This window comes from Ferroacidibacillus organovorans, from assembly GCF_001642725.1.
GTDB lineage: Bacteria > Bacillota > Bacilli > Alicyclobacillales > SLC66 > Ferroacidibacillus > Ferroacidibacillus organovorans.
The window spans coordinates 57,204-114,874 of the sequence record NZ_LSUQ01000003.1; the positions used below are offsets into that span (position 1 = coordinate 57,204).

The window sequence follows — 57,671 nt, forward strand, 5'->3', positions numbered from 1 at the left end:
GCGCTACCTAACGGATGTGGGCCTTCTTCAGGAACTTACCGTGGGTGGCACGTACTCCCGCTATGACGCGCGCGTGGAGAACCATCACCACGTGATCTGTCAAGCGTGCGGTCGAGTTGATGAAGTCGCGCGTGAGATTCCACTCCCTTTTTTACGCGCGATTGAACAGGAGTCGGGGTATGATATAAAACTGGCAGATCTCGTGATCAAAGGAATTTGCCCTGCATGTAGACGTCAACAAGAAATGTGACATAAAAGCAGGGATTGCATGTTTTCATCCACCTATTTATACTTAGTATAAATCTAAGTGATTGGGAGGATGAGCAGTGACGGAGTTTAAGCGTCTAACCACGACAACAGGGTCTCCAGTTCATGACAATCAGAATTCACAAACCGCAGGTCAGCGGGGGCCTGTTCTATTGCAGGATTTCCATCTTATTGAGAAATTAGCCCACTTCAACCGTGAACGGATCCCAGAACGCGTGGTTCACGCAAAAGGTGCAGGCGCGCACGGCGTTTTTGAGGTGACGCACGATGTTCATCATCTTACAAAAGCAAAGTTTCTCTCGGAAGTTGGAAAGAAAACGCCAGTCTTTATCCGCTTCTCGACGGTTGCAGGCGAGCGCGGTTCTGCTGACACAGATCGCGATCCGCGCGGTACAGCCATCAAGTTTTATACAGAGGATGGAAACTACGACATCGTTGGCAACAACACCCCAGTGTTTTTTATTCGCGATCCACTCAAATTTCCCGACTTTATCCATACACAAAAGCGTAATCCACAGACAAATTTGAAGGATCCACAAGCGATTTGGGATTTTTGGTCACTCTCTCCGGAAGCGCTTCATCAAATCACTACGCTCTTTTCAAACCGTGGAACGCCTAAAGGGTATCGCCACATGCATATGTTTGGGAGCCATACGTTTCAGTGGATTTCTGAGGATGGACAGACTGTGTGGGTAAAGTACCACTTTAAATCGGAACAAGGCATTGCCAATATGAGAAGTGATGAAGCGCGGCATATGGCGAGTGTTGATCCGGATTTTGCAACGCGCGATTTATTTGAAGCCATTGACAGGGGCCAGTTTCCTGCTTGGAGGCTGTTTGTTCAAATCATGCCACTCGAAGACGCGCACTCGTATCGCTTTGATCCGTTTGATGTGACGAAGGTTTGGTCACAAAAGGATTATCCATTGATTCCGGTGGGTAGGCTCGTCTTGAATCGCAACCCAGAAAATTATTTCGCAGAGGTTGAACAGTCCGCATTTTCACCGGCGAATATTGTCCCCGGAATTGGCTTCTCTCCGGATAAAATGCTTCAAGGAAGACTGTTTGCCTACGCAGACGCACACCGTTATCGCGTGGGGACAAACCACAACGCGTTGCCGATCAATCAACCGCAAAGCCCAGTGCATCACTATCAACGAGATGGCGCGATGCGCTTTGACGGCAATGGGGGATCAGCGATCAACTATGAGCCGAACAGTGCGAACGGGCCAAAAGAAGATGGAGATGCGAAACTCGGCAATTACGAGGTGAGTGGAGCATGGGGCAGTTACGCCTATCCTGATGATGATCACTATACGCAAGCGGGAGATCTCTTTCGCCTGTTGCCGCCCAATGAGCAGGATGATCTCATTGATAACATTGTGGATGCGATGCGCCCTGTGACACGCGATGTTCAACTCCGTCAAGTGGAGCATTTTAAAAAGGCGGACATCGACTATGGCAGAAGGGTGGCGCAAGGGCTGGGACTGGTCGTCGAGAACTGACTTTGTAAAGTGAACGGGATTGGGACATCAGCCTTTTTGCGAAACGGCCGATGTCCGTTTTTTTTTTGTTTTAAGATAGCGGTCACTTGGGCTGTCATTTCTAGGCAATCATGCTGTAAAATGAGGTGTGTAGATTGTCAAATAAATAGATAGAGGAAGCGTGGTGTGCCTTGGATGACACCTTCTGATCCACGGCAAACTTTTTCAATAGGGGCTGTTTTGCATTGAGTAATGAGTTGTTGCGTATGGTTGTTGAACCAGGACTCTCTGAAGATGCATACGCATCCGTTCGCGATTTGGCAAAGCGTTGTCAGGAACACGATGGCTTGACGCTAAAATTGAACGAGACGTTTCTGCGGACGCGACCTGCCTATGAAGTGAATGACCTCCTCTATTACGCGGGAGACCGCTTGGTGGGCTACCTCGGGTTACACCAGTTTCAGATGCACGAGGTGGAATTGACTGGCATGGTCGACCCGGCGTATCGGAGAAGGGGTATTTTTTCTGCGTTGGTGGCTGAAGCTCGACAGGAAATCGATGACCGCGGAGCGTCTGTACTCATCTTCATAAGTCCACAGGAGTCGAATTCAGGAAAGTGCTGTCTGCAGTCGCTAGGCGCTTCCTATTCGTTTTCAGAGTATCATATGCTGTGGGATGGGCGCACGCGTAAAGCGACTGCCTCAAATGTGACATTGCGCGCCGCAGAGCGCGAAGAAGATCTTCATCGCGTTGCGCTCATGACAGCGGAGTGTTTTGAGATGGAGGAAGAGGATGTACATTCCTCGATCACAGAGGCGCGTCTTCCCGGTATGAAGCGCTACCTCATCGAAATGGGAGAAGAGGCAATCGGCACCATCGCGGTCAATGAAATCGATCAGCGTGAAGCATTTCTCTTCGGGTTTTGTGTTCTAGAAGCGTTTCGCGGGAAAGGATGGGGGCGGGCGGCGCTCACAGCGATGATCGGAATGTTGTCCGAACGAGGGTTTAGCTCCATCGCGCTCGAGGTAGCGGCAGAGAATCGGCACGCGCTATCGCTCTACGAGGGGTGTGGATTTTCCATCCTACGTGCAAACGACTATTTTAAGCAGTCACTCGAATAACAGATGAACAAGGGGGAAACCGTATGCCACGCGCAGAGAATCGCAAGCGACCGCCAGGGTCACAGGGAACCGGATTTGGGGGCAGCCATACTGATAAAGCATCATCTCATCAGCATGGTGTAGAACAGAAACAGCGTATGGATAAGAAGCAGGAACTGATTGAGAAGATGCGCAAGATCCAAAAGGGTAAGTCGAGCGATGATGTAAACTAAAGGATGTGCCATGTGGCTGTTGAATCTACCGGGATGCGATCCCTTGTTAAAAATCGCTTTCTCGTCACCATTCTGATGTCAGGGCTGTTTGTGCAAATTGGAATATGGGTTCGAAACTTCGGCGTCCTTCTTTATGTCATGGATCGGACGCACGGAAATGCATATGCCGTTTCGATGATCTCTGTCGCTGAGTTTGCACCGATTTTTATTTTCTCCTTTATTGGTGGGACGTTTGCAGATCGCTGGCCGCCCAAGCGAACGATGGTGTTTTCTGACCTGTTCAGCGGCCTCGCGCTATCGGTGATCTTGGGATTCCTTTCCGGTGGCGCTTGGCAGGCGGTCTTTTTTGCCACGCTCGCCTCGTCCATTCTGTCGCAATTCTCGCAGCCTTCGGGAATGCGCCTTTTTAAACTGCATGTTCCAGAAGAACACATGCAGGCGGGCATGTCGATTTATCAGACAATGTTTGCGATGTTCATGATCATCGGACCTGTCATCGGCACATTTGTGTACCAACACTTCGGCATCATTGTGTGCATTATCGTGACAGGAGTCTCCTTTCTCTTTTCTGCGGGGACGCTCCTCTTTCTGCCGCGCGATCACGTCGAGGCGCAGACGGTGGAGAAAACGTCGCTTCTCTTTGACATGCGCGAGGGCATTCGCTATGTCCTCTCAAAACGCGTATTGTCAGCGCTTGGAGGATGCTTTTTATCGGCTGGTTTGGCGATTGGCCTGATTCAACCTTTGGGGATCTTCATTGTGACCCAGCGGCTGCACCTTCCGCAGACCGACCTTCAGTGGTTTACCGGAATCAACGGTTTGGCGATGGTGATCGGCGGCGTTTTATCCATGATGCTTTCAAAGCGAACTGCCCCGCACATCGCTCTTTTGATCGGAATGGCCGTCTCCTCATTGACCATCGCTTTGATCGGCGTATCGACCCTCGTGTGGCTCAGCCTACTCGCACAGTTTCTTGGCGGTCTCGTCATGCCAGCCGTCCAGATCAGCATCAACACGATGATCTTGAGCCATACCGAAAATGCGTATGTCGGGCGCGTCAACGGTATCTTAAATCCGCTTTTTATGGGCGGCATGATCCTAACGATGATGGTGGCCGGGGCGCTCGTTCAATGGACGTCCATCGTCTTGGTGTATATTCTCTCTGGTGTTTTCTTTGCGATCGGAATGGCAGCGCTTATTCCTATTTTTCGGAGAGATGCGGACGCGCTTGGGACAGAACTCGGTTCGTAAATCGAGGGTGGACATGGAGTGATGGAGCAAAGCCTTTACGCTCCCAATCTGGGTCTAGTCGCAAAGCAGAAGTGGTGTGTTCAGAGCTTCTCACGTTGTGACAAAGGCGAAATTAAAGGATGCGCCCGCCGAAATTTTTCTTCATACATTCTCGCATCTGCGAGCTGCAATGTCTCCTCAATTGAAGGGGTGTCAACGGGCGCGGTGGCCATGCCCATGCTGACCTCAAGGCGCAGGTTTTGGATCCCTCTGTCTTGACTTACCTGTTTGAGTTTATCGCGAATGGAATCCATGACTTCTTCGCTCAGCGATTTAGGAGAATACGCGATAAATTCGTCGCCGCCATAGCGGAAGTGGCGTGCAGGGCTTGGCAAACTGGAGACGAGCGCAGCCGCGACGTCGCGCAATACTTCGTCGCCGGTGATATGGCCAAACTGGTCATTCACCAATTTGAAATGATCGACATCGACGACGATCAGACTACCTGAAAAAGGTGTGCGCTCATGCGCTTGGAGCAGGGATTTCCAGGCGTGCCGATTCTCGATTCCGGTGAGGCCATCTGTCCATGCCGATTTTTGAAGCGATTTAACCTTGTTGTAGTCATTGATCGCACCAAAGATGCCCACTTGAATCGCACTTGTCAAAAAGACGGCGATCATGGGGAATTGTCGGGAGAGCAGTGCGCCCATGAAGACGAGTAGATAAGAGTTTAGATAGCCCCAATGCAGCTCCTTAACTGTGAGACGGAGTTGATCAAGAATGGAGCGCTCTTCACGTTTGGCGACGATCATGGCAGAGATGAAACGGTTGATGAGCAAATGCAGCATCAGTGTCGTCAAGATGGAGATGAAAAGCGCAGGGGATGAGCCGCCCAGGCGGTTTTGAAGGTATGAATAGGCGCTCGCGCTAATGAAGAGGCCAAGCGCCACATGGGCAAACGTTTCCAAGTATTTTGTAAAGCGGCTGTGCGCCCGTGCAGTGATCCAAATCAATCCTGGCAAAGGGATTAACATGGCGAGTTCTCGCGGCAGCGTATAGATACCAAGCATCAACAGCGGAATGCCTGGTCGCCACGAGGCACCGCTTGGCATGCGAATCGACCAAGGCGCGAGCATTGTGCAGAGAACACTGATTTCGATCATGAGCAGCGCATTGTGGTACGTCAAATGATGAAAGAGAAAAACAATGCTGAAGAGAAGGAGCACATTTCCAAACAGAGTAAGGAGAAAAAGGACGAGATGTAATGGCCGTTTGGCGAGCGTGATCATGATGGACACCGTCCAAAACAGAAGTTACTCCCTTTATACCTTAAGCCTACCTGGGAAACAAGCGATTGCATACTAGAATCAGGGAAGGCGCGCGGCCCACCCAGGTAAATGTTATCAAAAAACTTTTGTGGTGAACTGCTCACCATTCCACACAGCAGTGACGAGCGTTTCATAAAAATCAGGCTCGTGACTGATCAATAGAATGCTCCCCCGATACGCGCGCAACGCTTGATAGAGAGAGGCTTTAGCGTCCACGTCAAGATGGTTCGTTGGCTCATCGAGCAGGAGGAGGTTGCTCGGTTTGTTCATCAGCTTGCAGAGGCGCACTTTCGCTTTTTCGCCCCCGCTCAAAACGCGCACCTGACTCTCAATGTGTTTGGTCGTCAGTCCGCACTTGGCGAGTGCGGCGCGAATCTCATGCTGTCCCATGTGCGGAAACGCTTCCCAAACCTCTTCGATACACGTTCGTGTGTTGTGTTCATCCGCTTCTTGCTCGAAGTATCCAATGTGCAAATAATCGCCTCGCTCTACGTCTCCCGAAAACGCAGGAATCATTCCGAGCAAGCTCTTTAACAGCGTCGTCTTGCCGATGCCGTTGGCGCCGACGAGCGCAATCTTTTGACCGCGCTCCATGCGCAGATCGAGCGGTTTTGAGAGCGCCGAATCGTAGCCGATGACCAAGTCACGCGTTTCAAAAATTGTCTTGTCGGATGTGCGCGCCTCAAGAAAGGAGAACTGTGGCTTTGGTTTTTCCTTTTCGAGTTCAATCACGTCCATCTTGTCCAGTTTCTTTTGGCGTGACATGGCCATGTTGCGCGTTGATACGCGCGCCTTGTTGCGGGCGACAAAATCTTCTAATTCGGCAATTTCCTGCTGTTGGCGTTTGAAGGCAGACTCCTGTTGCTGTTTTTTCATCTCAAACGCCTGCAAAAAGTTGTCATAGTTTCCGACATAGCGGTTTAACTCGCGATTGTGCATGTGATAGATAAGGTTGATCACCTGATTGAGAAATGGGATATCGTGTGAGATGAGAATGAATGCATTTTCGTAATTCTGAAGATAGCGCGTCAACCAAGCGATATGCTCTACATCAAGGTAGTTCGTCGGTTCATCAAGCAGCAAGATATCCGGTTTCTCGAGAAGCAGTTTGGCAAGCAGGACTTTTGTGCGTTGACCGCCGCTCATCTCGTCGACAGCCTTTTGCAGGATCGTCTCATCAAAACCGAGTCCGCGCGCGACTTCGTCGATCTTGATGTCGATGAGGTAGAAGTCTTGTGCCGTGAGTTGATCCTGAAGGGCGCCTGCCTCCTCAAGCAGAGCATCCATGGCGTCCGGATCCTGCTCTGAGAGTGTTTCATAGATTTGGTTGATGCGCGCCTCCGCGTCGAACAGGTATTGATACGCACTGCGCATGACATCGCGGAGTGTCATGCCGCGCGCTAAGGCGGCGTGCTGGTCGAGGTAGCCGACGCGCACGTTTTTTGACCACTCGATCACGCCTTCATCCGGTTCCAGCTTTCGGGTAATGATGTTCATGAAGGTGGATTTTCCTTCGCCATTCGCGCCGATCAACCCGATGTGTTCTCCTTTTAACAGCCGAAAGGATACATGATCAAAGATTGCGCGATCGCCAAATCCGTGGGTTAAGTTTTGAACGGTTAGGATGCTCACAAATTCCATTCCTTTTTCAAGTTGTCTGGTTTTCCGTTTCGAGTATAGACGATCTTTCTCCGTGATCCTAGTATTGGTTTTCTGGCCGCGCTGTGCATTGTCTACCTATATGTTGTGATAAGATAGAGGGGACTGTAAATTTCAAAGTTTTTATGCATCCTTTATGTGGAAGTGTCAGGTGATCGATCATGGCAAAGCGGCAGGGTTCCGGTGGAATGATTTTTGCGGCCAGCGTGCTGACCGTCGTTGCACTGGGAACGTTTGCGTATAAAATGGCTCCGTCTTTTCAACAAGGATTTAATCAATTTTTTGGGTTATCAAGTGGCGTGACAAGCCACAATTTGGCGATCACAAACAGTGCGAATACGAATCCAAGCGTTGACTCGGGCTCTGGGCTATCAAGGACAAAAGCACCCAATTTTACGCTTACAGACCAGTTTGGCGCGCGCGTTTCTCTCACTGATTTTCGCGGGAAAGTGATCATCATGGCGTTTGTCGACAGCACGTGCACAAACATTTGCCCTCTCACGACAGCGAGCATGCTAGCTGCCGTTCGGCAACTCGGTGTGGCTGCTTCAGATGTGCAGTTGCTCGGGGTCAACGCCAATCCGATCAACACGTCCGTTGCGGACGTGCGGGCGTACTCCGAGGCGCACGGCCTGATGAATCACTGGTTGTTTTTGACTGGCTCGAAGCAGCAATTGAGCAAGGTCTGGCAATCGTATCACATGTATTCAGGGATCGTAAATGGTCAGATTGATCATACGGCGGGACTCTTTGTGATTGATCAAAGAGGAAGAGAGCGAAAACTCTATTTGACACAGATGTCCTATGCGGGAACCGCCGCGCAAGGACAGATTCTGGCAAACGAAGTGGCGACACTGTTGCCAAAAGGATCTGCAAATCTACACAAGCCTGTTCAGCTTCCACCGCTCACGCCGACACTGCCTGGGCAACTCGTTTCAGTCAACGGCAAAAGCGGTGGGTCGACGGTGCAAGGGCAATCTGCACAGGTCGCAAACAAGGCTCACTTGCTCATGTTTTTTGGCACATGGCTAACGCCGACTGCAACGGTACGCGCGTCACTGCTCGCGTTGAATCAGTACGCCAGCGATGCCAAAAAACATGGATGGCCGCAGCCGATGCTTGTCGATGAGGCCGCAACTGAAGGATCGCCAAACGCGTTGAGAACCTATGTAAGCACGTTGCCGACGCTGCATTATCCTGCGGTGATCGACGTGACAGGTGAGGCGGCTGACGCGGTCACCGCGCAGGATTTACCGTGGATTGCGCTTGTGAACGCGCAAGGTAAAGTGCTCTACACGCATGACGGTTTCCTGCCGCTCAAAACGCTTGAACAACAAATTGCGAAACACGTTCGCTCTTGAGGCGAAACACGTTCGCTCCTGAGGCGAAACACGTTCATCGAATCATGTGAGGATGAGAGGTGAAGTATGAGCCTGAGTGTCGAAGGTGTGACAAAGCGGTTTGGTGCAGAGTGCGCTGTGGAGAATCTATCATTTACCGCGCGCTCTGGAGAGCCATTTGCGCTTCTCGGGAGCAATGGCGCCGGCAAGACGACAACCATTCGCATGATACTAGGGCTTTATCCAGTTGACCAGGGTCATATCCGATGGAATGGTGAACGGCTTACGCGCAAACGCGTCAAGATCGGCTATTTGCCAGAAGAGCGGGGGCTCTATCCTAAAAGTACAGTGATCGAACAATTGACATACTTTGGTGTCTTGCGCGACATGTCGGCGCGCGCTGCGGTGACGTCCGCAGAATCCTTGCTTGAACGCCTTCAGATGATCGAACACAAAGGCAAGAGGGTCGAAGAGCTGTCGAAGGGCAATCAACAAAAGATACAATTAGCGGCTACGCTGATCAATGATCCTGATTTGATCATCCTTGATGAGCCGTTTAGTGGGCTCGATCCGCTGAACGCAGAGATGTTGCGCGACGTGGTAACGCACTATGCAAAAAAAGGACGCGTCATTCTCTTTTCGAGCCACCAGATGGATTCCGTCGAAAATTTGTGTCGCGATATGGTCATTTTGAGGCAAGGTAAAACGATGGTGCGCGGTACGATTCGCGATGTAAAAAAGGCGTATGGGCGAACGAGGTTGCTCGTCACGGCAGAAGAGGACGTTGTCACGAGACTGCGCGTGGACGGTGTGGTATCGATTGAACAAGCTGCGAATGGGATCCATCTCACATTGACGGATGAGGCTGTGGCGCTGCGCGTGTTTAAGATCCTCGCAGATCACAATGTATTCGTATCCCGCTTTGAACTGCAGGAGCCTACCTTGCGAGAGATTTTTATTGAGAAGGTGGGTGGGGGTACATGAGATCATTTCTAACGGTGATTTCATTCACGTATCGCCAGGCAACGCGATTGCGCAGTTTTCGGATCAGCACGCTCCTGCTCTTGGTCTTGGTTGTCGCGGGAATCGTCATTCCAAGTATTCTAGCCAAACGCGCTGCCGAAAGGGCTCCTGTGAATCGCATTGTCATTTTGTACGATCGTCAAGCGCCCATTCCGGTTCAGACGGGTGTGATGAATCAAATCTTTGGTGGGGCGTTCGAAATATCAACGGGCACGCTCGCGCAAAAATCAGAGGATCTAAAGGCACTGCATGACGGGAAACTCAGTGGTGTCATCGTACTCTCAGGTTCACAACGGTATCCTTATGTGGTAAACTATCCTACAAAAGGTGCGACGGCGTATTGGCCCGCGCTTTTGGCGTATTTCCAGGAAATGCACAGCGTTCAAGCGCTAAAACACGCAGGTCTCAGTGCTTCTGTGATTCGGTCGGCACTAGGTCCTCTTACGCATGAACAGGTCTCCATTCCGTCTTCCGCGCAACCTTTTCACTCCACTCACTACGTTACGACGTATGCGCTAGAGTTTGCGATTTACATGTTTGTGCTCCTTTATGGGATGAATATTATGATGTCTGTCGCGTCTGAGAAAAGCTCGCGCGTTCAAGAATTGCTGATCAGCAGCGTACCAACGACGCCGCTGATGTTTGGAAAACTTGTCGGAACATGTCTCGTCGGGTTAACGCAGTTTGTGCTGCTTCTCGCCGCGGGATTTGCGACGAATCAGATGGTGGGGGGTATTCCTTCTTTCCATCTCGCGAGAATTTTGACACCTGAAATCTTCATGCTTTTTGTTCTCCTCTTCATGTTGGGGTATTTCCAGTACGCTACGCTTTACGCGGCGGCGGCGTCGCTTGTGAGCCGTGTGGAAGAGGTGTCGGCAAGCGCGCAACCCTTTACAACGTTATTTGTGCTCTCCTTTGTGGCTGGATTGTTTACACTGCAAATGCCAAACGCACAGTGGGCCACAATTCTTTCCTTTGTTCCACTCTTTGCGCCGACGGTTTTGTTTGCGCGTGTCGGCATGGCAACCGTCCCCGTGTGGCAAGTTGTCGTGTCTGTCAGTCTCTTACTGACTTCCACCATTGTGACTGGTGTGGTGGCCGCAAACGTTTATCGAATGGGTGTCATGTTTTATGGCAAACGTCCCAGTTTCAGACAAGTCCTTGGCTGGCTTCGCCAGTCGCGTTGAGCCTGAATGCTTGCTCCTGTCCGAGAAAGCAAAACACGTTGGGATCGTGTATGATGTCAAAATAGATGGTTGATTCGGATGAGTTGCTTTTGAAGGGTTGCAGATGCATTCAAAACCATGGGGGGTATTCCTTTGTATTTTCGAAAAGAAGCGGCTGAAGAAGTCATCCAAGAGGTTACCTCAGTCTGGCTTTGTACAAAAGACTCGTGCAATGGTTGGATGCGTGACAATTTTGCGTTTGATGAAAGCCCGGAATGTGGTCTGTGCCATTCTCCGATGGTCAAGGATACAAAGCTTTTGCCTCAACTCCAGAATTCGAATATGGACATGAAGGCGAGCAAGCGCGGTGTAAAAATCAATTGAAGAATGCGAACAATTCGTTTGCTCGATTTTACAATAAAGGAGATCCGGGCGCCGTTATGCGCAAGGATCTCCTTTCATCTTCCGTTTCAGCCCTCTCTAACAGGTTTATGGGTTGTGGATCGCGAATCTTACGAAACGATGCTAGCATGTGGAAATAGAGAGATCGAGGGAATGCTTTAAATTTGGCAACGCTTTGCCGGTTTGGAAAAGGTGTGTTGGATGGACGCTCAAAAGCGATGGATCGCATTTTCAGCCGTAACGGCATCAACCTTCATGGTCAATCTCGACAGCAGCATCGTCAACGTCGCGCTGCCGACGCTTTCCCGCGAGTTTCACCTCTCCGTTGGCGCACTGCAGTGGACGGTGAGTTTGTATTTACTTGTTATCACGGCTTTCTTGCCTGTCGCATCGAAGCTCGCAGACGCATTAGGTCGGCGCCGCGTGTTTGTCACTGGCCTCACCATTTTTGTCGCGAGTTCAATGCTATGCGGAATCTCTCACCAGTTTGACCTGCTCGTGTTCGCGCGCGGTCTGCAAGGGCTTGGCGGAGCCATCATGCAGGCGAGTGTCATGGCGATTGTCACGCTCATGTTTCCCGCAGAGCAGCGCGGAAGGGCACTCGGCGTGATCGGCAGCATCGTCGCAGGCGGCACGCTGATGGGTCCTATTCTCGGAGGTCTGCTCATTGCAGCCTTTGGTTGGCCGAGCATTTTCTTTGTCAATGTGCCGGTAGGAATCTGGGCTATTTTTGGCACGCTTCGCTTCGTTCCCAATTTTCCCGGAAAACCGCTCACGCACACATTTGACTGGTTTGGCGGCGTGCTTTTCGCTGTCTTTACCGTCACTGCGCTAACGCTTTTGGCTGATCTCTCAGGAACACCTGAACTTTGGCGGGAGCTTGGTTTAGCGGTTACCTCGCTGCTCTCCCTCGTACTCTTCATACGCTGGGAACTCGCTCGACCCGAACCGCTCATCCATCTTCCGGTGTTTAAAAACAGAGGATTTTCAGTCGCCATGGGCGCGGGACTCATTTACTGGATTCTCATGCTCTTTCCATCGTATCTCTTTCCAATTTATTTTGGCCGCGTGCTACACATGCACGCACTGCAAATCGGCCTCATGATGATGCCGCTTTCTGTCAGCATGTTGGTGGTATCGCCCCTTGGCGGGTATCTCTCGGATCATGTCGGCACGTTCAAACCAGCGTTGTTCGGCATGCTACTCTTTCTCATCGCAGACGCAGTGAGCGCGACCTTGCGGGCAAATACTCCGCTTTTACTGGTCGCCGTTGTATTAGCGCTTCAAGGCGCCGCCGCAGGTCTTTTTAGCTCGCCAAACAACACGGAAATCTTCTCCCACTCTGAGCCATCTCAGGTCGGGATCATCAGTGGCTTGATTGCGTCGGAGCGAAACTTTGGGAGATCGCTCGGCGTGACGCTCTCCTCGTTTGCACTCTCTCTCGGCATTTCCATGGCGGGTGGGGCGCATGCCTCCGTTGAGATCGCGCGCGTGCCCACGTCTGTTTTCTCGTCCGGTTTTTCACTCGCTTGGGGGATTGCCACGCTGTTTTGCGTCCTAAACGTTGTGCTCGTGATCTTACCCTTTGCAGCAAAACGAAGACACAGGCGGGAGTCAAACGCATTGTAAAGTGAAGGGGTGAAGCTCGTGCGCATTCTCCACACGGCAGATTGGCATTTTGGAAAGACGCTTGATGGTCGCGATCGCATCGCAGAACAGCAGCGTGTGATTCGCGAGATGGCTGAGATTTGCCGCGCTGAAGCGATCGACGTTGTCCTGATGGCGGGCGACGTGTTTCAGACGGTCAATCCGAGTGCGCAGGCAGAGCAGTTGTACTACGAGGCGCTTGCGTCACTCTCCGATGGCGGGAAACGCGGTTTGATCGTGATTGCGGGAAATCACGACAACCCGGAGCGTATCGCGGCCGCCCGCCCACTCGCAGAACCGCGCGGCATCACGCTGTTGGGGCTGCCAAAGAGCGCGGCGGATGCGACGGAGAAACGGAGTGGACAGGCGTATCGCGTGCGCGGCGGGGTGGGGCATTTGGAGTTGGCGCTTCCTGCGACGCGCGAAACGCTCATGATGCTCGCGCTGCCGTATCCATCCGAGTCAAGGATCAGCGAGGTACTGTCTGAGGTGCTTGATGAACGTGTGATGCGCGAACAGTACAATGCTCGCTTGCGGCGCTGGTTTGAAGAGCGCGCAGCGCATTTTCGCGATGACACGGTGAACATCGCGATGAGCCATCTCTATCTCCGCGGGGGCGTCGAGTCAGAGTCAGAGGTGCAAATTCAAATCGGCGGCGCTTACGCGGTTGACGCCAGCGTTTTTCCCGACACAGCGCAGTATGTGGCGCTCGGGCATCTTCATCGACCGCAAGATGTGGGCGGCGCGCGCATGCCGATTCGCTATGCCGGGTCACCGCTTGCATACAGTTTTTCAGAGGCGTCGCAAGAGAAATCGGTCACGATCCTGGAGGTACATCCGGGTCAACCGGCGGTGATCAAAACGGTGCCGCTGCACAGTGGTCGTCCGCTTGTTCGCTGGGTTGCGCCAGAAGGACTTCGTCAGGTGTACTCGTGGATTGACGAGGGACGGGATCGGGATGCGTATATCGATCTGGCAGTTCACGTCCACAGTGGACTTGAGTTTGAAGAGATTCATCGCTTGCGAGCGCTGCATGAAGGCATCGTACAGATTCGACCGATTCTTATGCACAACGGATCTGAGCAGATGCTAAAGGATGAAGGGAACCGCGCGACGCGCTCGCTTGAGGAGCACTTTGCGCAATTCTATTTTGAGCGCAATGGCGTACCGCCGGATGACGCGCTGGTGCGGCTTTTTCTGGCGCTTGCCAGTGAGACGCGCGACGCCGACAGGATTCAGGAAGGGGAGGCGTCTGCGTGAGGCCACACTCACTCTCGATACGCGGGTTGCACAGCTTTCGCGAGAAACAGGTGATCGATTTTGACGCGCTCACAGAGGCTGGCATGTTCGGGATTTTTGGGCCGACCGGGAGCGGAAAATCATCGATTCTCGACGCGCTGACCCTCGCGCTTTATGGAAAGATTGAGCGTGCGGGTTCGTCGATTCAAGGCATCGTTCACCAAATGGAAAAACAGATGGAAGTGAATTTCACGTTTTCCATCGGCCGCGCGAGTGACCAAAAAACCTATCTGGTCGAGCGACTCTATCAGGTGCAAGCGAGCGGCAACGTTCAACTCCACACGTGTCGCCTTTTTGGTTTGGAAAAAGCGGAGGATGGACACGTCGGCAAGCTTCCGCTCGCAGAGGGGCGCACCGCGGTTGATGCGCAAGTGCAGCATATTCTTGGGCTGTCGATGCATGATTTTACACGGGCGGTCGTTCTCCCACAAGGAAAATTCGCGGAATTCCTCCAACTCAAAGGCAGAGAGCGCAATGAGATGACGGAGCGGCTGTTTGGCCTTGAACGGTTTGGTCGAAACCTCTTTGATCTGACGAGAGTGCATCTTGGTGAAGAGCAAAACACGTTGGCGCAGCATCAGGCAGCGCAGGCAGAACTCGCGGACGCCACGGCAGAAGCGGTTGCGGTGGCACAAAAGGAGCGAGTGGACGCCCGCACGACGTTTGATCTGTGCGATGTCGCGTATCGCGAAGCGTGTGTCGCATACGAAAAGGCGCGTGAACAGTGGCAACTGCAGACGGATTATGCGCAGGCGCGCCGACAGGCTGAGAAACATGAGACGATGGAGAAGTCGATCGATGAATTGCGCGCGACGCTCGAGAATAGTCGACGCGCAGAGACGATCTGGCCATTGGTGGAAGCGCAAAGCGCAACACGTCAAAGGCAGGATGAGGAAGCGAAGCGATTTGCTGATGGGGAGCTTCATGAACGGTCGGCGCGTCAGCAGCGCGACGTTTTGGGCCACGCTTTGGAGGAGGCGCGGCTTAAACGTCTGGCCGATGAACCTGAGTGCCTAAAGCAGCTCGGAGCGCTCGAAGCGGGACGTATAAAAGAAGAAGAGCGTGAAAGCGAAGTGAATCGTCTCGCGCTGTTGCAGAATTTGCGCGCGCACGCATTGCAAGAGGCAGGGGATGTTCGCGCGCAGGTGCAGGCGCAAGACGAGGCGTGGCAGCGGGATCGGGAGCGCGCAAAGGCGTGCGATGCACAGGAGTTGGCGCACCACGTAACCCGCGAGCGCCGCATAGCTGTAGAGCGTGCGGACCGCGCATTTGAGCGCTGGTCTGCGACATCTGCGGCGCTTATGGATGCGATAGAGCAACGAGAGCGTGGACAAGCGTACGCTGCGCTTGCCGAGACGGAGTACGAGAAGGAAGAGCGTGCGCGGCAAAAGGTTTTGTTGGAAGTGGAAGCGCTTTTGCGGCGATTGAATGCGCTACAGGAGAATCTTGCGGAGGAGATTGACGAGCGCGAGATCGAGTTGTGGATCGCTTCCCTGCGCATGAATGGAGAACAACTGCGCGACGCGGAGGAGCGCTTTGGCGAGGCGCAAAAGCGTGTGCGTCTTCTCGAAGAACAACGCATACAGGTCGTGACTGTTGAGGAATGCACCGCGCGCGAGGCAGAGCGCGCACGCGCTCTTTACGAAGAGGCGCAGATTGAAAGCACGCAGAGCGCACACGCGGACCGTCGCGCAGTTTTTTCGCAAGCGGCACAGACGCTGCGCGCCGGGGAACCGTGTCCGGTGTGTGGTTCGCTTCATCACCCCCAGTTAGCGACGAGTGACGAACTCAGGCGAGGGGATGATGAACACGCGAGATGGGCGGCTGCGCGGACATCTGAGCTTGCTGCGCGCGCGGCATACGAACGCACACGTGACACACATGATCAGGCGCGCCTTGCGATGAATACGGTTGCGGCAGAAATAAAACTGGTCGCGGCGCACGAAGCGGACTGCGCGCGCGGATGGGAGGAGGCGTGGCGGCGGCTTACAACGTGCTTTGAAGACGGCCGCTCAAACGCTCATTTTCATCAGGATCTGTTGCGTGCGTTTGCAGGTGGAATTAAAAAGCGCGCCATTGATTTTTTTCGCGACTACGAAACACTTGTGGGAATCTATGAGGGCATGTGTGAAAAGCGAGTGCACACGCAAAAGGACTTGCGAGACCTGCAAGCTGTGCGAGAAACGCATCAAGAAGCGCTGCGCCAATTCGCCACACGCTTGGCGACATTGCAAGAGAGACTGTCGCTTGCCAAGACGCGCGTAGAGGAGTTGTCTTTGCGACAGGCAGAAGCGGAGCGCGAGCAGGCAGATGCAGCAAAACAGTGGGAGTTTTCGGTGCAATCTTTTGACGTACATGTGACACAGGACGTAGCGATGACTGCGGAGTGGATGGAGCGCTTGCGTAAAAGGCTACTGGATGATGAGCAACGCTCTGAAAAAGCGCGCCTTGAAGCGGCGGAACTGCGCGCTGGAAACGAGGCGCGTCAGGTGACGCTCGATGCGCTGAGAAAGGAGCTGGCACTGCGAGAAGCGGCGTGCGAGAGCGCGACAAGCGAAGGTGTCGGCGTAGCGCAACGTGTGGCAAAGCTTGAGCGTGAACTGATCGAACTCACAGGCGGAATCCCCATCGCCGAGAAAATAGGCGAAGTAAACGCGTTGCTCGCGGCGCTTCGCGAACAGGAAGAGGCCACGCTCCACCGCTTTACGGCAGCGAGCGAGGCGGCGCAGGCGGCGCAGCGTGCACGCGAGGCGCTTGCGGTTAGACTGAGTCTGGCGAAAGACGATGCGCGCCGCGCGTCGTCTGCATTGGCTGAAGGACTAAGAGATATTGGGTTTTGCGATGAGGAGCAGGTGCGGCAGGCGAGACGAACACCGCGCGAGCGCGCGGCGTGGGAGGCAGAAATTCGCACATTTGAGGATGAACGCCTACGCTTGCGTTCGATCGTGGCGGAACTCGCCGCGCAGATGGGAAAAACGATCGTCTCAGAGCAGGCGTGGCAAGAGATCTGCTCGGCGCGCGACGAAGCGCAGACACGCTTTGAGAACGCGCGGCAAATGAGGATCGAAAAAGAGATCCAGGAGCGCGACACGCTTGTGCGGCATCAGCGCTTTGCGGAACTGGATGCGCTGCGCAAAGAGGCGCAGGCGCGCGTGCAGCAATTGGAGTCGCTCAAAGCGCTTTTAACGGGGAATCGGTTTGTTGAGTACATGGCGCGCGAACAGATGAAACAGGTTGCGGCAGTCGCCACGCAGCGACTGTCCGTACTTACGCGTGGTCGCTATGGGCTTGAACTGGAAGGCGACGGCAGCTTTGTGATGCGCGATGATCATCACGGGGGGATGCGGCGCGCTGTCTCCACGCTTTCGGGTGGAGAAACCTTTCTTACTTCGCTGGCGCTGGCGCTTTCGCTCTCTGCGCAGATTCAACTGCGCGGTCGCCATCCGCTGGAATTTTTCTTTCTCGATGAAGGATTTGGCACGCTTGATCAAGAGCGACTCGACACCGTCATCTCAGCGCTTGAGCGTCTACACATGGATGAGATGTTCATCGGTCTGATCAGTCACGTCCCCGAGTTGCGCGACCGCATGGTGCGAAGACTGATTGTGACACCAGCTGAACCAGCAGGTCGCGGTACGCGCGTGACGCTTGAACGGGCGTAGAGCCTGCGCGTCGCAGATGCTTTTCATCTCCTTTTCATGTTGCCGTTCCATACTCTGGGTGTGAGGCAGAAATGAAAGGGGATCTTGAGATGAATAAGAAACGTGTAACGCGTACGATTGCAGCGGTTGGTTTTGCAGGCAGCCTGTTTGGATTGATGACCACGGGCGCATTTGCGCAGGAGACAAGCGCCACAAGTTCATTCCAAGCTCGCTATGCACACAATGTTCAAGTGGAAAATACGCTTTTAGCAAAGGCGCAAGCCGCGATGCCGGGCGGCACTACGTCAACGTACGCAGCTTCGGTTCAATCAATCAACGCGCAGAGCGCGGCGCTCTATAGCGCGTATCAGACGCTTCTCGCAACGCGCACGGCGATTCCCAAGGCGCCGACCATCAAAACGAATCGCGAACATATGTTGCAAGAGCGAAACCATCTCGAACTCGTGATTAACCAGGACAAAAATCACTACAATTACGATCAACACCATCACGCGCGGATCGCAGCGCGGGTTACCGCGAATGATCTTCACCTCGCGCTGTTGCAATTGAATTCTGTGAATTATCAGTTGGAACATAGGGATACGGCCAGCTCGACGTGGAATGTGCATCCGCTTGACAATGGTGTCACAGCGCTTGAGCAGTCTATTCTTGATTTGCAAATGTCGGCCATGCACTACACGAATGTGTGGATCGGTCAAGAGCACGCAGCCGCGAGTTCTACTGTACCGGCGAGTGTCTATGGCCTGGCGTACCAATCGTCAACCGTGACGCTCCCGGCTGTGGGCGCGCCGACGGTGGTTGACGCTGTCGCAGCGCAACCTGTGGTTAAAACGCAGACCGGCGCTGTTCTTCAGAATCAGGGCGTATACTCCCTCAGTGGTCCGACGGGCGCGACGGGCGTATCCATTGAGAGCGCAAACGGCACACTCCTGGTTGCACCTGGTGCGACGGCCGGACTGTACACGGTGACGTATACGCAGCAAGGCGTCTCTGAAACGGTGCAAGTGAACGTGGCTCCGTAAGGCGGCAGAAATAGCACATCTTGATAGAGAGCATTCCATTCTGCTTGACGAGCGCGGTCTTCCTCCCCGTCGACCGCGCTCTTTTCTTTTGGGCTCTTGATCATTACGTCTGTACGATGCAAACTTGATAGAATAGAATAGGATAGAATGGTGTGAGGAGGGAGCGCGTTGAGGCGAGTATTCTCGGCCCTCATCTTGACTGCGATTCTCCTTATTGGAGGTATAGCGCCAGAGATTGCGCAGGCAAAAGATTTGAATGCGGCGTTTCTCGCTCGCTATGAACAAAATGCGCAATTGGAAGCGGTTCTACTTGGCCGTTTACAAGCGGTGCAAAACCTTGTGCTGAAATCCCCGAAGATGCAAATTCTTGAAACGCGCGTAAACGATTTGAATGTACAGGCAGCTCAACTCTTTACGGTACAGCAGTATTTGGAAGGCAACGGATCTGCGTCAGGGTTACAGCAATCACTCGTGACACGGCTGAAGGCGCAAAGCTTTTCGTGGCGAACCCTTCACGCGCAAATGGTATTCGCATGGGATCATCTCGGTCGCGGAAAGCGATTTTCAGAGGCGCGCATGCTTGATCGCGCGGCGATCGATTTTGACGCTCAAGCGATCAAAAGGATGGTTGATTTGCAACATCGGTGTGCGTATCTTTTCTCTCACCACCACGCAGACAAAATGATGGGCTTTCTTGAACATGCGATTGATTCACTGCAACACCAAGCGATCACTGTGACACAACAAGAAATTCGTCTCACGGAGACGCTTCAGGGGTCTGTTCTTAAAAGGGGTTAAGTAGATGCGCTTTTTGCTCATCGATGATGAAGAGAATCTCGTGAACGCGTTGCGCGCTGTTTTGCGTGAAAAACAGTATGTTTGCGATGTGGCGCTGGATGGAGAAGAAGGACTTGATCTCGCGCGGGCAGGCATCTACGATCTGTTGATCGTCGATGTCATGTTGCCGCGTCTTTCTGGCTTTGAACTGGTGAAGACACTGCGCGAAGACGGAGATAAAACGCCGATCTTACTTTTGACAGCGCGCGCCGCAGAGGATGATCGCGTGACGGGTCTCGACTGCGGGGCGGATGACTATCTCATCAAACCGTTTGGCGTGAATGAACTCATGGCGCGCATTCGCGCGCTTACCCGTCGCGTGGGAGAGCTGCGGGGAACGGATCAGATCGCAGTGGGTGATTATTCTCTTGATCTCATTCAACGCCGCGTGGCGTTTCGGGGTGATTTTCTCGAATTGACACAGCGTGAGTTTCAATTGATGGAGCTTTTTATGCGCAATGCTGGGCGTGTTCTCGCAAAAGACACGCTCTTTGATCGCGTGTGGGGATTTGACAATGATGTGGATAGCAACGTCGTGGAGGCGTATGTCCATATTTTGCGAAAGAAGCTCGACGCCCAGCGCAAGCGCTTGGCAGGCGAGAATGTGGGAACAACGATTCAAACCGTTCGCGGCATGGGCTATTTATTCAAGGGGATGTAATTCATGTTTCAGACCATTCGCATTCGATTGACGGCGATGCTGGTCTTGCTCTATCTCATCCTTTATCTGGTGAGCTCTACCGTGATCTACGCGTTGACAGCCAATCTCTCGATCGGGAATTTGGATGCGATTTTGAAAGAGACGGCGGACCCACTCGCCGCACAGATTGCCGCGACGCTTGATCACGGGTATTTTCCTGAGCAGTTTGTTTCGCTTACCAAAACCGCGTCCATGTATCCAAAAGTAACCTCGCTTGTGTTGCGTGACGCGACAGGGGGGATCCTTGCGTCGACGAATCCTACGATTACGAAAGGGTTTGCGTTTGCGGCTACACGTTCTGCTTCCTATACGTCTCAATACAATACGATAACGGATGGCTATTTTCGCATCTATACCGTTCGGCTGACGACACTTTATCACCAAACTTCTGGCTATTTGCAGGTTGCACTCGATATGAACTCGATCCAGGGAGCGCTCATGACACTGCGGCGTGTTCTCTTTTTCGTTGGCGCTGCGGGATTTTTTCTTGCGTCGGTTTCAGGATTCATCATGTCGCGCATCTTTCTTCGCCCAGCGGTGCGCTCTTTTGAACAACAGCAACGTTTTGTGGCTGACGCATCCCACGAATTGCGAACGCCGATTGCAACACTCCAGCTGCATTTGGAAATGATCAAAGCGCGACAGGATGAACCTATGATTCGCCATCGGGTGTGGATCGACGGTATGGAGCGGGAAGTTGAGCGTTTGACGCGACTGACGAACCACCTGCTGCTGCTCGCGCGCTCGGATGCAAAACGCGTGATGGCACAGCCGATGAAACTGAATGTGCTAGAACTCGTGGACGAGATGTGGAATGCTTTTCTTCTCGCGGCAACCGCCAAAGGGCTTTCTCTTGAGATGCAACCGACCCTCGATGAGATGTATGGTGGGATTGAGAATGAGAATGAGAATGAGAATGAGGATGAGGATGAGGATGAGGATGAGGATGAGGATGAGGATGAGGATGAGGATGAGGATGAGGATGAGGATGAGGATGAGGATGAGGATGAGGATGAGGATGAGGATGACGTAGCGAAGGCGATGTCAGCGTATCAGATTCAGGCTGATCCGGAGCGCCTGGAGCAAGTGTTGACGATTCTGCTCGATAACGCGATTAAATATACAACGCACGGGACTGTGCGGATTTCAATTGAGCGAGAGAGGCACTGGATGGTCATCGCGATTTGCGATACAGGCATCGGCATTCGCAAAGAGCAGCAACCGTTTGTGTTTGACCGATTTTTTCGCGCAGATCAGGCGCGCTCTGGCAGCGCGTCGGGGGCAGGGCTTGGATTATCCATCGCGCATGAAATCGTGCGCGAGCACGGCGGTTGGCTCACGATGAAGAGCGAGCACGGCGTGGGTACGACCTTTTATGTCGCGCTGCCGATTACACAGCGTGCAAAAAGTAGTTTCAGGAGAGTTCCGCGGCGGGTGTTTGAACTTGATCATCGTGGAAGGAGCATGTGATGATGAGAACGCGTCAAGAGTGAGTGATTTCCAATTGGATCCATTGCATTTGTAGCTCAAGTCGGATAAAATAATTGCAGAGAGGTAAAGCTCTCTGCTTACAATTGAAAATCACACGCTTAATTTCGATGCAGATCGGAAGCGGGGGAACCAATCTTTTGGGGTGTATCTGGCTTGCGCCAGACGGAGAGCTCTTTCTCCCAACCCGACAGCTAACCTCGTCAGCGGAAAGAGAGGTGACAGGTTATGTCCTATACCTTCACGCTTCATTTCGCGCTTCCGTGATGAGTCTCGTCACGGTATTTTTGTGCGCAAAATTGAAAAACGGGAGTGACTGACATGGATTTTGAATTTCGCCAAAGCTTAGTTAACGGAATTGAGTCTCAAGAAACATCTTCGGAGACGTGTTTGTGTCCTATCATTACTCATGAAGTGGCGATGTACTGTAATACATTGCATGATGACTCTTCAAAAATGACAATGCAGGCAAAAAGCATCGAAGAGATTCCGCAGATTGCACGTAGCATTGTCGCCGGGGTGCTCGACAGTCGCGTGCCGCTACACACATTTGCGATTTCGGAGTTGACACGTGGAATGCTTCACGGCCTTATGGCGGTGGGACACGACATTTCTTTTATCGCCCCTAAAGCGATGCGCGCATTGCGAGAGGCGCTCGAAGCATTATCCATGTCTGGAAAACAGAGTGAAATTGCCTTGCGAAAAGGGCTTCAGCAAACACTGATGGATCTCGGGATGAGGCGTGTGGATGAAGATCCGTCGATTGAGCTTCAGAAATACTTCAAAGATCAGCATATCCGATTTGGGATCGCGTAAAAAAAGGCCGACACCTGTCGGCCTTTTTTTATTGGGGCGAGATGCCCCCATTAATTTCCGCTTGCATTTTGTGCGGATGTAAAACTTGCGGCGAGTTTTGCGAAATCAGGAATTCCGAGCCCTGTACCCGGATTGAAAAGCGCGCCTTGCTGACCGGTGTAGTATAGATTGTCATTGCTTGTTCCGGATGCATCAAGCGGTGTGAAAGGTGAATTACTGGTTTGCGCGAATTGATAAATCTGCGGATTCCAGAAGCCGACACGTCCGCCCTGGCTCTGATTGATCAGCGCAGCGACGCCGGCGAGTTGAGGCGCGACGAAGCTCGTGCCTCCGTACTGCGCCCACGGCGAGCCGTATGCGGAAGTAAATAAGGTAGAGTACACCGCATAGCCTGTCTGTGGATCTGCATTCATCGCGAGATCAGGCATTGCGCGGCCAGGTGAACTGCTCGTGATCACAGAGGGTGTGGGGTTAAATAGCCACGCGGTATTTCCACTGATCGGTTTAAGATAAGGAACGGCGGAAAACTGACTTAGGCCGCTTGCGTGTTGCTCCTGGTGCATTGCTGTTGAAGAATTGTTAAAGGATGACTGATACCAAGGCGCTGCGTACATCGAACTGTATCCGCCTCCACCGCCCGCCACCAACGCCTCAGCGAAACTTGTCTCACTTGACGCGCCAAACTGTTGCCAGTACGGCCAGAGATAATCCCATCCCCACGCGCGTTCTTGTGGAACAGTGACGGAAAAACTTCCGTAATTTTGCGTTCCGGCAATCGTTGTTCCACCGGCTGCCGTGATATAAGGGCTGTCTGCGGGTGCATCGACAGAGCGTTGCGTCGTCCCCACATCCCGGCTGGCATCGTACGCCCCCGCGTCGCCCGCCGCCGCAAACATCGAGATGCCCTGCGCCGCCGCTTCCATCGCAATTTCATTGAAGACTTGATTGTAATTCGGTGATTCTTGTCCTGAAGCGATCGTTGCCTGAATGGCCGGCTCGCTCTCGCCCCAACTCGTAGAAATCGAACCTGCTTGATTGTCACTGACGGCCTGAAAGAATGCGTCGGCAAACCCATAATCCGTGTTCGGCGCTTGATAAACGATGATGTTTGCCTGAGGTGCGAGGGCGCCCGACTGTTCGACGTCAAGGGTTGTTTCATCAGAACCGGTCTGAAGGGATACGGGGCCAGCACCGCCGTCGACATTCACCAGATTGATGCGATTGGGGGATGTCGTGAGTCCGAGAGTGTTCCAAAAGCTGTAAACGTCACTCGGGTTTACACTCGCGAGTGTCACGATGCCGATCGTCTGCCCTTGTCCATAATCATTTGCCTTGTAGAGTGGATTCACATTGTAGTGAGATGCGACGAACGCTGGCGTCAATTCACCTGGTGGGACAGACGTTGACGAGGTTGACTTTGCTCGCACGAGTTGAGGCAGCGGTTTTACAGCGTGACTCGCGAAATTACCATAATTCGTAAGGCCGAGTACGGCAAGAATTGGCTGCGCAAGATTTCCAGGCATTTTCGGCGCTTCTTTTGTACCGTGGAACTTCTTGCCGCCAAAAATCATGTTTTGTAGCTGCACGGAAAATGCCTGATTAAATTGCCCGGCGGTTCCGTTTGCAGTGATCGCGAGATGATTCGCAAAAACGGTTGTGGAGATTCCATACTGGGAAAGATAGTTGGTGATCGCCTGAATGACGACTTCAGGCTGACCGAATTGATTCGCGAATTGCTCGACGCTTAAGAATTGGTGGTAGTTTGAACTTCCCGGTGTGGTCGTCTGCTGAATGTAGGATTGAAGCGCCTGCGTGTTAACGGTGTTTAGCGCGATGGTTACGGTGACTGGGGTATTTGCAGGCGTTGTTCCAAAGACGGTCGCGTTGTTTAAAACGGCGTCGCCAACGCCTTGCGGCACATTCACATCTTGTGTGTCTGCGTGTGCGGCGGTCAGTCCCGCCAGCGGCCAGATGGTGCTTGCCAGAAGCGCACTCGTCGCAGTCAGGGTACGCAATTTTCGCGTGATGGTCAAGAACATCAAACCTCCCGATCTTAGACAATTTTTTGAAAGTTTCATTCCAAGAAAATGTATTCGCGATCAGGGCGCAGATTCCTGCAAACCAGGCATTCTTTGTGCCGAGAATAGAAAAATGGGCTGGCACGCATATTGATACCGTTTTAACGATCAGGATCGACGCGATCAAGGGGTTGATGGACAGTGACGATGACGGTTGAGGAGAGGCTTTTGCTCGGCAAGCGATACGAAGGCATCAGTCCGTTTGAGTTTAAAAATGAACTCATCTCGCTCGCTGAGGGCAAACAGAAAAAGAGCGCGCGCGCCATGCTAAACGCGGGACGCGGCAATCCGAACTGGATCGCGGCCACGGCGCGCGAAGCCTTTTTCGCGTTGGGCCAGTTTGCGGTGGATGAGGCAAAATTGACCCTTGAGGCGGGTGATCTTGCAGGGATGCCCAGTCGCCGCGGTGTTTTTGCGCGATTTGAAGCGTATCACGCGAGTCATCGCGATCATCCGGGGATGGATCTTCTCGCAAAAATCATCACCTATGGGATCCATCAGTTCGATTTTGACCCGGACGATTGGCTCTTTGAATTGGTGGATGGGATTATCGGCGATCACTATCCCGTGCCTGATCGCATGTTGCGATACACGGAACGCGTGGTAAACGCGTATCTCATGCAAGAACTCTGTGACAATAAGCCGCCAGAGGGTGAATATAAACTCTTTGCAGTAGAGGGTGCCACGGCGGCAATGTGTTACATTTTTCAGTCTCTGCTTGAGAATGAGTTGCTTGCACGCGGCGATCGCATCGCGATCATGGTGCCCATTTTTCCACCCTATGTCGAGATCCCTCATCTCGCCGAGTACCATTTTGACATCGTAGAGATTCACGCGTCAGGAACAGCGGATGACGGTGAACACACCTGGCAGTATCCGGCGCAAGAGATTGACAAATTGAGAGATCCCTCGATTCGCGCGCTCTTTTTGGTGAATCCAAGCAATCCACCATCGGTTGCCATCGACCAAAGTACGATGAGCTCGCTCATCGACACGATTAAGCGTCACAACCCACAGCTCATGATCATCACCGATGACGTGTACAGCACGTTTGTCGAACATTTTCGATCGCTTATGGCGGATTTGCCGTATCACACGATTGGCGTCTATTCTTATTCCAAGTATTTTGGCGTGACAGGGTGGCGCCTCGGAGTAATTGCGATTCACGAGAAAAATGTGTTTGACGATCGGCTTTTGCAACAAACAGAACCACAAAAAAAGCGACTCAACGCGCGCTACTCTTCACTGACAACTACGCCTGAGCAATTGCGCTTCATTGATCGGATGGTCGCCGACAGTCGGCAAGTCGCACTCAATCACACCGCAGGGCTATCGACGCCCCAGCAGGTGCAAATGGCACTGTTTTCAGTATTCGCCATGTTGCCAGAAGGGCTTTCGTACCGAAAGCAGACACGCGAAATCTGCCACAAACGCATGCGATTGCTCTATGAAGGGCTTGGTCTTCCCCTTCCACAGTTGCCGAATGACGCCGACTATTATACGCAGTTTGATCTCGCGAAATGGGCCGTAATGCACTACGGACAAGGGTTTGCTGACTATCTCACTGCGACGTACAGTCCCGTAGATATCTTGCTTCGCCTTGCCGAGCAATCTTCCATTGTCCTTTTAAACGGTGGGGGATTTTATGGACCCGCGTGGTCGATTCGCGTTTCGCTTGCGAATCTGTCTGATGACGACTATGCCAAAATCGGTCGTGCGCTTCACGCGGCACTCGAAACGTATGTGCTGGAGTGGCGCGAAGCGGGTGGAACGACGGGCGGTTCGTAAACGCATACCTGCGTCAATAAATACCTCTTGTGTCCAATCCTTCTGTACCGTACGATGAGAGAGAGGGATATGGTAAAAGAAGGGGTTCTCGCATGACTTCGCTTCACGCAAGTGTCGGTATACTCTTTGGTGTAATCGCAGTTTCGATTCTTTTGCGCGTGCGGCGTTTGACGACGTTTCGTCCACTGATCCCTGTTCAAGTGATGACGAGAATTGTCGTCAGTACGATTCTTTTAGCGATACCACTCGTCACCCAGGGCGCCCTGCGCTTTCCAGGGTTCGTCGGATATGGAATGGGGATTCTCGGCGGCGCTGTCCTGAGCACGCTTGCACTAAAAACAGCCGTTTTTCAAGACCGCGAAGGAACGCTTACCTACCGGGTTCACGGTGCGATCGGCAGTGTTGTGACACTTTTGTTTCTTGTGCGGATCGCCTTTCGCTATTTGCTTCCTTCCTCCTCGCTGCACACCTCACTCATGAATGATCCGTGGAGTCTTGGAACGTACGCACTTTTGTTCAGTTATAATGCTGCACTCTCTGTGCGGCTGTGGCAAAAACTAAAAGCGAGAAAAAACGCGATCGCCTTTTCAGATCAGGGGATGGATCAATGAATACTGCGTTTACAGATCGTTTTGGTATTCGCTATCCAATCGTTCAGGCGCCGATGGCAGGCGGGCCGACGACGCCTGAGATGGTGATTGCAGTGAGTGAAGCTGGGGGGCTCGGTTCGCTTGCGGGCGGATATGTGACGCCGGATGTTCTATCACAGCAGATTAGCGTGGTGCGAGCGAACACAGACAACCCGTTTGCGGTCAACCTTTTTGTGCCTGCAAATCCGGACGTGACCGCTGACGCACAGGCGATGTGGGATGCATTGCAAGGTGCGCGCGAAGCGCTCGGCATTTTTACTTCAATGCCTGCGTGGAGTGCGGATGACCACTTTTTGGAAAAGGTGCAGATTGTGCTGAGTCAGCGCGTGCCGATCGTCAGTTTTACATTCGGCATTCCAGACGCTGCGGTGCTGCATCGTTTTAAAGAAGAAGGCCGATTGCTCGTCGGCAGCGCGACATCTGTGGCCGAAGCGCGCCAGCTTGAGGCGAGCGGAATGGATGCGATTGTCGCGCAGGGAAGTGAGGCAGGGGGACACCGCGGAACGTTTTTCGGAGATAGGCGCCCGACACTCATCGGAACGATAGCGCTCACGCCGCAGATCGTTGACGCGGTAAACATTCCTGTTCTCGCGGCAGGCGGCGTGATGGATGGGCGGGGGCTTGCGGCGGTGCTCGCGCTTGGCGCGGCTGGAGCGCAGATGGGTACGGCTTTTTTACGGGCCAAAGAGAGTGGTGCGAGTGCGTTATTACAGCGTGCGCTGGTCGAACGTGAGGAGACGGAGACGGTTGTGACGCGCGCACTCACTGGGAAGTACGCGCGCGGGTTTCACACAACCTTTATCGAGCAGTTGGAAAAGGGCGAAGTTCCTATTCCTGATTACCCGATTCAGCACGCGTTGACAAGCCCAATTCGCAAGGCGGCCGCCGCGTCTGGAGAGGTATCGTTTATGTCCCTGTGGGCGGGTCAAGGGCATCGGATGGCAGCGTCACTGGGCGCCGGCGATCTCGTTGTGCGCTTTGCGCAGGAAGCGGCAGAGATTTTTGCACGGTTCTCTGAGTGAGTGACAGAATGAGCTCACGGATTGTCTGTGCAATGACGATCAGGAAGAAACCCCAGAGTAGATAGAATTGTAGCGCTCCTGCGACGCGCAAAACAGCAGGCTCACCTAACAGCATTGCGAGTGAGAATGTCCCTGTCGTAAAGCTGCCGAGCGGAAAGACATAACTCCACCAGCCGAGGTGGTGTTTGAGACCATCTCCGCGGCGTGTGAGATGATAGATCGAGAAAAAGGACGCGGTGATGATCCACCAGAATCCGATCCCATACATGCCGCAAGAGACGAGAATCGCGAGTGTTTTTAGCACACTGCCGCTGAGAACGGACAGTGCAGACGAATGAATTGCGAGATTGGAGAGCGTCGCCATGGACATGCCGATGGGGCCGATTTCAATAAAGAGACTGGGCGCTTCAAAGCCGCCGATGCGCGCATGGTGTGTGAGGCGCGATACAACGAATACGCTCATGACAAGAAAGAAAAAGAGGGTCAGGCCAAACAAGGCAAGGATGGCAAGTGTCATGTCAAGGCGCATGGACGAATTTACGAAATACGGCAGTAGATTTGCTCCTGTGGCTGCCGCAACGATCGGCGGTACAACGGGAATCAGCCATGCTGCGCGTGTGTGCTCTAAGGATTTTTCACGGCGTAAAAAGAGTACGATCGGTACAGCGAGCACGGAGAATAAAGAAGCGACACAGCCAATCAACCAAATCGCCTTGCTGAGCGCGATGGCAAATGATGCGTAGGTGGCGTGAGCACCAAGGATGAGCACGTCGTTTCCGACAACGTTGATTGCCATGGCAAACGCGCCGTAAAACAAGGTGCGCGCCGGATCGAGAAAGTCTTTCAGAGATTTCCTTGGGTGAATCACCAGTTGAAAGAGGAGAATCAGTGTCGCCGCGACAAGCAGTGTGCCGTCGATCCCTGCCAGCGTATTTGACAGTAGCGCGCGCGCCGGTACATAAAACGGAGCGGTGGCAGAGAGCCCAGCGACAATCCCGATGCCCATGACGATCGTGAACCATTGGGTGTGAAACTCAAAAAGCAATCGCTTCATCATCCTTGTAACCTCCAGCAATGAGTTGTTATGAATACTTTAAAGCGTATCGAAGAATAAGTAAAATAGATATAACGTATATAATTTATAACTAAATCTTATCGATCTTATCGTGCTGAGGAGAATGAAAATGGATGATCGTTTACGCGTCTTTTTAACGGTGTCCGAATGCAGGAGTTTTTCCAAGGCGGCAGAGCGTCTGCCCATGTCTCAGCCTGCGGTCACACAGTGCATCAAAAGCATCGAGCGCGATCTGGACGTGCAGTTGTTCGATCGTTCGCACCGCACGGTGCGTCTGACACGTGCGGGAGACATCGTTCTTGCATACGCAGAACAGATGGATCGCTTGGATCGACAAATGCGTTCTGTCCTTCAAGAGATGACGACAGGAATCTCAGGACTTTTCTCGGTCGGCGCAAGTTTTACCTATGGCGAGTACGTACTTCCGCGTGTGCTTGCCGCTTTCCGTCTCAAACACGCTGAAGTCTTACCGAGTGTGACCATTGGAAATTCGCAAAAGGTTGAGCAGTTGCTTCACGATGGGAAATTAGATCTGGGCATCATTGAGGCAGACCCAAAGCTTGCGGGTCTCGCGCAATACACCCTTTTCTCTGATCGACTTTATGTGGTACGTTCAGGCGAATTGGATCAAAGTCGTGAGAGAGGGCACAAAGCCCATGCGCTTCCTGAGGAGACGTGGCTCGTACGCGAGGCTGGATCAGGAACGCGGCAAGTGTTTGATGCTTGGCAGTCTGAGTCTTTGGTGACGCCGCATCGTTTGATTGAATTGGGGAGCACACAGGCGATAAAAGAGGGGGTGGCGGCGGGGCTCGGAATTGCGATTCTGTCAGAGTTGTCGATTCAAGATGAGTTGCGCCAAGGCACCTTTAGGATCGCCGATGTGAAGGGGTTTCCGCGGGTGAGGAATTTTACGATGCTGTCTGCGGAAAACACATTTGAACCGATGGTGGTCAAAGCGTACAGAGACTTTACCATGGCGTGGGGACATCCGGTGATCCACGCATTACATGAAACATCCGACAAGGAGGGTGAGGTATGAAACCGATTCGCTTTGGCATTCTCGGCGCGGCGCGCATTGCCGCAAACCAGTTAATTCCTGCCATGAGAGACACGCCGGGCGTAGAAGTCACCGCGCTCGCGAGTCGCGATGAGGCGCGAGGTCTCGCATTTGCAAAGAGGTTTGACATTCCGAATGTATATTCATCGTATGAGGCGCTCCTGCGTGATCCACACATTGATGCTGTCTATATTCCACTGCCGAATCACCTGCACGCTCCGATGACCCTGCTGGCGGCAGCGCACGGGAAACACGTTTTGTGTGAGAAGCCGGCTGCGCGAAGCGCGACCGAGGCGGTGCAGATGATCGCCGCATGCCGAGAACATGGTGTGATTTTTCGCGAAGCGTTTATGTATCCGCATCATCATCAGTGGAAGAGGGTCCACGAAATTGTCGCGTCTGGAGAAATCGGCACAATCCGCGCCGTACACGCCGCGTTCTCTTTTCCGCTAAACCGTGATGTCGACATTCGTCTGAATTCGGAGATGGGAGGCGGCGCGCTCTATGACGTAGGATGCTATGCGGTGCATGCTGTGCGTACTTTTTTGGGAAAGGAAGAGCCGGAGAGCGTGACGGCGTCAGGTTTTTTTTATGAAGATGGCGTGGTGGATCAGACCATTGTTGCGATTCTCCAATTTTCAGGAGGGCGCTTTGGCTATCTCGATTGTTCTTTTTCTTTCGCGGATCGTCAACGCGTAGAAATTATCGGAGATCAAGGCTCCATCGTCGTACGCTATCCATTTCGCCCAGATAAAGGATCGCCGGATTTGCGCATCGACACACCACACGCTCAGCGCGTGGAGACCTTGGCGCATGACGCGATGTATCGCGCGATGGTCGAGTCGTTTGCGGATGCGATCCGAACGGGCCGCTCTCTCACGGAGGAAGAAGAGGGAACGATTCAAAACATGATGTGGATGGATTTGATTTATGATGCTGCAGGAAGGAAGATGAAAGAATAGTCGTTAGTACAAGACATAAATGCATGCGTCTTGAATCTTGTCGATGAGTGGTTTGGAGAGGGTGAGAAACGTGGTTGAAAATGAACAGTTGGAGATGAATTCTACGTCGCCAGACTCTGATGAACGACAGGAGTCCAATATGATTCGGGATTTTTTACGCAGAATAAGAAATTGGATTCGCCAAGGTCTAAACAGAATAGGAAATAAGATCCGCCAAATTAATGGGTGGATTTCGGAGCGACTCTCGAATTGGCTAGCGACCATGTGGACGTTCTGGATCTTAACGTTACTGATTGTTTCGACGCTGCTGATCCAGCTTCCGAATGGAGCGCAGGGCTGGATTCTCTTTGTCGTATCCGTGTTCTTTCAGGGTGTTGCTCTTCCGGTGCTGGCGCTTGTCAGCAACCGTCAGGGCGATCGAATGGAGTCCGTTTTGCGCGAGACGCACGACGTGGTTCTCGATGAATTGCGTGAGCTTCGCGCCATGCACGAAGAATTGGCCGCGCGAAACAACGACCTGCTTGCGCGTTTTGAAAGGCTGTCTTCTGTAGAAGCGAAGATCGACAAAGACGCATAAATGCGCTGTGCCGATCTTCGCAAGATGACCTTCCGCTTTCTTTAGTTGGCAATCGCCTGCGCCTCAATAGAACTCGCGGGGCCAAAGAATTCGAAGGTAATGTTCTCCTGTTTTACGCCAAGTTTGGTGAGCAAATGATACATCGCACGCATGAATGGCTCTGGACCACAGATGAAAAAGAGACCTTCAGGGTGGAAGCCAGCTTCGCGCAGGACATCTGCGGTGATGTAGCCTTTTGCGTCGAATTGTTTATCGCGTTCATCGCGATCTGTAGGACGCTCATATACGACACGTTTGGTCAAATGAGTCAAGCGCTCCGCCAGTTGCTCGGATTCTTCTGCAAAGGCATGGACATCGCCGTTTAGCGCGGCGTGGATCCAAACGATGTGGCGCTCGCTCGCTTGGTCTGCCGCAGTGTTCATATAACTCATAAAGGGAGTCATGCCGACGCCGCCACTGAGCAGCGTGAGCGGCTGCGTGTTTTCTGGGATGATAAATTCGCCTGCTGGAGCGGCGACTTCGACGGTGTCACCGACGGACAGGCTGTGGATGTAACGAGAAATTAAACCGCCGGGTGTGGTGTCTCGTTCGTCTTCCCGCTTGACGCTGATTCGATAGTAGGATTTGTTTGGACTGTCAGACAAGCTGTAGTGACGCATTTGCGCGTAATCGACACCAGGCGCTTTCAGTTGGAGAGTCAGGTACTGTCCAGGTTGAAACGCGGCAATCGACTTTTGATCAAGCGGTTCAAGATAAAATGAATCGATGACATCACTCTCTTTGATACGTCGCGTGATGCGGAAGCTGCGCAAACCCTCCCAACCGCCAGGTTGTTCTGCCGCTGCCTCATACAGTTCTTTTTCAACGTCGATGAATGCTTGTGCAATGATTCCGTACGCTTCGGCCCATGCGGAGATAATCTCATCAGTCGCATTCTCCTGAAGAACATCACGCATCGCACCGAGCAAATGTTCGCCGACAATTGGGTAGTGGGCAGGCAGTACGCCGAGACTGCGGTGTTTTGCGCCGATTTGTTTGACAACCGGGATGATCGTATCGAGTTTTTCAATATGAACGGCTGCAGCGTAAACGGCGTTTGCAAGCGCAGCTTGTTGGCGCCCTTGACGCTGATTGTTGATGTTAAAGACATTGAGAAGTTCTGGGTGCGCCTCAAACAGCCGCTCGTAAAAACGACGCGTGATCGCTTCTCCGTGCACTTCAAGTACAGGAACAGTCGCTTTGATGATAGCGATGGTTTTTTCTTGCAACATGATAATCACCTTTCTGTGGCGGAGTTCGACACGCGACACAAAAAGTAGTATATCAAATGCATGTTTTATAGTGCAACCTTAGTTGGTGACGAATCGTTCACAACAAATGAGCTAAATTCGCATTTACAGAGGAAGGTGAGTCGTCGATGAACTTGACGCTTTTTACAGATTACTCTTTGAGAACATTGATCTATCTAGGAAGTTTAGAAGGGCAGCAAAAGGCCAGTGTCGAGCAGATCGCAAAAGCGTATGGCATTTCCCATCACCATCTGGTGCGCGTCGGGCAACGTCTCGCAAAGTTAGGGCTCATCAAAACGCTGCGGGGGCGCAATGGCGGCATTGAACTCGCCAAAGAGCCAGCCGATATTTCAATCGGCTGGCTCGTGCGGGAACTTGAAGATAACATGAACTTGGTCGACTGTTTTTCAGGCGAACAGATGTGTGCGATTCAAGGGGCGTGCGGCCTTCAAGGCATGCTCGCAGCGGCTCTTCACGCATATCTTCAAGTTCTTGACCGGTATACGCTGGCCGATGTGATTCGCAATCGTTCAGCGATCGCCAAGCTGTTCGCAGACGCGTCAGAATGGCCGTCGTAGCGATTAGCCGACGACAGGGCCGCTGCCGTTTCCTTGAATCTGAAGCGGCGGCAAATTGCTCAGTTTATCTGTGAGCACCAGTTTTTTTGACCCGCGGTAAATGGTCACTTGCACATCTTGGCCAGGCATGTAGTTTGCCAGGATGTTCTGTAGGCTCGTCAAACCTGTGACTTTCTTTCCGTTCACGGCGACGATGATGTCCCCGTGCTGAATTCCGGCCGCTTTTGCGTTCGGATTGTCTGTCGCGTCGACCCATACTCCGTAAGTAACGGGTACGTTTGGTGAGTAATAGCTAGGAATATTTGACAGAGATGCGCCAGAAATGCCGAGTGCCGCGTGTTGCGCATGGCCAGATGTCAGGATTTGATTGACGATCTTTTTCACTGTATTAATCGGAATGGCGAATCCCATGCCGGAAAAGTTTTGGGCGGCGATCTTGCTGCTCGCAATGCCGACAACCTGTCCGAGAATGTTTAAGACAGGACCGCCACTGTTACCTGGGTTAATCGCTGCATCTGTTTGCAAAACGGTTTCGTTGCCGAGCGTTTGTCCAGTCAATTCATCTTGCACGGGCATCGTGCGCTGTGTCGCGCTGATGATTCCAGCGGTTGCAGTATCAGCGAACTGTAGTCCGGCTGGATTGCCAATGACGACATCTGGTTCACCGACCTGCAGCGTGTTTGAATTTCCGAGGACGGCGACATTCGCTGCGGTGATGTCTGACGCAGGAACCTTGAGGACGGCCAGGTCGGTGTATGGATCGGTGCCAACGACGCTTGCAATCACTCGTTTGCGCTGATCGATCACGACTTGCACTTGGTTTGCGCCTTCGACGACGTGGTTGTTGGTGACAATGTAACCGGCGGAACTGATGATGACGCCGGAGCCGATCGCTGCTTCTTGAAGGCTCATCCCCACACCGTTTGCATTTGGTTGATTTTGCATGTTTAAAACGCCAACGACAGTCGGGGTTGCTTTTTTTACGGTGCTGACAATTCCGTCTGACACGGAAACGTTGACCGTTTGTGTCGCGGCAGGTGGTGTTGTATAGCTCATGTTAGCAATCGCTTGCGCGGATTTTGAATTGTTGAGGGTCGCTGCCTGGGTAGTGTTGACAAGGTTTGTTGTGAGCAACGTTGATCCAGCGCCAATGGATGCGGACAAAACCGTCAATGCGATGACTGCAGAGAGTGGAACGCGGCGCTTAACGCGACGGCGAAGTTTGCGATACGTAGACTGACTCATCGAGATTCTCCCCTATCCTATTGATAAGCTTGAGACTATCGTACGTCTTCATTCTTGCAAAAAGCTTGAAAAATGGTCTTTTGGCCCAAAAATATACGATTAGACACTAAAAATTCATAAATAGCGCACGAAGTTGAGCAATGATAGCGCTGAAAAATTATTTCTTTCAGGTAGTTGACAAATAGATTACAAAAATGTACTGTTGGAAACATAGTTAAACGTTTACTTTTTTAATGGATGAAGAGAGATGACTCATGGAGCGCAAATCTTCAGCAACTCTCCACGATGTTGCGCGAGAAGCGAACGTATCGATTGCCACAGTCTCGCATGTCATTAACAATTCACGCGTGGTGAAAGCGTCTACACGAGCGCGTGTTGAGGCGGCGATTCAGATGATCGGCTATCGACACAATATGGTTGCTCGTGAGCTTAAGATGGGGTCCTCTGGTCTGATTGGCGTCTTGATTGTCGATTACAATCCGTTTTATACAGACGTCCTTCGCGGAATCGAAAAACGACTTGAAACGATGGGGTACAAGTTTGTAGTGGCAAGTACGGGTGAACAGTGGGAGCGTCAGCGCGAACTGATTCATTTGATGGTAGCGCGCCGAATGCAAGGCATACTGATCGCACCGGTGGCAGGATTTGATGCAGAGTATGTTTTACGTTATGTGCCTGAGCAATGTCCAGTCATTCTGTTTGATCGTGAGGTTAGTGGATTACCTTCTGTCACCTCAGAGACGCGCGATGCAACAAAGCGCCTGGCTGAACACCTTGTAGATCACGGGCATCGTCACGTTGGGATGATTCTTTCAACGGATGAAATCTCGACCATGCGGGATCGTCAATTCGGCATGGAAGAGGCGTGCAGGGAATTTTCATTAAAGCTCTCTATGGAGCGGACTTCTCCGGATGATCGCGGAGGTTACGAAGCAACGCGGAAATTGTTCAGTCGCTTTGCGCGAGAAGACCAACCGGATGTCGTCTTTGCGGCAAACAATGTAATGCTGCTTGGCGTCCTGAGATATATGAAAGAGTATGGATTTTCTATTGGAAAAAACCGAGCGGTAGTCGGCTTCGATGATCAGATCTGGTGTGAGGTGTTTGAACCTCCAATCACCGTGCTTGATCAAAACGCGTACGGCATGGGGGAAGCGGCGGTTGATTTATTGCAAGCTGCGCTGCATGGGGAAGCGGTTACAAGTAAACGTTTACCTGTGCGTCTGACGATAAGGAGGTCATGTGGATGCCCAATGGAGTGAGTTCACCTTACGTACTACAGGCGCAGGGAATCTCCAAAAATTACGGCAAGATCCAGGCGCTTGCTGCTGTCGATTTTGCTATCGGGGCGGGCGAAGTCGTGGGACTTGTTGGTGACAATGGCGCAGGGAAATCGACGCTCATCAAAGTGTTGTCGGGTGCGATTATGCCTGATGCGGGGGAACTCCAATTAAAAGGAGAAAACGTTCGCCTGAAGTCTCCGGCAGATGCGCGACGCCGTGGCATTGAAACGGTCTATCAGGATCTCTCGCTCGCGCCACATTTGACGATCGCTGACAATTTATTTCTCGGCCGCGAGATGTTTCATTCCAACTTTAGCAGGATGTTCGGCGTCCTGAATCGCAAGCACATGATGGAGCGTGCGCAGCAGATTCTCGATGAGCTTCACGTGACAGTGCGGTCGATGAAGTCGTCAATCGCTGAACTTTCGGGTGGTCAGCGTCAAGCGGTTGCCGTCGCGCGCGCCGTGCTTTGGGGCGATAGTATGATCATCCTTGATGAGCCCACGAATCACTTGGGAGTAGAAGAAGTTGAGATGGTGTTAAACCTGATTCGCCGTGTGCGAGAACGGGGAATTCCAGTTGTTTTCATCAGTCACACCCTTCCACACGTGCTTGAAGTGACCGATCGCATTGAAGTGATGTTTTTGGGGCGTAAAGTAAAATCATTGATCACGAAGGACACCACATTGGATGAAGTGATCGCGTATATCACAGGATCGCGCGTAGCGTGAGTGTCACAGAGGGAGGTGCGCCAATAAGGGTGAAACAACAGCTGCCTTTGCAAAGACGCGGCACATGGCTGCAGGATTTAGGCGATTGGTGGACATTTTTGATTCTCATTCTTCTTGTCATCATCTTTTCCATTACAGCGCCAGGGTTTGCCACAGGTCAGAACTTCGTCAGCACGACCGTAAGCGCGTCAAATACAGTCATCCTGGCAATCGCAGAAACGTTTGTCATCATTACCGGAGGCATTGACCTTTCTGTTGGCGCGATTCTCGGTCTGTCCGGAATTGTGGGAGCAACGGTCATGCAAAACATGATGGTTCACGGTGACATGCCTGCGCTGATTCTTGGCGTGCTCGCAGGTCTTGGCACAGGGATTGTGGCAGGCGCCGTCAACGGGTTTGTCATCTCGTTCATGGAGATTACTCCGTTTATTGCAACGCTCGGCATGCTTGGCATCGGAACGGGACTGACGTATCTCGTTTCAAACGGGACAGACATCGTGAATATTCCGCCTGAGTTGTCCACGTTTGGCGATGCAGTTCTCTTTAACTTTCTTGGGATTCCAGCCTTGCTCGCGCTGGTTCTGCTGTTGCTCGCCTGGTTTTTTCTGACCAAGACACGGTTTGGAAAATACACATACGCGATTGGCAGCAATGCAGAAGGTACGCGGCGGTCAGGGGTTAATGTCAAAGCTCATCTTTTTAAGATCTACACGCTTTCCGGTTTGCTCAGCGGTTTTGCAGGTGTTCTCATTGTCGCACGTCTCGCGACAGGGTCACCGCTTGAGGGAACCAATGATGAGTTAAATGCGATTGCGTCCGTCGTCATCGGGGGCGCCAGTCTCTTTGGTGGTCGCGGAACGCTGTTTGGGTCGACGGTTGGCGCGCTTGTCATCTCCGTGCTTGTGTCGGGGCTTGTCATCATGGGTGTTCAACCGTATTGGCAGCAAGTGACCATTGGGGTGATCATCATCCTCGCGGTCTATGTGGATCAGCGCAGGTATCGCAACCGTGTGCTGAAGTAGGTTTCCTGACGGTAGTGCGATTTTATATAAACAGGGGGTTTCTACATTGAATTTGAAAAAGGTTGGCGCCGTAGTCAGCAGCATCTCGCTGCTCGCCTCACTTGCCGCAGTTGCACCTGCTTTTGCACACGGTGCGAAAACCGCATCTCACGTCGTAAAGCATGCCAAAAGCAAGCCGATTGTCATCGGTTTTGTACCCGGTGTGACTACGGACCCATTCTTTATTAGCATGGAGTACGGCGCGCAGATGGAAGCCAAAAGGCTCGGAGTACAGTTGGTCTATGAAGGCGGAGTGACGTACAGCCCGTCCAATCAGACCCCGTATGTTAACGCGATGGTTGCGCGCAAAGTTTCGGCACTCGCAATTGCACCGACCGATTTGCAAGCAATGATTCCGCCGATTCGTAACGCGGTTAAATCAAAAATTCCTGTGATCACGGTTGATTCCACGATCAGCGATACGGCACTGCTCGCATCGCGCATCACATCGAACAATGCGCAGGGCGGTGCTGCCGCTGCCGACTTTATTGGCGGCTTTGCAAGAGGCAAGGGGGTCGTTGCCATTCTCTCGCCATCGCCAGGAATTTCGACAGACAAAGCGCGTGTCGCTGGATTCACGGCAGAGCTTAAGAAAAAATATCCACATATGCAAGTGGTCGTCGAGTATGATAATGAACAGAGCACGCAAGCAATTCAATTGGCGCAAGACCTGTCGCTGCGCTTTGGCAATAAACTCGTCGGTATCTTCGGAACTGATGACACGTCAGCGTCTGGCGCCGCTGAAGGAATTCGGGCGTCTGGCAAACTCGGTAAAGTGAAAATCGTCGGCTATGACGCAGAACCGGCGGAGGTTCAGGATCTGAAACAGGGCCTAATTTCAGCGCTGATCGCACAAAAACCGATGGAAGAAGGCATGCTGGCGGTTCAATATGCGGTTGCCGCCGCGAAAGGGCAGAAAGTGACGAAGTTTGTCCAGCTTGCTAATGTTACGATTACCAAGGCGAATCTCGCGAAAAATGCACAGTGGGAGTATCGCTCCACGATATAATTCGCAACTCGATTCAAACGATTGCCGCGCCCGAGGGGGTGCGGCCTTTTTTTTTTGCAAAAAAAAGGCGAACTACCGCGAAAGAGGAGGAGAATCAGCGGATCATGTCGAAATCTATGAATTGGCTATGAGACAGCCCGGTTTTCTAGTAAACGGAATCCGTATTCTTTACGTAAATGATTTGCCGATCGATCTCAATTGGGGTGACAGTGTGAAATTGGTAAAACGCGTCTGTGTGACCATGATTTGCATGGCCACTCTTCTCAATTCGCAAGTCAGTTTTGCAACCACGCTGGCAGGGGCGAAACAACAGGCGGCGGCGCTTAAAAATCAAATCTCTTCGACGACACTACAAATCCAACAAGATCAAGTGCGCGTGGAAACCCTCAAGACGCGACTCGGCTTGATCAACCACTCTTTGCAAAATGTGCGCGTGGCAATGTCAGCGAACCTTGCTCATATGCGTGTCGTAAATCATCAACTCGTCGTTCTTGGCAAGCGGATCAAGGTTAATGAACGCCAATTGACAACGACGCGCACGGAACTCCAAGGACAGCTAAAAACGATGTATGAACATGGGACGGTATCGTATTTGCAGGTGTTGTTTCAATCGACGAGTTTCCAAGACTTTTTGACGAGATTGAATATGCTTGTCACCGTTGCCAATGCGGGGCAGGCGCTCGAAAAGCGATTTCAAGCTCTTAAGCAAACCCTCGCAGTACAACATCGACAAACCGTCTCTTATTACGGAGAATTGATCCACACTCAAGTTTCGGATAATGTGTTGCAACAAGCGGACGTCCTTCTCCAACAAGAACAGCAGCAGTCGATCCAATCCATTCAGACGAATATGAGCAACCAGCAACTGCGTCACGGCGAATTGGAGAGCCAGTTGCAGCTCACGCAACAGCAAATTGCTTCGATTGAGGCGGCGACGGCGCGCGCAGAGCAATTGATGCACAACACCACGTACGTCAGCCAGACGGTTGCGGGAATGCCTTCGATCAATCTGCAGAACATGTTGAAGTACGCAGAAGGGTATTTGGGAACACCATATTCATGGGGCGGCACATCGCCTTCAGGATTTGACTGTTCTGGGTTTACTCAATACGTGTTTGCACATTCGGGCGTTTCCATCTTGCGCACGTCAGAACAGCAGTTTGCAGAAGGCGTGAGCGTGAGTTACCCGAATCTATCGCTCGGAGACCTTGTCTTTTTCTCGACGTATGCGCCCGGTGCGACACATGTCGGAATTTATATTGGCAATGGGTTGATGATCGATGCGCAGGATTACGGTGTGAGTATCGATAACATCTCGAACTCGTATTGGGGGCCGAAATACCTCGGCGCGCGTCAACTCGTAAAATAATCAGTGGCTTGGCGCATCGCTTGTAGATTTCGTTGTGAGCAGTCGTTTACAAAGCGACATACGCGTGATAAAGTTTAGTTGAAAACCTATCGTAAGGCGCTAGGGGTGCCATTGGCTGAGAGGCGAAATGAACGTTTTGCCAACCCTTCAGAACTCGATCTGGGTCATACCAGCGGGAGGAAGTGCCGTATTCCGGAGATGCTTCTGCCAATTGCGCCTTGAATGCGATTGGAGAGATGCGTCTTTTTGTTTGCGCGCGTTCTGACATGCCCAAGCGATGGTCAAAAGGGGGCATTTTGATGTGGAAGTTGCGGGATATTGTCGTCGCCGCCATTCTGTCGGTGGTCTGCGGAGCAATTTATTTGAGCTGGGATCTTCTTACGGGGATTTTTGCGGCGGCCTGGTCACCCATTGCGTACGGACTCCTAAACGGTCTTTGGTGGCTCGCGGCGGGTCTTGTCCCTTATATCATACGGCGGCCTGGCGCTGCATTTTTTGCGGAGGTTGTCAGCGCCTTTTGTGAATTTGCGTTTGGCAGCCCCTATAAATGGGGAGCTGTCATTTCCGGGCTGCTGCAAGGCGCTGGGGCGGAACTCGGCTTTGCGATGGGAGGCTGGAAAAAGTACAATACAGCATTCATGATGCTCTCAGGCGCGCTCGCGGGCGTCGGGAATAGTGTTCAATACTATTTTCAATACGGTGGGAACAAGGTTGCGCCGGATCTTTTCATTGGCTACGTCGTCACGACGATGATCAGCGGTGCGTTCGTAGGCGGTCTCGTGCCAAAGTGGATCGGGGACGCGCTTAAACGAACAGGCAGTCTGCGCAACTTCGAATTGGGAAAAAGCGGGCAGGCTGGTCGCTGATGCAAACGGATCGGGCACTGCCACTGCATGCGTTGGCAGAAGAAGAGGGCGTCACGGATCTTGATCGAGGGATGAGTATGGGGGGCATCATCGAGGAGTGCCCTGACGTGCTCGTTTCACTTGACTGTGTGACCGTGCAGTATGAGGGGGCTGATCGCCCCGCATTGAACGATGTGTCGCTGACGATCAAAAAGGGCGAGGCTGTCTTATTGCTTGGACCCAGTGGATGTGGAAAAAGCACAGTTGCGCGCCTCCTGTCGGGACTGATTCCCCGGGCGATGGAGGCGAGTGTCCAGGGACGTGTCACGCGCGCGCCTGAACTCGCGCGAATGGGTGCGATCGGGTACGTCTTTCAGGATCCTGACGCCCAGTTTTGCATGATTGAACAGGATGATGAGATCGCGTTTGGACTGGAGAATCAGAGAATTTCTCAAGCGGATATGCTTGCGCGCATTCAGGAACAGCTTCAGAGAATGGGCCTCCCTGATCTTCCGCATGTAAAACATGATCGATACTCTGGCGGAATGAAACAGAAACTTGCGTTGGCGAGCGCCTTGGCGATGCAACCAGAGTGGCTTATTTGTGATGAACCGACGGCGAATCTCGACCCACAGGCCACTGGAATGGTTTTTGACGAGTTGATGCGCGTTCGTGAGCGTGGACAGAGCTTGCTTTTAATTGAACATAAATTTGATCGCATTCTCCCCGCGATGGATCGCGTTATTCTCTTTGACCAAGTCGGTCGCATTCTTCATCAAGGAACGCCTGGCGAGATGATGGAAAACTGGTGGGAGGAGATGCTTCGAATTGGCGTGATTGCGCCTTGGAAGGCGCGACCGTTTCAATGCAACGAAGTACGGCTTGGTCAGAAAGTGGTCTTGGAAGAACCAAAAATGGCGGAGCTTAAGAGCCAGGGTGACGCGTTCGCACTGAAAAACGTCGAGGTGACGTACCGCAAGACGCCTGTTTTGCGTGTCGACTCGCTGCACATCAAGGCGGGCAGTTTCACTGCGATTGTCGGCCCGAACGGGGCGGGCAAGACGACACTGCTTCAGGCGATGGCAGGCCTGATTTCGCATCGAGGTGGGCATTTGGCGCGCTTTGGGGCACACTCGCATAAGGCGGAGCATGACGCGCGCTTGGCGTATAGTTTCCAAAATCCAGAGTATCAGTTCGTGTATGGTCGCGTCGTGGATGAGTTAGGCAATCGCGTTCAGGCAGACGAGACTGATCCTAAACTTCACGAGTTGTTGACGCGTTTCGGGCTCGATGGGTATGAGGATGCCAATCCTTTTGAGCTGAGTCAGGGTCAAAAGAGGCGTTTGAGCGTCGCTTCTATGCTCAGAGAACCGCGCGCCGCCTACCTGCTTGATGAGCCGACGTTTGGACAGGATGCAAAGACGCAGCAGGTACTCTTAGAACAGCTGGAGACGCTCCATCGCGATGGACGAACCATTGTCCTGACGACGCACGATATGGACCTCGTCAGACAATACGCGACACAGGTGGTCGTTGTCATCGCTGGTGAAGTGGTCGCATCATGCGCGCCAGAGCGTTTGTTCGCAGATGAAGAACTGATGAAGCGGGCGCATCTGCTCGATGACCAGGCGGATAGCCGCTTGCTTTTGGAGGTATGGAATGGGCGCTCACGGGGCGAGCGTGCAGATTGGGCGACCGCAAAGAACACTGTGGCGACGCCGTGGGTTGAGCGCCCGCGCAGTGCGCCCGCGCGCTCGCTCAATCCGACGATGCAACTGGTTATGGTACTCATGGTCATGATCATCGGAGTTTTTGCGAACAATCTTCACCAAGCGATTGCTCTCTTTCTTCTCCCGGTCGCGCTGATGCTACTTGTCGCGCGTCTGACACCGTGGCAGATTCTCAAGCGACTGTCCCCATTTCTCGGCTTTTATCTGCTCTACGTCTGGACGCCGACCGCCTACGGCCCTGTCGCGCCGCATGAGCCGACGATTCACTTTCTATGGATGCATCCGACGGTTGCGGGCTTTAAAAATGGCTTGGTGCTCGCGTTTCGCATGCTCTCCGCCGTGTGCTTTGGCGTGCTGTTTGCATCGGAGGTTGACGTCACCGACTTGATCATCAGCCTCTGCCAGAACGTCCGCGTCTCGCCGCGCTTTGCTTACGGAACACTCGCCGGCATTCGCGTGATTCCGTTGTTTCAAACAGAGTGGGTAAAGCTTCGCCAGGCGCGGGCGCTGCGCGGAAAAGAGGGCCGTATTGCAGTGCTGCGCCCGATTCACTATGCGTTGCCGCTGCTCACGCAAGCGATTCGCATGAGTGAGCGCGTCGCCATCGCGATGGAGGCGCGCGGGTTTTATGGCGAGGTGGCGATGAAAGCGACGGCGCGTAGCTATTATCGGATCATTCCGTTTCGCGCGCGCGATGTGCTCTATCCGCTCGCCATCGCGCTGCTTGCGGTTAGTCTGATTGTCATCTTTCAATGATGGGTGAGGAGAGAGGGGATCTGTTGACGTGAAACAGCGCTACTACGACCTATCGATGCCGCTTTGTGAAAAAACGGCGCCATTTCCTTCGGATACGCCGTTTTCACGCGTCGAGACGATGCGTATGACGGACGGTGATGTCTGCAATGTGACGGCGATCACGATGAGCGTTCACGTTGGCACGCATGTCGATGCGCCTTATCACTATGATGAGCAAGGAATGCGCATCGATGAGGTGGCGCTTGATCGCTATATGGGGAAGGCGCACGTGTTTACCGTGATGTCACGCGGGGGCGACGGGGTTCACGTCATCTCGGCGAATGACGTGCAGCGACTGGACATCAGCGCAGAGCGCGTGCTCCTGCGAACGCTGACATACCCAGAGTATGATGCGTTTCACGCAAACTTTGCGTCGATTGCGCCTGACGCGATCGACGTTTTGGCAGAGCGCGGCGTGCGTTTGATCGGGGTGGATACTCCATCGGTCGATGAGGCGACAAGCAAAACGCTCCCCGCGCATGCGCGCTGTCGGGAGCGTGGAATCCTTATTCTTGAAAATCTGAGATTAGAGCACGTGCCAGACGGCATCTATGAATTGATCGCATTGCCGCTGCGCATCATCGGAGGCGACGCTTCACCTGTGCGCGCCATATTGCGTGAGTGTTCCGAGTGACATCGCATTTTTTGCGGTGATTACGGGTGAATGCGGCCGAGACCGACGGCGTTTACGCCGACACCGTGATCGTAGACAAGGGCGCCACCCAAATGACCCACATAGGTGAGTAGGGCAAGTCCTATCAGAGAGAGAATCAGGGACGGACCAAAGACGCGCCCGCTCTTTTTGTAACGCGTCATCAAGCGTACGACCCACGCGGCGAGAAAGACAATTCCCGTCAATTCACCAAACGAAGCATGCGTATGAATCAGTGCGACAGCTTGCGGTGTCAATTTGTCAGCATTCTCGCTGAGAACTCCGGCGAAACCGGCGGCGATCGTTGCGAGCACGCCGAGGCCGAGCATAATGAAGCCCGCGCGTTCGTAGAATTCGCTCTTCCAGAAGAATCCGATCAGATCGGCGAGCACGGCGAGATACAAAATGGCGATTGTAAAGTGCACGACCATCGGGTGAATGGTGGTCGGGATGAACATGTAAAGAATGTGGTACACAGACGCGAGCATGGTGAACCCCCAAGATGATTTTGGTTAAACGTCTCTTTGAGAGATTGGAAGAACCAAAATCCATCCTATCACGAAAACCTGACAGATGACTGGACATGTTACAATTTTTTTCTTGCGGGCAATCGGGTGGCGTGGGATAATACGGCGTAGGCAGGGGTAGCCCTGTCAGATGTAGAGGAGATGAGCTGAGATGAGCAGAGCACAGCCTGCACTTTTTTCTTATGCCACAAAAGGTGGCACCACCGTTTTTCGAACGGTTCGAAACGTCCCGGTTATAGGGGCGCTTGATCCCATACTCGCCGCACTGGACACGAGGCGCGGCGCACTTTTCTCGAGCAGCTACGAGTATCCCGGTCGCTATACGCGGTGGGAATTCGGATTTGTCGACCCTCCTCTCCTTCTTGAATCTAAAGAGCGAACGTGCACACTCCGTGCGCTTAATGAGCGCGGAATCCGCATGTTGCCACTTCTAGCAGAAATTTTACATGGACTTGAAGCTGTGTCAGACCTTGCGCATGACACACGCGAGTTGGTCGCCACGATCGCAAACCCTGCGCGTTTTTTTCCGGAAGAGGAGCGCAGCCAACAACCTTCTGTATTTTCTGTGATCCGCGCGATACAGGATGCTTTCTTTTCTCCTGAAGATGAACACCTCGGCTTTTATGGCGCATTTGGTTACGATTTGGTTTTTCAATTTGAAGAAATCGAAAAACACCAAACGCGCGAATCAGCGCAGTCTGATCTGATTCTCTATCTACCGGATCACCTTGTGGTCGTCGATCACCGTTTGGATCACGCGATGGAGATCAAGTATGATTTTCTAAACGGTGACGTCGATACGCGGGGAATCATCGGTGACGAAACCCCGTCTCAACGAAAGCGTGCGCGCGTGCGCGAGGTTCTTCAGGGAAGTGACCATGCTGCTGGTCAATACGCGGCGCAAGTCAGGCGCGCGACGGAGTATTTTCGACGCGGCGATCTGTTTGAGGTCGTCCCTGGCCAAACGTTGTCGGAGCCGTGTGATGTGTCACCAGCGGAACTTTTCACACGTCTCAAACAAAAAAATCCCAGCCCTTATGGCTTTCTTATCAATCTTGGCCGTGAGCATTTGATCGGCGCGTCTCCGGAGATGTACGTGCGAGTTGAAGGGCGACGCGTTGAAACCTGCCCGATCTCAGGAACCATCAAACGTGGGCGTAACCCGCTTGAAGATGCGGATAACATTCGTGAATTGCTCAACTCGCAAAAGGATGAGTCGGAGCTCACCATGTGCACGGATGTGGATCGCAACGACAAATCGCGCATCTGTGAACCCGGCAGCGTGCGCGTGATCGGTCGCCGTCAGATTGAAATGTACTCGCGTGTGATTCACACCGTCGATCACGTCGAGGGAATGCTGCGCGACGGATACGATGCGATCGACGCGTTTCTCACGCATATGTGGGCGGTGACCGTTACGGGTGCACCGAAGCGTGCGGCGATTCAATTTCTTGAAGAATTCGAGTTGTCACCGCGGCGCTGGTACGGTGGGGCGGTCGGTAAACTCGGGTTTAACGGCGATATGAATACGGGACTCACACTTCGCACGATACGTCTCGAAAACGGGGTTGCCGAGGTGCGCGTCGGCGCTACGCTGCTCGCTGACTCGGATCCGGAGGAAGAAGAACGCGAGACGCGGACGAAAGCGTCGGCACTTCTAGACGCAATTCGCGATCAAAAGGCTCTGCCAATCACGTCGGCGCGATATTCAAACGTCGGCGCAGGACTCAACGTCCTTTTGGTTGACCATCAAGATTCGTTTGTGCATACGCTCGCCAACTACATTCGCCAAACGGGCGCGAACGTGGTGACGCTGCGGGCGGGTTTTGCTGAAGCGATGTTGGATGAGATTGCGCCAGACCTCGTTGTACTCTCACCGGGGCCAGGGGCGCCCTCTGATTTTCATTTGAGCGACACGCTGTCTGCGGTGTGTAAACGTCAATTGCCTGTGTTTGGAGTGTGTCTTGGCCTGCAAGGTATCGTCGAATACTTTGGTGGAACACTCGATGTGCTTGAGGAGCCGATGCACGGGAAGCCGTCGCAGATTCAGGTCATCGCGCCGGATGCGCTGTACGACGGACTGCCCGACGCATTTCAGGTCGGGCGCTATCACTCGCTCTATGCGCGCGATGATTCGCTGCCGAGCAGTTTGGTTGTTACTGCGCGTTCGGAAGATGGCGTGATCATGAGTGTGAGTCACCGCGACTTGCCAATTGTCGCGGTGCAGTACCATCCGGAGTCAATTTTGACGATGGCGGATGATCACGGTTTGCGCTTGATTGAGAATGCGGTGTATGCGCTCAAGCGGGCGGTTGAACCTGCACTAAAATCGTAAGGATTGATTTTGACCATGGGCCTGCGTTCTCACACGAGAACGCGGGCCCATGCATGTCAACCGATCAGGTACGCACGGGACGAACGTCGCGGCCGAGGGTGAGGACGACGAGAAGTCCGATGAACGTGATCACAAAAAAGATGGAGAAGACAACGCTAAAGCTGGTTTGACTGGCGATCAACGCGCCGACGAGAAACGGTGCGAGAAAACCCCCGATTTTTCCAAACCCCATCGCAAATCCGAGACCTGTACCGCGAACGTCCTCGTCATACTGTTCAGCGGAAAAAATGTAGGTTGCGCCCCACGCGCCGAGGTTGCTGAAATTGAGGAGCAGGCCAAAGATCAGAAGTTGCGAGGTGCCTGTCGCCAAACCGAACAGAAGTGCAGATACTGCGCTCACGAGTGAAAAAAGGATCAGCGTCCACTTGCGACCGATGCGCTCGACGAGCCACGCTGCGCTCAGATAGCCGGGTAACTGCGCCAAAGCCATGATGAGAACATAGCCGAAACTGTGAATCAGGGAGAACCCTTTTAATGTTAGGACGCTTGGCAGCCAGATGAACATGCCGTAATACGCGAAGTTTGCGGTGAACCAAATCACCCACAGCACGATCGTGCGCGAGCGAAGCGGACGCGAGTAGAGCCGACCCAGGTTCGCCGTCAGGCTTACGGGCGCCTTTCGCGACTGAAAGTGGGGCGTCTCAGGAAGCGCCCTGCGCAAGTAGAGCGTGTAGAGTGCGGGCAAGACGGTGATGGCGAATGCGGCGCGAAAGCCAAAGGTTGGAATGATCAAAAAGCCGATCAATGCGGCGACGACTGCGCCGACGGCCCAGAAGGATTCGAGATAGACAGTGCGCTTTCCGCGCTCTTCTGGCGGCGATGATTCTAAAACGTACGCTGTTGCGACAGGCAATTCGCCGCCGAGGCCGAGACCGGTAAAAAATCGCAGGACGAGCAATATGCCGATGCCCCCGGCAAGCGCGCTGAGTCCGCTTGCCATCGAGTACAACACGATGGTGATGAGAAACGCGCGCTTCCTCCCAATGCGATCGGAGAGAAGTCCAACGACCGCCGAGCCGATGGCCATGCCGATCAGGGTGATGCTGCTGAGCCAACCGGCCTCGATCGGCTGGATGTGCCATGTGACAAAGAGTGCGGCGATGATGAATCCCAAAAGGCCAACGTCCATGGAGTCAAACAGCATTCCGATGCCGCTTGCAAATAACAGACGTCGTGCCGACGGCGCCGCCTTCATGAAGGTACCTCCCCATCCATTCAATTCGCCTAGTTTGCGGGCTCCTATCCCATATGCGCGTAAGCTTCTGTTGGTGACACGAAGTGCGGCAATCACGCAGTGTTTGAACCAAGGCTGCATGGATTGCATAGGCTGAGTGTAACCGTGCCGGGTTTCGCCTGGCATTGAACATAGGGAAGAGGACATGCGGGAGGGATTGTGATGCAACTGGACGCCGAAGAGGTGCGCGGGCAGATCGATGATCTGGCTGGTCAGATTCAACGCGCATTTGCATCCGAACAGACCGTTTCGGGAGCTTCCCTCATCCAAGAGTTAGAGGGATTGCGCAAGGCGATGGAGACAGCAACGCCTGATGTAATCGGCGCCTATTACGGTTTTTTGCGCGTCAACGAATCGTTTGAGCAGATCATTGCGCGAAATGCGTGGGCGCATAAGCGCTTTTGGCCGATTTATCTGATTGAAATGTCGCTTTTGATCATCTTGCTCGGCGGTGGCGCGACGCTTGACGTTTGGTCAACGCATAACGCTTGGCTGTCGTCTCTTCTCGCGCACCCCGCCATCACATGCGCGTGGTGGGGTGCGGTCGGGGCGACCATCGCGGCGCTTCATCTGCTCTACTACAATCGGATTCACGGCACGCTTTCGCAAACCATAGACGCGTGGATTGCGACGAAGCAGATTGCAGGTGGGGTGCTCGGCGTCGTTGCGTCGATGCTGCTGCAGGTTACGGCACTTACCACAACGGGGAGTCACGCAGTATCTTCTGGCATGCTCCCGGCGCTCACTGCGTTTCTCGCCGGATTTAGCGAAAGGAAATTTCTCACATATCTTCAAACGAAGTTGGGGAATCTGTTGCCGATGGCAAAAGGTTCACTGTGAGGCGATGGGTGTGAGTAATCAGGACGTGCAGGTCACGCGTGGCGAGGGAACTCCGTGAGGGGAGCGGACGACAAGCAACTCGAGTTTGCGGCAATCCTTCGTCTATTGCGCATGGCCACATCCGTTCCATCGACCGTGTGGATCGATCTGCGCAAGCGCTATCGCTTGAAACACCCACGGATACCAGGGCATAAGGCGCTCGTGGAGGAGATCGCTTTGTTTCGCGAAACTCTGCAGGCGCGACTCGCGGGCGATGATCGGGCGTCCGCAACGCAACAGGCGATCTCAGCGGAAGATGAAGATCTTCTTCGCCTGATTCGCGAGGAAACGCGTCAAATGACCAGAAACAATCTCACGCGTACGGACGCCTATTATGCGATCTTTAAAGCGTGTCGCGAATTGCACTGGGCGCTTCTGGCGCATCTCGTTTCGCGCAATGGCGGGTATAACATGACGGATCTTCATCGACGTGCGGTGAAGGCAATCACATCCGAGGCGGACCGCGTGGCGTTTTTTTCTTTTCTGGAGCGTTGTAACGATGTCATCTTTCGCGACGCTTATCCGCAACTGCGACTCTATCAACTGGGTGTGCAGCGAAATCGATCGTACCTTCATCTGTTGCCACACTTTCAAATCTCCATGTTTATGCAAGTGGCGTGGAAACTCTTTCAAAAAAATATGGACGAACGCCTGTTGACTGTTGCGCTGATCATCAATGAACAAAGGCGGATTGAGGCGGCGATTGTCGATCATGAAGCGGTGATCCGGCGCGTCTTCGCATCCCCCGCGTTTAGTGCGCAGTCACTCATGCACATTTCAGCCGTTCTTTTTGCCGCGCGTGACATTCGCTTGCGGCAGTGCGGATTGTATGGCAACTATGTGCGGGATTTTACGTCTGTTACGGAACGCATCGAGGCGGGGAAGAGTTTATACGCGCTGCTTTTTGCCAATCAGAATCAGCCGCGCGATGAATTTTTGCGCGCCGTAGAGTCGGTTCCACACACGGCGTCTCGTGAAGACATCCTGCCACAGATTTTTACACATGAAGCGACGAGTCGGGGGCTGATTTATAGTCCCCGACTCGTCGATGTTTGGCCTGACGTTTTAGCGTGGCCGATCACGGTGGGGGAGTGGTGCGTTGATCTCACCGCGCTTGACGATTTGCTTCCTGCGCCGACTTTAAAAATGCGGGATTTCTCGAAACGGTATACACGCCAACTGCGTCGATTAGAGCGTATGGCGACTACCCTCGGGTCGCCCCCTTGAGCTACAGAAGATTACGAGGTGATCGAAACGGCAAACGGTGCGCTGATTTCATAGGTGGTAATCGCATCTTCGTGTTTCATGGTCAGTCCGATATCATCGAGCCCTTCCATCATGAGATGCTTTCGATACGGGTCAATCGAAAAATTGTGCGTCTCGCCGCTTTGGAGCGACACGCGTTGCCCTGCAAGATCGATCGTCAGTTCAAGCGGTGCTTCACTCGCTTGGGCGAGGATCGAAGAAACGGCATCCTCTGGAAGAACGATCGGGAGCACGCCATTTTTGAAACAGTTGTTGTAGAAAATATCGGCAAATGACGGTGCAATCACGACTCGAAAACCAAAATCGAGAAGCGCCCAAGGCGCGTGTTCACGCGATGAACCGCAGCCGAAATTGGGGCCAGCAACGAGAACGGTGGCGTAGCAGTGCGGTTCTTGATTTAAGATGAAATCCGGATTGGGTTTCTCACGCTCGTCAAAACGCCAGTCATAAAAGAGGTACTGACCAAACCCCGTTCGCTCAATTCGCTTTAAAAATTGTTTTGGGATGATCGCGTCTGTGTCAATGTTTGCGCGCGGCATGGGCGCGACAAGTCCGTGGTGTTTTAAAAAGGCATCCACTTCGCTGCACCTTCTCTCGATTTTATAGATTAAGCCATCGTTCGCACATCGACAAAGTGACCGGTAATCGCGGCGGCGGCGGCCATCGCAGGACTGACGAGGTGGGTGCGCCCTCCGCGACCCTGGCGTCCTTCAAAATTGCGGTTTGATGTCGATGCGCACCGCTCACCTGGCGCGAGGATGTCCGGATTCATCGCGAGGCACATGCTGCAACCCGGCTCGCGCCACTCAAAACCGGCATCGATAAAAACGCGATCAAGTCCTTCCGCCTCAGCCTGTTCCTTGACGAGGTGTGATCCAGGCACGACCATGGCAGAAACGCGCGGAGAGACTTTTTTTCCTTTGGCGACCTGGGCCGCCGCGCGCAGGTCTTCGATACGCCCGTTTGTGCAGGACCCGATAAAAACGCGATCGATCGCGATCTGATCCATTGGCGTTCCCGGCGTAAGGTCCATATACGCGAGTGCGAGTTCCATAGAGCGACGCGCGACCGGATCAGACACATCCTCTGGATTCGGCACGCGATCCAATACACTCGCCCCCATTCCGGGGCTTGTTCCCCAGGTGACCTGCGGCGCGATTTCTTCTGCATTCAACTCTACGCGCGCGTCAAACGTTGCGCCTTGCTCCGTGCGAAGCGCCTGCCACGTTTTTACTGCCTCATCAAACGCCGCGCCTGACGGAGTAAAGCGGCGTCCTTTCACAAAAGCGATCGTTTTTTCATCAGGCGCAATCAGCCCTGCGCGCGCGCCCGCTTCAATCGACATGTTGCAGACGGTCATCCGCTCTTCCATGGAAAGCGCCTCAATCGCTTCGCCGCGGTATTCAAACACATAGCCAGTGCCAAAATCGGTGCCGTAGCGCGCGATCAGCGCCAGAATCAAGTCTTTGGCGGTAACGCCGTGTGGAAGAGCGCCGTTTACGACGACTTCCATGGTTTTGGGCCGTTGTTGCATGAGACACTGCGTAGCGAGGACATGCTCTACCTCACTCGTGCCAATGCCAAACGCGAGCGCGCCAAACGCCCCATGAGTCGACGTGTGGCTGTCACCGCAGACGATCGTTTTACCGGGGAGAGTCAGCCCAAGTTCCGGTCCAATCACATGCACAATGCCTTGCTCCCGACTGTGCATGTCTGCAAAAGGGATGCCGAAGTGCTCACAGTTTGTACGCAGCGTATCGATCTGTTGTTTCGCAATGGGATCGGCAATCGGGAGACGGCGGTCGGTTGTCGGAACATTGTGGTCGGCCGTGGCGAACGTCAAGTCAGGTCGGCGTACCGCGCGACCCGAGAGACGCAACCCTTCAAACGCTTGCGGAGAGGTCACCTCGTGAACGAGGTGGAGGTCAATATAAAGCAGAGTGGGCTCACCATCTGCCGCGCGCACGACATGCGCGTCCCAAATTTTGTCAAACATGGTTTTTGCCATGAACATCCTCCTAAGCTTGATCTAACTTCGCGTATGAAGCGTCTGAATTTCATCTGTACGGGTAGCGTAGCGTATTCTTGCTATTACGTCCAATGGATGTTTACTATGAATGCGATAGGTATTAACTATGGGGTGATTACGTGGATTTTCGTACGCTTGAGTATATTCTGGCCGTAGCAAAGGCTCGCAGCTTCACGAAAGCGGCGCTCGCGGTGAATGTCGCGCAACCCAGTTTGAGCCAGCAGATTGGAAAGTTAGAGCGGGCACTCGGCGTGACGCTCTTTGTGCGCAGACAAAGTGGCGTACTCTTGACGCCAGAGGGGGAGCGCTTTGTCGCACAGGCGGAGCAACTTTTGCGACAGCGCGATGACTTGCTGCGCGAAATGGCGGAGCGCAGCGGCGGCATGGCGAGTGAACTGATTCTTGGCGCACCCGCCATTACTGGCGGGCATATGCTTCCACCCATCCTTCGTCGTTTCACAGACCTTTATCCGCAAGTGCGCGTTCATCTTCTTGAGGAGACGACAGAGCGCCTGGAAGAGTTGACCGTAACAGGCGCCACTGATTTGACGATTTTGGCGCTGCCGATTCACGATTCTCGACTTTCTGTAAAGCCGCTGCTCACAGAGCGAATCGTGATCGCGTTGCCGACCGCTGCGCCTTCGTGGGGAAAAGCGTATCTGCCCGCTGCGCCGTTTGAAATTGATTTGGAACAGGTGGCCGCTGCGCCGTTTATTTTATTGAAGCGTGGGTATGGATTTCGCCAGACCTGCCTGACGCTGTGCGCAGAGCGCGGCTTCACCCCCAAAATTGCCTTTGAGACAAGCAGTGTGGAAACGGCGCAGGCGCTTGTGGCGGCGGGGCTTGGCGTCACGATGATTCCAGAGATGGTCATGCGGACGGATGACCCTGCTTTGCATTTTGCAGAGCTTTCGACGCGACCGACGCGGACGCTTGTTTTTGCGTACGTCAAGGATCGTTTTTTGAGTATGGCGGCACGGCGTTTTATGGCGCTTTACGAAGAGACTCAGGATTCGCTGCGTGCGCCACGCTCATGACGCTGCTGAGTGGAAGTGAAATGTCTTCGACGCCGTGAAGTTTGATTTGTGTTCCGTCAAATCCTGAAAAAACACCTTGAAAGCGTCCACCTTGTGTCAGGATGGAGACGGGTTTTTGCTGGAATTGATCCATCAGGTAGCGCGCGATGGTTCGCATGTGTGGGGGGAGCGTTTTCCACGCCCCGTCTGGCGTATTCTGCGAGAGGCTGACAGGACTGGATGCGGTGACGATACGCCCTCTTCCGTCCTTGCTGCGCGGGCGAGTGGCGAGTGGCGTGCCCATCTGCTCCTTTTTTTTGAGAAAAGACTGTAAGGGCTCTGACGGAGTTTCGTCGCGCTTTACTTCAGGATCTCTTACGTGGCGCGCGGAGTTTGGTGTACGCTCTTCTGTTGCGTCGATCGTGTCTGAAGTTGCGGAGGGTTTTGATACAGCAAGAAAGACGGTAGGCCGCGAAGGGGTTGATCGTTTCACTCGTCTCACGCTCCCGGAATAAACCTCGTAGTGATAGGATCTTGCTAATCTTATGCCGCATCGTCTTCCGCTGTGAATCAGACGGATCACTTTCTCTCGCGATGTTCCTTTGGAGGCAGGAATTCAGTGGAATTGTGACGAATTTCTTAGGGTGAGTGCAATCGATTGCACAACGCGCTTTTCAGGTCCCATCGCAGCGTTGAAAAAATGTCGATTCTGCGCTGTGAAGTGTTGATGTGGTTGGCAGTGAGAAGGGATGAGAGTCTTGCAAAAGCCGCACCTCTACAGTGGAATTATCGGGGATGGACAGATGTTAGCCGCGCTTTCAGCGCGAGGTGAACTCTTGCGTATTTTTTGGCCGCACATCGATTATGCACAACAGCTTGAGAGGTTTCACGTCGGTGTGCATGAACCTGATCAACCGATCGAATGGTTTCATACGCAACCGGCGTTTCAGACCTATCTTGGCGAGAGCAATGTTCTCGTGACAGAGTATGAGATTGGCACGCTTTCGCTTTCCGTGACGCAACAGGATGTTATCGCGCATCGCGCGAACGGTGTGGTGCGCCACGTGACGATGAAAAATACGGGAACAAACGCTCGCCAACTCATAGGGAAGGCACTGCTGGTCACGCAATTGGGAGAGCATGAACGTAGTCAAGCGGTACGCTACAATCCAGCGGAATCTATGATTGTGCACTATCGACGCGACACGTTCTGTGCTTTCTCGATGCGAGAAGCGGTGTTCGGTTTCTCATGCGGTGACACGTCAGAAGCACTCGCCTATGACACGCTGCTTGGCACGCTCGAGAACCTGGGAGCGGACAGTGTGCTCGCGACCTCGTTTGGCGTGATTGAACCCGGCGAGACGCGCACATGGACGATGTATTTGGCATTTGGCCGCGATCAAAAAGAGGCGGCGGCGCGAATGGCGCATTTGAAAGCGACGCCCGCGCACACATGGATCGAAAGGAGCGTGCAGGAGAGCGCGCAGTTTCTCGCTCAGGCAAAGTCGATCTCGAGTGGGAATGAACGACTGGATCGTCTCTATCGGAGATCACTCCTCGCGTTTTCGCTGTTGCTTGATCACGAGCGCGGCGGAATGATCGCGGCGCCTGAGTTTGATCCAGCCTGGCAGGCGTGCGGAGGATACGGATACTGTTGGGGGCGCGATGCGGCGTATATAGCGACGGCGCTTTTGCAGGCTGGGTATACCGCACAGAGTGAAGCATTTTACGCGTGGATGCTCACCGCGCAGGATGAGGACGGAAAATGGGATCATCGTCACTGGCTGAACGGAACGGTGGCGCCGTCCTGGGGCTATCAGGCTGACGAGACAGCAAGCGTTGTGTGGGGGATGTGGCGGCACTTTCAGGTGACGCGTGATGCTGCTTTTTTACGACGCGTGTATCCGGCCATGCAGCGCGCGGCGAACCATTTGCTCGCGACGCTTGATGTGGAGAGCGGTTTGCCGCGCGAATCAATCGACTTGTGGGAAGAACGGTTTGCGCAGCACACCTATTCATCCGCAGCCGTGCACGCCGCGCTTTTATGCGCGGTGGAAGCATCTTGTGAAGTAGCGGGGGACAAAGTGTCGCGTAACGCGTGGCGAGAGGCAGCTGAGCGGATCGGCAGGTCCATCGATCAAACGTTGTGGAATGAAGCGCGCAGCTGTTTTTATCGGAGTCGGCGTCTTCATCTTCGCGATGCGCACACCCATAGACCTGTCGTAGATGGTAAAGTCGTTTTCACGGAGCTTGACGTGTATGGGTATACGCGCGTGATTCAGTCGTTTGATGAAGTCGTTGACGCGAGTTTGCTCGGACTGTCCTATCCGTTTGCATTCTTGAAACCTTCTGATCAGCGCGCCGTGCAGGTTGCAGATGCCGTACGAGAAGCGCTCTGGGCACCGCGCGTGGGTGGGATCCTGCGCTACGAGAATGATGCGTATGTCGGTGGAAATCCATGGATTTTGACCACGCTGTGGATGGGGTTAGATGCACTTCGTCGCGCGGATGAGGCAACGGCTGACGAGATGCTATCCTGGGCGGCAGAGCACGCGACGGAGCTTGAACTCTTCCCAGAACAGGTCGATCGAGAGACGGGTGAGACGCGGTGGGTTGTACCCCTCACATGGTCGCACGCGATGTTCGTTTTGCTTATGCTTGAGCGCTATGGAAAGAAGGATCAATCAGCCGCGCTGTCTTCGTCTGCACTCCTACATCAATCCTGATTTGGTTTGAATCACAAAGCCCCTCTGCGTGCTGCATGCACACAGAGGGGCTTTGTGATTATGCGTCGATGGGATCTTGGCGCAGTCACTTTGATTTAGATTCGTCACCTTGCAACTGGGTGAGCGGATCCCAGGCGCCGCATGAGCGCCGAATGACAAGCTGGTGTTCGATGATTTGGTGCTTCGGTCCACGCACGCTCCCCTGAATTTCATCGAGCAGCAGATGGGTCGCCTGTACACCTAATTCATAGATGTTTACATTGACGGTTGTCATCGGTGGATTGGACAATTTCGCGAGAGGAATATCGTTAAATCCGACGATTGCCAGGTCATCCGGGATGCTATAGCCAAGCTCTCCCGCTGCACGCATCGCGCCAAACGCGAGCACGTCATCTGACGCGACGACGGCCGTCGGCCGCTCAGCGAGGGCGAGCAGGCGCATCATTCCGGAGTAGCCCACATCTTCCAGAAATTCGCCAGAAACGATACACTGCGGGTCAAGTTTCAGGTCTGCTTCAAAAAGCGCGTCACTATAGCCGCGCAAGCGATCGAGGCTGACGACGAGTTCCTGGGAGCCACCGATGTACCCGATTCGTCGATGCCCCATGCGAATGAGATGCTGGGTCATATCGTGTGCGGCTAGACGGTTGTCATTGTTGATCCAAGAGATCGGCAAGGAATTGAAGGGTCGTCCAATCAACACGGACGGAATTCTCAGTTCTGTGACCAATTCAAGCAACGGATCGGTTGTTCTTGAGGTCAGAAGGATCATGCCGTCAACGCGCTTGCTGCGGATCAGTTTTTCCAAGCGATCGACATCGTTCAACCCGTGTAGCGCGGTCGACAAGAAGATGTCGTAGCCGGCGTGTTGGGCGACTTGAGTAATGCCGCGCAGCACCTCCGGGAAAAAGGGATTCAGATAAAATTGTTCGATGGTGCTTGGAATTAAGAGCCCGATGACTTCGGAACTTCGTTTGACAAGACTGCGCGCGATGGCATTCGGGTGATAGTCCATCTCTTTCATGATCAGGCGAACGCGGTCGCGCGTCTCTTGACTAATGCGCGGGTGGTTCGCGATGACACGTGAAACAGTGGATGGA

Annotated in this window: 49 protein-coding genes and 2 riboswitches (2 of these 51 cut by a window edge); of the genes, 37 read left to right on the top strand and 12 right to left on the bottom strand. The window is 53.2% G+C overall.

Annotation, left to right across the window (positions count from 1 at the left end):
• From AYW79_RS01585 to AYW79_RS01605, 5 genes are all read left to right on the top strand, one after another.
• Positions 1-250, top strand: the 3' portion of a protein-coding gene (locus AYW79_RS01585; protein ID WP_067560845.1) for a Fur family transcriptional regulator. The gene continues 146 nt to the left of window position 1, outside the view; only the last 250 of its 396 coding nucleotides appear in the window; the start codon falls outside the window, past its left edge; its stop codon occupies positions 248-250.
• Between the two features lie 76 nt (positions 251-326).
• Positions 327-1,772, top strand: coding sequence for a catalase (locus AYW79_RS01590; protein WP_067560846.1), 1,446 nt, complete (start codon positions 327-329; stop codon positions 1,770-1,772).
• A gap of 224 nt (positions 1,773-1,996) precedes the next feature.
• Positions 1,997-2,872, top strand: coding sequence for a GNAT family N-acetyltransferase (locus tag AYW79_RS01595; RefSeq protein WP_156481787.1), 876 nt, complete (start codon positions 1,997-1,999; stop codon positions 2,870-2,872).
• Between the two features lie 23 nt (positions 2,873-2,895).
• Positions 2,896-3,084, top strand: coding sequence for a hypothetical protein (locus tag AYW79_RS01600; protein ID WP_067560849.1), 189 nt, complete (start codon positions 2,896-2,898; stop codon positions 3,082-3,084).
• Between the two features lie 12 nt (positions 3,085-3,096).
• Entirely contained in the window at positions 3,097-4,335 is a 1,239-nt protein-coding gene (locus tag AYW79_RS01605; RefSeq protein ID WP_231877772.1) for an MFS transporter, read from the top strand.
• 80 nt (positions 4,336-4,415) lie between these two features.
• Here AYW79_RS01605 and AYW79_RS01610 read toward each other — a convergent pair whose 3' ends face one another.
• Both AYW79_RS01610 and AYW79_RS01615 read right to left on the bottom strand, forming a co-directional pair.
• Positions 4,416-5,603, bottom strand: a complete 1,188-nt coding sequence (locus AYW79_RS01610; RefSeq protein WP_156481788.1) for a GGDEF domain-containing protein — start codon at positions 5,601-5,603, stop codon at positions 4,416-4,418.
• Positions 5,604-5,717: 114 nt separating this feature from the next.
• Positions 5,718-7,274, bottom strand: coding sequence for an ABC-F family ATP-binding cassette domain-containing protein (locus AYW79_RS01615; RefSeq protein WP_067560853.1), 1,557 nt, complete (start codon positions 7,272-7,274; stop codon positions 5,718-5,720).
• A gap of 188 nt (positions 7,275-7,462) precedes the next feature.
• On the opposite strand from AYW79_RS01615, the gene AYW79_RS01620 reads away from it, so the two are divergent.
• From AYW79_RS01620 to AYW79_RS01680, 12 genes are all read left to right on the top strand, one after another.
• Positions 7,463-8,662 carry an SCO family protein gene (locus AYW79_RS01620; RefSeq protein WP_067560855.1) on the top strand — a complete coding sequence of 400 codons (1,200 nt, stop codon included), beginning with the start codon at positions 7,463-7,465 and terminating at the stop codon, positions 8,660-8,662.
• 66 nt (positions 8,663-8,728) lie between these two features.
• Positions 8,729-9,625: an ABC transporter ATP-binding protein gene (locus AYW79_RS01625; protein WP_067560856.1), complete on the top strand. Its 897-nt coding sequence runs from the start codon at positions 8,729-8,731 to the stop codon at positions 9,623-9,625.
• On the top strand, positions 9,622-10,851 hold the full coding sequence (locus tag AYW79_RS01630) for an ABC transporter permease (RefSeq protein ID WP_067560858.1): 1,230 nt from the start codon (positions 9,622-9,624) through the stop codon (positions 10,849-10,851). Before AYW79_RS01625 ends, AYW79_RS01630 begins: the two co-directional genes overlap by 4 nt.
• Before the next feature lie 132 nt (positions 10,852-10,983).
• On the top strand, positions 10,984-11,214 hold the full coding sequence (locus AYW79_RS01635) for a cold-shock protein (protein ID WP_067560860.1): 231 nt from the start codon (positions 10,984-10,986) through the stop codon (positions 11,212-11,214).
• Positions 11,215-11,433: 219 nt separating this feature from the next.
• On the top strand, positions 11,434-12,861 hold the full coding sequence (locus AYW79_RS01640) for an MFS transporter (protein ID WP_067560862.1): 1,428 nt from the start codon (positions 11,434-11,436) through the stop codon (positions 12,859-12,861).
• 18 nt (positions 12,862-12,879) lie between these two features.
• Positions 12,880-14,139, top strand: coding sequence for an exonuclease SbcCD subunit D (locus tag AYW79_RS01645; RefSeq protein WP_067560864.1), 1,260 nt, complete (start codon positions 12,880-12,882; stop codon positions 14,137-14,139).
• On the top strand, positions 14,136-17,840 hold the full coding sequence (locus tag AYW79_RS01650) for an AAA family ATPase (RefSeq protein WP_067560866.1): 3,705 nt from the start codon (positions 14,136-14,138) through the stop codon (positions 17,838-17,840). Before AYW79_RS01645 ends, AYW79_RS01650 begins: the two co-directional genes overlap by 4 nt.
• An 89-nt stretch (positions 17,841-17,929) precedes the next feature.
• A complete protein-coding gene (locus AYW79_RS01655; protein WP_067560868.1) occupies positions 17,930-18,862 on the top strand; it encodes a hypothetical protein in 933 nt (310 codons plus the stop codon).
• A 168-nt stretch (positions 18,863-19,030) separates the two neighbouring features.
• Entirely contained in the window at positions 19,031-19,660 is a 630-nt protein-coding gene (locus tag AYW79_RS01660; RefSeq protein ID WP_067560870.1) for a hypothetical protein, read from the top strand.
• A gap of 4 nt (positions 19,661-19,664) precedes the next feature.
• Positions 19,665-20,360, top strand: a complete 696-nt coding sequence (locus AYW79_RS01665; RefSeq protein ID WP_067560871.1) for a response regulator transcription factor — start codon at positions 19,665-19,667, stop codon at positions 20,358-20,360.
• Positions 20,361-20,363: 3 nt separating this feature from the next.
• Positions 20,364-21,869, top strand: coding sequence for a sensor histidine kinase (locus tag AYW79_RS01670; protein WP_067560873.1), 1,506 nt, complete (start codon positions 20,364-20,366; stop codon positions 21,867-21,869).
• A 106-nt stretch (positions 21,870-21,975) separates the two neighbouring features.
• A riboswitch (cyclic di-AMP (ydaO/yuaA leader) is annotated at positions 21,976-22,110 on the top strand.
• Between the two features lie 98 nt (positions 22,111-22,208).
• Positions 22,209-22,703, top strand: a complete 495-nt coding sequence (locus AYW79_RS01680) for a hypothetical protein (RefSeq protein ID WP_067560877.1) — start codon at positions 22,209-22,211, stop codon at positions 22,701-22,703.
• A 50-nt stretch (positions 22,704-22,753) separates the two neighbouring features.
• Here the strand turns inward: AYW79_RS01680 and AYW79_RS01685 are convergent, their stop codons facing one another.
• Positions 22,754-24,736: a S53 family peptidase gene (locus AYW79_RS01685; RefSeq protein ID WP_197460928.1), complete on the bottom strand. Its 1,983-nt coding sequence runs from the start codon at positions 24,734-24,736 to the stop codon at positions 22,754-22,756.
• 192 nt (positions 24,737-24,928) lie between these two features.
• On the opposite strand from AYW79_RS01685, the gene aspD reads away from it, so the two are divergent.
• The 3 genes from aspD to AYW79_RS01700 all read left to right on the top strand — a co-directional run bounded on the left by aspD (position 24,929) and on the right by AYW79_RS01700 (position 28,241).
• Entirely contained in the window at positions 24,929-26,569 is a 1,641-nt protein-coding gene (gene aspD / locus AYW79_RS01690) for an aspartate 4-decarboxylase (RefSeq protein ID WP_067560956.1), read from the top strand.
• Positions 26,570-26,661: 92 nt separating this feature from the next.
• On the top strand, positions 26,662-27,180 hold the full coding sequence (locus tag AYW79_RS01695; protein WP_067560878.1) for a CcdC protein domain-containing protein: 519 nt from the start codon (positions 26,662-26,664) through the stop codon (positions 27,178-27,180).
• Positions 27,177-28,241, top strand: a complete 1,065-nt coding sequence (locus AYW79_RS01700) for a nitronate monooxygenase (protein ID WP_067560880.1) — start codon at positions 27,177-27,179, stop codon at positions 28,239-28,241. The genes AYW79_RS01695 and AYW79_RS01700 overlap by 4 nt, the downstream gene beginning before the upstream one ends.
• On the opposite strand, the gene AYW79_RS15075 is transcribed toward AYW79_RS01700, so the two are convergent.
• Positions 28,126-29,298 (bottom strand): SLAC1 family transporter, encoded by a 1,173-nt coding sequence (locus AYW79_RS15075; RefSeq protein ID WP_079291700.1) that lies wholly within the window; start codon positions 29,296-29,298, stop codon positions 28,126-28,128. The two genes, AYW79_RS01700 and AYW79_RS15075, sit on opposite strands and share 116 nt — an antisense overlap.
• Before the next feature lie 127 nt (positions 29,299-29,425).
• Here AYW79_RS15075 and AYW79_RS01710 point away from each other — a divergent pair, with 127 nt between their 5' ends.
• From AYW79_RS01710 to AYW79_RS01720, 3 genes are all read left to right on the top strand, one after another.
• Positions 29,426-30,355, top strand: a complete 930-nt coding sequence (locus AYW79_RS01710; RefSeq protein ID WP_067560884.1) for a LysR family transcriptional regulator — start codon at positions 29,426-29,428, stop codon at positions 30,353-30,355.
• On the top strand, positions 30,352-31,335 hold the full coding sequence (locus AYW79_RS01715; RefSeq protein ID WP_067560886.1) for a Gfo/Idh/MocA family protein: 984 nt from the start codon (positions 30,352-30,354) through the stop codon (positions 31,333-31,335). The genes AYW79_RS01710 and AYW79_RS01715 overlap by 4 nt, the downstream gene beginning before the upstream one ends.
• 70 nt (positions 31,336-31,405) lie before the next feature.
• Positions 31,406-31,912 (top strand): hypothetical protein, encoded by a 507-nt coding sequence (locus AYW79_RS01720; RefSeq protein ID WP_067560888.1) that lies wholly within the window; start codon positions 31,406-31,408, stop codon positions 31,910-31,912.
• A gap of 41 nt (positions 31,913-31,953) precedes the next feature.
• On the opposite strand, the gene hmpA is transcribed toward AYW79_RS01720, so the two are convergent.
• Positions 31,954-33,183, bottom strand: a complete 1,230-nt coding sequence (gene hmpA / locus AYW79_RS01725) for an NO-inducible flavohemoprotein (protein ID WP_067560890.1) — start codon at positions 33,181-33,183, stop codon at positions 31,954-31,956.
• A gap of 146 nt (positions 33,184-33,329) precedes the next feature.
• Between hmpA and AYW79_RS01730 the strand changes: the two genes are divergently transcribed.
• Complete coding sequence (locus tag AYW79_RS01730) at positions 33,330-33,779, top strand: Rrf2 family transcriptional regulator (RefSeq protein WP_067560892.1); 450 nt, start codon at positions 33,330-33,332, stop codon at positions 33,777-33,779.
• Between the two features lie 3 nt (positions 33,780-33,782).
• On the opposite strand, the gene AYW79_RS01735 is transcribed toward AYW79_RS01730, so the two are convergent.
• Positions 33,783-35,024: a S1C family serine protease gene (locus AYW79_RS01735; protein WP_067560894.1), complete on the bottom strand. Its 1,242-nt coding sequence runs from the start codon at positions 35,022-35,024 to the stop codon at positions 33,783-33,785.
• A 254-nt stretch (positions 35,025-35,278) separates the two neighbouring features.
• Here AYW79_RS01735 and AYW79_RS01740 point away from each other — a divergent pair, with 254 nt between their 5' ends.
• From AYW79_RS01740 to AYW79_RS01775, 8 genes are all read left to right on the top strand, one after another.
• Positions 35,279-36,286, top strand: coding sequence for a LacI family DNA-binding transcriptional regulator (locus tag AYW79_RS01740; protein ID WP_067560896.1), 1,008 nt, complete (start codon positions 35,279-35,281; stop codon positions 36,284-36,286).
• Complete coding sequence (locus AYW79_RS01745) at positions 36,271-37,038, top strand: ATP-binding cassette domain-containing protein (RefSeq protein ID WP_082806628.1); 768 nt, start codon at positions 36,271-36,273, stop codon at positions 37,036-37,038. Before AYW79_RS01740 ends, AYW79_RS01745 begins: the two co-directional genes overlap by 16 nt.
• Positions 37,039-37,067: 29 nt before the next feature.
• Positions 37,068-38,060 carry an ABC transporter permease gene (locus AYW79_RS01750; RefSeq protein ID WP_231877773.1) on the top strand — a complete coding sequence of 331 codons (993 nt, stop codon included), beginning with the start codon at positions 37,068-37,070 and terminating at the stop codon, positions 38,058-38,060.
• 46 nt (positions 38,061-38,106) lie between these two features.
• Positions 38,107-39,108: an ABC transporter substrate-binding protein gene (locus AYW79_RS01755; protein ID WP_067560902.1), complete on the top strand. Its 1,002-nt coding sequence runs from the start codon at positions 38,107-38,109 to the stop codon at positions 39,106-39,108.
• Positions 39,109-39,319: 211 nt separating this feature from the next.
• On the top strand, positions 39,320-40,477 hold the full coding sequence (locus tag AYW79_RS01760) for a C40 family peptidase (RefSeq protein WP_179123185.1): 1,158 nt from the start codon (positions 39,320-39,322) through the stop codon (positions 40,475-40,477).
• Between the two features lie 91 nt (positions 40,478-40,568).
• Positions 40,569-40,675, top strand: a riboswitch (TPP riboswitch).
• Between the two features lie 101 nt (positions 40,676-40,776).
• Complete coding sequence (locus AYW79_RS01765; protein WP_179123187.1) at positions 40,777-41,343, top strand: ECF transporter S component; 567 nt, start codon at positions 40,777-40,779, stop codon at positions 41,341-41,343.
• Positions 41,343-43,808, top strand: a complete 2,466-nt coding sequence (locus tag AYW79_RS01770; protein WP_082864645.1) for an ATP-binding cassette domain-containing protein — start codon at positions 41,343-41,345, stop codon at positions 43,806-43,808. Before AYW79_RS01765 ends, AYW79_RS01770 begins: the two co-directional genes overlap by 1 nt.
• A 28-nt stretch (positions 43,809-43,836) precedes the next feature.
• Complete coding sequence (locus AYW79_RS01775) at positions 43,837-44,481, top strand: cyclase family protein (RefSeq protein ID WP_067952799.1); 645 nt, start codon at positions 43,837-43,839, stop codon at positions 44,479-44,481.
• Between the two features lie 20 nt (positions 44,482-44,501).
• On the opposite strand, the gene AYW79_RS01780 is transcribed toward AYW79_RS01775, so the two are convergent.
• Complete coding sequence (locus AYW79_RS01780) at positions 44,502-44,987, bottom strand: DUF2231 domain-containing protein (RefSeq protein WP_067560904.1); 486 nt, start codon at positions 44,985-44,987, stop codon at positions 44,502-44,504.
• A gap of 190 nt (positions 44,988-45,177) precedes the next feature.
• Here AYW79_RS01780 and AYW79_RS01785 point away from each other — a divergent pair, with 190 nt between their 5' ends.
• Positions 45,178-47,361 (top strand): anthranilate synthase component I, encoded by a 2,184-nt coding sequence (locus AYW79_RS01785; protein ID WP_067560906.1) that lies wholly within the window; start codon positions 45,178-45,180, stop codon positions 47,359-47,361.
• A gap of 64 nt (positions 47,362-47,425) precedes the next feature.
• Here AYW79_RS01785 and AYW79_RS01790 read toward each other — a convergent pair whose 3' ends face one another.
• Entirely contained in the window at positions 47,426-48,616 is a 1,191-nt protein-coding gene (locus AYW79_RS01790) for an MFS transporter (RefSeq protein WP_067560908.1), read from the bottom strand.
• 201 nt (positions 48,617-48,817) lie between these two features.
• Here AYW79_RS01790 and AYW79_RS01795 point away from each other — a divergent pair, with 201 nt between their 5' ends.
• Both AYW79_RS01795 and AYW79_RS01800 read left to right on the top strand, forming a co-directional pair.
• Complete coding sequence (locus AYW79_RS01795) at positions 48,818-49,495, top strand: hypothetical protein (protein ID WP_067560910.1); 678 nt, start codon at positions 48,818-48,820, stop codon at positions 49,493-49,495.
• Positions 49,496-49,549: 54 nt separating this feature from the next.
• Positions 49,550-50,761: a DUF2515 family protein gene (locus AYW79_RS01800; protein ID WP_067560911.1), complete on the top strand. Its 1,212-nt coding sequence runs from the start codon at positions 49,550-49,552 to the stop codon at positions 50,759-50,761.
• Between the two features lie 11 nt (positions 50,762-50,772).
• On the opposite strand, the gene leuD is transcribed toward AYW79_RS01800, so the two are convergent.
• Together leuD and leuC are read right to left on the bottom strand one after the other, a co-directional pair.
• Positions 50,773-51,378, bottom strand: coding sequence for a 3-isopropylmalate dehydratase small subunit (gene leuD, locus AYW79_RS01805; RefSeq protein ID WP_079291710.1), 606 nt, complete (start codon positions 51,376-51,378; stop codon positions 50,773-50,775).
• Between the two features lie 29 nt (positions 51,379-51,407).
• Positions 51,408-52,808, bottom strand: coding sequence for a 3-isopropylmalate dehydratase large subunit (gene leuC / locus AYW79_RS01810; RefSeq protein ID WP_067560913.1), 1,401 nt, complete (start codon positions 52,806-52,808; stop codon positions 51,408-51,410).
• Between the two features lie 140 nt (positions 52,809-52,948).
• On the opposite strand from leuC, the gene AYW79_RS01815 reads away from it, so the two are divergent.
• The gene (locus AYW79_RS01815; RefSeq protein WP_067560915.1) at positions 52,949-53,866 is read left to right on the top strand and encodes a LysR family transcriptional regulator; all 918 of its coding nucleotides are present in this window, start codon (positions 52,949-52,951) and stop codon (positions 53,864-53,866) included.
• On the opposite strand, the gene AYW79_RS01820 is transcribed toward AYW79_RS01815, so the two are convergent.
• Entirely contained in the window at positions 53,814-54,338 is a 525-nt protein-coding gene (locus AYW79_RS01820; RefSeq protein WP_067560917.1) for a hypothetical protein, read from the bottom strand. The two genes, AYW79_RS01815 and AYW79_RS01820, sit on opposite strands and share 53 nt — an antisense overlap.
• Positions 54,339-54,603: 265 nt before the next feature.
• Between AYW79_RS01820 and AYW79_RS01825 the strand changes: the two genes are divergently transcribed.
• The gene (locus AYW79_RS01825) at positions 54,604-56,571 is read left to right on the top strand and encodes a glycoside hydrolase family 15 protein (RefSeq protein ID WP_067952801.1); all 1,968 of its coding nucleotides are present in this window, start codon (positions 54,604-54,606) and stop codon (positions 56,569-56,571) included.
• An 85-nt stretch (positions 56,572-56,656) separates the two neighbouring features.
• On the opposite strand, the gene AYW79_RS01830 is transcribed toward AYW79_RS01825, so the two are convergent.
• A protein-coding gene (locus AYW79_RS01830; RefSeq protein WP_067560921.1) for a LacI family DNA-binding transcriptional regulator crosses the window boundary here: on the bottom strand, positions 56,657-57,671 show its 3' portion. It continues 44 nt past the right edge of the window; 1,015 of the gene's 1,059 nt are visible here — the last part of the coding sequence; its start codon lies beyond the right edge, outside the window — the gene reads right to left on this strand; the stop codon is at positions 56,657-56,659.

Excerpts from the sequence above, each read along its gene's own strand:
- AYW79_RS01600 (WP_067560849.1), top strand. The coding sequence starts at position 2,896 with ATGCCACGCGCAGAGAATCGCAAGCGACCGCCAGGGTCACAGGGAACC.
- AYW79_RS01610 (WP_156481788.1), bottom strand. The coding sequence starts at position 5,603 with ATGATCACGCTCGCCAAACGGCCATTACATCTCGTCCTTTTTCTCCTT.
- AYW79_RS01620 (WP_067560855.1), top strand. The coding sequence starts at position 7,463 with ATGGCAAAGCGGCAGGGTTCCGGTGGAATGATTTTTGCGGCCAGCGTG.
- AYW79_RS01625 (WP_067560856.1), top strand. The coding sequence starts at position 8,729 with ATGAGCCTGAGTGTCGAAGGTGTGACAAAGCGGTTTGGTGCAGAGTGC.
- AYW79_RS01630 (WP_067560858.1), top strand. The coding sequence starts at position 9,622 with ATGAGATCATTTCTAACGGTGATTTCATTCACGTATCGCCAGGCAACG.
- AYW79_RS01640 (WP_067560862.1), top strand. The coding sequence starts at position 11,434 with ATGGACGCTCAAAAGCGATGGATCGCATTTTCAGCCGTAACGGCATCA.
- AYW79_RS01655 (WP_067560868.1), top strand. The coding sequence starts at position 17,930 with ATGAATAAGAAACGTGTAACGCGTACGATTGCAGCGGTTGGTTTTGCA.
- AYW79_RS01665 (WP_067560871.1), top strand. The coding sequence starts at position 19,665 with ATGCGCTTTTTGCTCATCGATGATGAAGAGAATCTCGTGAACGCGTTG.
- AYW79_RS01670 (WP_067560873.1), top strand. The coding sequence starts at position 20,364 with ATGTTTCAGACCATTCGCATTCGATTGACGGCGATGCTGGTCTTGCTC.
- AYW79_RS01680 (WP_067560877.1), top strand. The coding sequence starts at position 22,209 with ATGGATTTTGAATTTCGCCAAAGCTTAGTTAACGGAATTGAGTCTCAA.
- aspD (WP_067560956.1), top strand. The coding sequence starts at position 24,929 with ATGACGGTTGAGGAGAGGCTTTTGCTCGGCAAGCGATACGAAGGCATC.
- AYW79_RS01695 (WP_067560878.1), top strand. The coding sequence starts at position 26,662 with ATGACTTCGCTTCACGCAAGTGTCGGTATACTCTTTGGTGTAATCGCA.
- AYW79_RS01700 (WP_067560880.1), top strand. The coding sequence starts at position 27,177 with ATGAATACTGCGTTTACAGATCGTTTTGGTATTCGCTATCCAATCGTT.
- AYW79_RS15075 (WP_079291700.1), bottom strand. The coding sequence starts at position 29,298 with ATGATGAAGCGATTGCTTTTTGAGTTTCACACCCAATGGTTCACGATC.
- AYW79_RS01710 (WP_067560884.1), top strand. The coding sequence starts at position 29,426 with ATGGATGATCGTTTACGCGTCTTTTTAACGGTGTCCGAATGCAGGAGT.
- AYW79_RS01715 (WP_067560886.1), top strand. The coding sequence starts at position 30,352 with ATGAAACCGATTCGCTTTGGCATTCTCGGCGCGGCGCGCATTGCCGCA.
- hmpA (WP_067560890.1), bottom strand. The coding sequence starts at position 33,183 with ATGTTGCAAGAAAAAACCATCGCTATCATCAAAGCGACTGTTCCTGTA.
- AYW79_RS01730 (WP_067560892.1), top strand. The coding sequence starts at position 33,330 with ATGAACTTGACGCTTTTTACAGATTACTCTTTGAGAACATTGATCTAT.
- AYW79_RS01735 (WP_067560894.1), bottom strand. The coding sequence starts at position 35,024 with ATGAGTCAGTCTACGTATCGCAAACTTCGCCGTCGCGTTAAGCGCCGC.
- AYW79_RS01740 (WP_067560896.1), top strand. The coding sequence starts at position 35,279 with ATGGAGCGCAAATCTTCAGCAACTCTCCACGATGTTGCGCGAGAAGCG.
- AYW79_RS01745 (WP_082806628.1), top strand. The coding sequence starts at position 36,271 with ATGCCCAATGGAGTGAGTTCACCTTACGTACTACAGGCGCAGGGAATC.
- AYW79_RS01765 (WP_179123187.1), top strand. The coding sequence starts at position 40,777 with ATGTGGAAGTTGCGGGATATTGTCGTCGCCGCCATTCTGTCGGTGGTC.
- AYW79_RS01770 (WP_082864645.1), top strand. The coding sequence starts at position 41,343 with ATGCAAACGGATCGGGCACTGCCACTGCATGCGTTGGCAGAAGAAGAG.
- AYW79_RS01780 (WP_067560904.1), bottom strand. The coding sequence starts at position 44,987 with ATGCTCGCGTCTGTGTACCACATTCTTTACATGTTCATCCCGACCACC.
- AYW79_RS01785 (WP_067560906.1), top strand. The coding sequence starts at position 45,178 with ATGAGCAGAGCACAGCCTGCACTTTTTTCTTATGCCACAAAAGGTGGC.
- AYW79_RS01790 (WP_067560908.1), bottom strand. The coding sequence starts at position 48,616 with ATGAAGGCGGCGCCGTCGGCACGACGTCTGTTATTTGCAAGCGGCATC.
- AYW79_RS01795 (WP_067560910.1), top strand. The coding sequence starts at position 48,818 with ATGCAACTGGACGCCGAAGAGGTGCGCGGGCAGATCGATGATCTGGCT.
- leuC (WP_067560913.1), bottom strand. The coding sequence starts at position 52,808 with ATGGCAAAAACCATGTTTGACAAAATTTGGGACGCGCATGTCGTGCGC.